General features: G+C 73.3%; 48 protein-coding genes (2 of these 48 running past the window's edge). 36 read left to right on the top strand and 12 right to left on the bottom strand.

Going from position 1 to position 57,671, the window contains the following annotated elements:
- Both Saso_RS02990 and Saso_RS02985 read right to left on the bottom strand, forming a co-directional pair.
- On the bottom strand, positions 1 to 399 hold the 5' portion of the coding sequence (locus Saso_RS02990) for an NADH-quinone oxidoreductase subunit NuoF family protein (protein WP_189917674.1). Its footprint begins 1,212 nt before the window's first position; only the first 399 of its 1,611 coding nucleotides appear in the window; its start codon is at positions 397 to 399; its stop codon lies beyond the left edge, outside the window.
- A complete protein-coding gene (locus Saso_RS02985; protein WP_189917672.1) occupies positions 396 to 1,712 on the bottom strand; it encodes a ferric reductase-like transmembrane domain-containing protein in 1,317 nt (438 codons plus the stop codon). The genes Saso_RS02990 and Saso_RS02985 overlap by 4 nt, the downstream gene beginning before the upstream one ends.
- A 460-nt stretch (positions 1,713 to 2,172) precedes the next feature.
- Here Saso_RS02985 and leuS point away from each other — a divergent pair, with 460 nt between their 5' ends.
- From leuS to Saso_RS02945, 8 genes are all read left to right on the top strand, one after another.
- On the top strand, positions 2,173 to 5,055 hold the full coding sequence (gene leuS, locus Saso_RS02980) for a leucine--tRNA ligase (protein ID WP_189917670.1): 2,883 nt from the start codon (positions 2,173 to 2,175) through the stop codon (positions 5,053 to 5,055).
- 163 nt (positions 5,056 to 5,218) lie between these two features.
- Positions 5,219 to 5,959 carry a hypothetical protein gene (locus Saso_RS02975; RefSeq protein WP_189917668.1) on the top strand — a complete coding sequence of 247 codons (741 nt, stop codon included), beginning with the start codon at positions 5,219 to 5,221 and terminating at the stop codon, positions 5,957 to 5,959.
- A gap of 179 nt (positions 5,960 to 6,138) precedes the next feature.
- A complete protein-coding gene (locus Saso_RS02970; RefSeq protein WP_189917666.1) occupies positions 6,139 to 6,984 on the top strand; it encodes a DegV family protein in 846 nt (281 codons plus the stop codon).
- 638 nt (positions 6,985 to 7,622) lie between these two features.
- Positions 7,623 to 8,396, top strand: coding sequence for a helix-hairpin-helix domain-containing protein (locus Saso_RS39020; protein ID WP_372442391.1), 774 nt, complete (start codon positions 7,623 to 7,625; stop codon positions 8,394 to 8,396).
- A gap of 179 nt (positions 8,397 to 8,575) precedes the next feature.
- The gene (locus Saso_RS02960; protein ID WP_372442390.1) at positions 8,576 to 11,203 is read left to right on the top strand and encodes a ComEC/Rec2 family competence protein; all 2,628 of its coding nucleotides are present in this window, start codon (positions 8,576 to 8,578) and stop codon (positions 11,201 to 11,203) included.
- A 79-nt stretch (positions 11,204 to 11,282) separates the two neighbouring features.
- Entirely contained in the window at positions 11,283 to 11,528 is a 246-nt protein-coding gene (locus Saso_RS02955) for a hypothetical protein (protein WP_189917664.1), read from the top strand.
- Positions 11,529 to 11,668: 140 nt separating this feature from the next.
- On the top strand, positions 11,669 to 12,658 hold the full coding sequence (gene holA / locus Saso_RS02950) for a DNA polymerase III subunit delta (protein WP_189917662.1): 990 nt from the start codon (positions 11,669 to 11,671) through the stop codon (positions 12,656 to 12,658).
- A gap of 425 nt (positions 12,659 to 13,083) precedes the next feature.
- On the top strand, positions 13,084 to 13,479 hold the full coding sequence (locus Saso_RS02945; protein WP_189917660.1) for a nuclear transport factor 2 family protein: 396 nt from the start codon (positions 13,084 to 13,086) through the stop codon (positions 13,477 to 13,479).
- 254 nt (positions 13,480 to 13,733) lie between these two features.
- Here the strand turns inward: Saso_RS02945 and rpsT are convergent, their stop codons facing one another.
- Complete coding sequence (rpsT, locus tag Saso_RS02940; RefSeq protein WP_020127768.1) at positions 13,734 to 14,000, bottom strand: 30S ribosomal protein S20; 267 nt, start codon at positions 13,998 to 14,000, stop codon at positions 13,734 to 13,736.
- A gap of 271 nt (positions 14,001 to 14,271) precedes the next feature.
- Between rpsT and lepA the strand changes: the two genes are divergently transcribed.
- From lepA to hemW, 5 genes are all read left to right on the top strand, one after another.
- Positions 14,272 to 16,140, top strand: a complete 1,869-nt coding sequence (lepA, locus tag Saso_RS02935) for a translation elongation factor 4 (RefSeq protein WP_189917658.1) — start codon at positions 14,272 to 14,274, stop codon at positions 16,138 to 16,140.
- 245 nt (positions 16,141 to 16,385) lie between these two features.
- Complete coding sequence (locus tag Saso_RS02930) at positions 16,386 to 18,260, top strand: AMP-dependent synthetase/ligase (protein ID WP_189917656.1); 1,875 nt, start codon at positions 16,386 to 16,388, stop codon at positions 18,258 to 18,260.
- 661 nt (positions 18,261 to 18,921) lie between these two features.
- A complete protein-coding gene (locus tag Saso_RS02925; RefSeq protein WP_189917654.1) occupies positions 18,922 to 20,961 on the top strand; it encodes a SpoIIE family protein phosphatase in 2,040 nt (679 codons plus the stop codon).
- Positions 20,962 to 21,036: 75 nt separating this feature from the next.
- Positions 21,037 to 22,176 (top strand): Dyp-type peroxidase, encoded by a 1,140-nt coding sequence (locus Saso_RS02920; protein ID WP_189917652.1) that lies wholly within the window; start codon positions 21,037 to 21,039, stop codon positions 22,174 to 22,176.
- Between the two features lie 70 nt (positions 22,177 to 22,246).
- Positions 22,247 to 23,479, top strand: a complete 1,233-nt coding sequence (gene hemW, locus Saso_RS02915) for a radical SAM family heme chaperone HemW (RefSeq protein WP_189917650.1) — start codon at positions 22,247 to 22,249, stop codon at positions 23,477 to 23,479.
- 1,131 nt (positions 23,480 to 24,610) lie between these two features.
- On the opposite strand, the gene Saso_RS02910 is transcribed toward hemW, so the two are convergent.
- Entirely contained in the window at positions 24,611 to 25,474 is an 864-nt protein-coding gene (locus Saso_RS02910; RefSeq protein ID WP_229901009.1) for a DUF3097 domain-containing protein, read from the bottom strand.
- Positions 25,475 to 25,505: 31 nt separating this feature from the next.
- Positions 25,506 to 26,222, bottom strand: a complete 717-nt coding sequence (locus tag Saso_RS02905; RefSeq protein ID WP_189917648.1) for an MBL fold metallo-hydrolase — start codon at positions 26,220 to 26,222, stop codon at positions 25,506 to 25,508.
- Between the two features lie 159 nt (positions 26,223 to 26,381).
- Between Saso_RS02905 and hrcA the strand changes: the two genes are divergently transcribed.
- The 10 genes from hrcA to Saso_RS02855 all read left to right on the top strand — a co-directional run bounded on the left by hrcA (position 26,382) and on the right by Saso_RS02855 (position 37,305).
- Complete coding sequence (gene hrcA, locus Saso_RS02900) at positions 26,382 to 27,398, top strand: heat-inducible transcriptional repressor HrcA (RefSeq protein WP_189917646.1); 1,017 nt, start codon at positions 26,382 to 26,384, stop codon at positions 27,396 to 27,398.
- Positions 27,399 to 28,535 (top strand): molecular chaperone DnaJ, encoded by a 1,137-nt coding sequence (gene dnaJ, locus Saso_RS02895; protein ID WP_189917643.1) that lies wholly within the window; start codon positions 27,399 to 27,401, stop codon positions 28,533 to 28,535.
- Between the two features lie 121 nt (positions 28,536 to 28,656).
- Positions 28,657 to 29,745, top strand: a complete 1,089-nt coding sequence (locus Saso_RS02890) for a nitronate monooxygenase (RefSeq protein ID WP_189917642.1) — start codon at positions 28,657 to 28,659, stop codon at positions 29,743 to 29,745.
- A complete protein-coding gene (locus Saso_RS02885) occupies positions 29,742 to 30,488 on the top strand; it encodes a 16S rRNA (uracil(1498)-N(3))-methyltransferase (protein ID WP_189917640.1) in 747 nt (248 codons plus the stop codon). The genes Saso_RS02890 and Saso_RS02885 overlap by 4 nt, the downstream gene beginning before the upstream one ends.
- A gap of 27 nt (positions 30,489 to 30,515) precedes the next feature.
- On the top strand, positions 30,516 to 30,908 hold the full coding sequence (locus tag Saso_RS02880) for a VOC family protein (RefSeq protein WP_189917639.1): 393 nt from the start codon (positions 30,516 to 30,518) through the stop codon (positions 30,906 to 30,908).
- Positions 30,909 to 31,033: 125 nt separating this feature from the next.
- Entirely contained in the window at positions 31,034 to 31,531 is a 498-nt protein-coding gene (locus tag Saso_RS02875) for a hypothetical protein (RefSeq protein WP_189917638.1), read from the top strand.
- A 45-nt stretch (positions 31,532 to 31,576) separates the two neighbouring features.
- On the top strand, positions 31,577 to 34,816 hold the full coding sequence (locus Saso_RS02870) for a S41 family peptidase (protein WP_189917637.1): 3,240 nt from the start codon (positions 31,577 to 31,579) through the stop codon (positions 34,814 to 34,816).
- A 115-nt stretch (positions 34,817 to 34,931) separates the two neighbouring features.
- Positions 34,932 to 35,285: an HIT domain-containing protein gene (locus Saso_RS02865; protein WP_189917636.1), complete on the top strand. Its 354-nt coding sequence runs from the start codon at positions 34,932 to 34,934 to the stop codon at positions 35,283 to 35,285.
- A gap of 6 nt (positions 35,286 to 35,291) precedes the next feature.
- Complete coding sequence (locus Saso_RS02860; protein WP_189917635.1) at positions 35,292 to 36,197, top strand: ribonuclease Z; 906 nt, start codon at positions 35,292 to 35,294, stop codon at positions 36,195 to 36,197.
- A 118-nt stretch (positions 36,198 to 36,315) separates the two neighbouring features.
- On the top strand, positions 36,316 to 37,305 hold the full coding sequence (locus Saso_RS02855; RefSeq protein ID WP_189917634.1) for an adenosine deaminase: 990 nt from the start codon (positions 36,316 to 36,318) through the stop codon (positions 37,303 to 37,305).
- Between the two features lie 45 nt (positions 37,306 to 37,350).
- Here Saso_RS02855 and Saso_RS02850 read toward each other — a convergent pair whose 3' ends face one another.
- Positions 37,351 to 38,649: an MFS transporter gene (locus Saso_RS02850; protein ID WP_189917632.1), complete on the bottom strand. Its 1,299-nt coding sequence runs from the start codon at positions 38,647 to 38,649 to the stop codon at positions 37,351 to 37,353.
- A gap of 189 nt (positions 38,650 to 38,838) precedes the next feature.
- Positions 38,839 to 39,621, bottom strand: a complete 783-nt coding sequence (locus tag Saso_RS02845; RefSeq protein WP_189917630.1) for an IclR family transcriptional regulator — start codon at positions 39,619 to 39,621, stop codon at positions 38,839 to 38,841.
- 179 nt (positions 39,622 to 39,800) lie between these two features.
- Here Saso_RS02845 and Saso_RS02840 point away from each other — a divergent pair, with 179 nt between their 5' ends.
- From Saso_RS02840 to Saso_RS02790, 11 genes are all read left to right on the top strand, one after another.
- Positions 39,801 to 40,697, top strand: a complete 897-nt coding sequence (locus tag Saso_RS02840) for a 5-dehydro-4-deoxyglucarate dehydratase (RefSeq protein WP_372442399.1) — start codon at positions 39,801 to 39,803, stop codon at positions 40,695 to 40,697.
- Complete coding sequence (locus Saso_RS02835; protein ID WP_189917626.1) at positions 40,694 to 41,989, top strand: glucarate dehydratase family protein; 1,296 nt, start codon at positions 40,694 to 40,696, stop codon at positions 41,987 to 41,989. Before Saso_RS02840 ends, Saso_RS02835 begins: the two co-directional genes overlap by 4 nt.
- Positions 41,990 to 42,218: 229 nt before the next feature.
- The gene (locus tag Saso_RS02830; RefSeq protein WP_229901070.1) at positions 42,219 to 43,310 is read left to right on the top strand and encodes a carbohydrate kinase family protein; all 1,092 of its coding nucleotides are present in this window, start codon (positions 42,219 to 42,221) and stop codon (positions 43,308 to 43,310) included.
- A 134-nt stretch (positions 43,311 to 43,444) separates the two neighbouring features.
- The gene (locus Saso_RS02825; protein WP_189917622.1) at positions 43,445 to 44,503 is read left to right on the top strand and encodes a PhoH family protein; all 1,059 of its coding nucleotides are present in this window, start codon (positions 43,445 to 43,447) and stop codon (positions 44,501 to 44,503) included.
- 13 nt (positions 44,504 to 44,516) lie between these two features.
- The gene (gene ybeY / locus Saso_RS02820; RefSeq protein WP_189917620.1) at positions 44,517 to 45,014 is read left to right on the top strand and encodes an rRNA maturation RNase YbeY; all 498 of its coding nucleotides are present in this window, start codon (positions 44,517 to 44,519) and stop codon (positions 45,012 to 45,014) included.
- A complete protein-coding gene (locus tag Saso_RS02815) occupies positions 45,011 to 46,327 on the top strand; it encodes a hemolysin family protein (protein WP_189917618.1) in 1,317 nt (438 codons plus the stop codon). The genes ybeY and Saso_RS02815 overlap by 4 nt, the downstream gene beginning before the upstream one ends.
- Before the next feature lie 22 nt (positions 46,328 to 46,349).
- On the top strand, positions 46,350 to 46,709 hold the full coding sequence (locus tag Saso_RS02810; protein ID WP_189917616.1) for an MmcQ/YjbR family DNA-binding protein: 360 nt from the start codon (positions 46,350 to 46,352) through the stop codon (positions 46,707 to 46,709).
- Positions 46,710 to 46,764: 55 nt separating this feature from the next.
- The gene (locus tag Saso_RS02805) at positions 46,765 to 47,118 is read left to right on the top strand and encodes a cytidine deaminase (protein WP_189917614.1); all 354 of its coding nucleotides are present in this window, start codon (positions 46,765 to 46,767) and stop codon (positions 47,116 to 47,118) included.
- A 273-nt stretch (positions 47,119 to 47,391) separates the two neighbouring features.
- Positions 47,392 to 47,868, top strand: a complete 477-nt coding sequence (locus Saso_RS02800; protein WP_189917612.1) for a hypothetical protein — start codon at positions 47,392 to 47,394, stop codon at positions 47,866 to 47,868.
- Between the two features lie 171 nt (positions 47,869 to 48,039).
- The gene (locus Saso_RS02795; protein ID WP_189917610.1) at positions 48,040 to 49,380 is read left to right on the top strand and encodes a beta-xylosidase; all 1,341 of its coding nucleotides are present in this window, start codon (positions 48,040 to 48,042) and stop codon (positions 49,378 to 49,380) included.
- A gap of 136 nt (positions 49,381 to 49,516) precedes the next feature.
- Positions 49,517 to 50,539, top strand: coding sequence for a DUF916 domain-containing protein (locus Saso_RS02790; RefSeq protein WP_189917608.1), 1,023 nt, complete (start codon positions 49,517 to 49,519; stop codon positions 50,537 to 50,539).
- Here Saso_RS02790 and Saso_RS02785 read toward each other — a convergent pair.
- Both Saso_RS02785 and Saso_RS02780 read right to left on the bottom strand, forming a co-directional pair.
- A complete protein-coding gene (locus Saso_RS02785; protein ID WP_189917606.1) occupies positions 50,536 to 50,874 on the bottom strand; it encodes a P-II family nitrogen regulator in 339 nt (112 codons plus the stop codon). The genes Saso_RS02790 and Saso_RS02785 overlap by 4 nt on opposite strands.
- Entirely contained in the window at positions 50,871 to 52,181 is a 1,311-nt protein-coding gene (locus Saso_RS02780) for an ammonium transporter (RefSeq protein WP_189917604.1), read from the bottom strand. Before Saso_RS02780 ends, Saso_RS02785 begins: the two co-directional genes overlap by 4 nt.
- Before the next feature lie 174 nt (positions 52,182 to 52,355).
- Here Saso_RS02780 and era point away from each other — a divergent pair, with 174 nt between their 5' ends.
- A complete protein-coding gene (gene era, locus Saso_RS02775) occupies positions 52,356 to 53,309 on the top strand; it encodes a GTPase Era (protein ID WP_189917602.1) in 954 nt (317 codons plus the stop codon).
- Here era and Saso_RS02770 read toward each other — a convergent pair.
- Positions 53,306 to 54,190, bottom strand: a complete 885-nt coding sequence (locus tag Saso_RS02770; RefSeq protein ID WP_229901008.1) for a helix-turn-helix transcriptional regulator — start codon at positions 54,188 to 54,190, stop codon at positions 53,306 to 53,308. The genes era and Saso_RS02770 overlap by 4 nt on opposite strands.
- Positions 54,191 to 54,319: 129 nt before the next feature.
- Here Saso_RS02770 and Saso_RS02765 point away from each other — a divergent pair, with 129 nt between their 5' ends.
- Positions 54,320 to 55,174, top strand: coding sequence for an NAD-dependent epimerase/dehydratase family protein (locus Saso_RS02765; RefSeq protein ID WP_189918516.1), 855 nt, complete (start codon positions 54,320 to 54,322; stop codon positions 55,172 to 55,174).
- Between the two features lie 59 nt (positions 55,175 to 55,233).
- On the opposite strand, the gene Saso_RS02760 is transcribed toward Saso_RS02765, so the two are convergent.
- Both Saso_RS02760 and Saso_RS02755 read right to left on the bottom strand, forming a co-directional pair.
- Entirely contained in the window at positions 55,234 to 56,493 is a 1,260-nt protein-coding gene (locus tag Saso_RS02760) for an MFS transporter (RefSeq protein ID WP_189917598.1), read from the bottom strand.
- Positions 56,490 to 57,671 carry the 3' portion of a GH1 family beta-glucosidase gene (locus Saso_RS02755; RefSeq protein WP_189917596.1) on the bottom strand. Its footprint extends 141 nt past the window's final position, so only the last 1,182 of its 1,323 coding nucleotides appear in the window; its start codon lies beyond the right edge, outside the window; it ends in the stop codon at positions 56,490 to 56,492. Before Saso_RS02755 ends, Saso_RS02760 begins: the two co-directional genes overlap by 4 nt.

The raw sequence follows: 57,671 nt of genomic DNA, 5'->3' as shown, positions 1-57,671 counted from the left end.
GACCCCCACCACGAGCGTGCGGGCACCCAGCGCCTCCGCGACCAGCAGCGCGCCGTCCAGGATGAGGTGCGGGGCACGGTTGATGAGCACCGTGTCCTTGCGGCAGGCCGGTTCGTCCTCGCTGCCGTTGACCACGACGACCGGACGCACCCCGCGCTTGATCGCCGCCTCGGCGACCGAGCGCAGCTTCTTGTGGAAGGGGAACCCCGCGCCGCCGCGGCCCTTCAGGTTGATGTTCTCGGAGAGCTTCGCGAGCGCCTCTCCGCCCAGGGGTTCGAGCGGCCCGTGCACCTTCAGGTGCATGGGCAGGTCGAGTCTCTCGACAAGGTCGAAGCCCGACGTGAGCTGCGGAAGCCCGACCACGCGGACTTCCGGGACGTCGGGCAGGGCCTCGTTCACCTATAGCCTCCGGAAGGCGTGTTCCAAGGTTCGCCCGAACCCGGCGTGTCGTACGACGTGCCGGGCGTCTGTTCATTGGCGGGACCGCTGTTGTACGTGTCGTTCTGGTTGTACGCGCCGTACGGGGGGTTCGTCTCACCGGTGTTGTACACATCACGTGCGCCATACCCGGGAGTGCCTGAATTGTCATAGACCGGGATGTTGAATCCCGTGTCCTGCAACGGGTCGTAGGCCGAGGGCGGGGCCTCGCCGACCGGCGGCGGCGACGGGATCGGCCAGTTGCCCGAGGTGCTCATGCCGCTGTCCACGCGCGGGATGGCCTCGGTGGCCTGGACGTCGAAGGGGAGGTTCATCCGCGCCGTCTGGTCGGCGGCGTAGGGCTGCTGCTGGCCGCGCTGCGGCGTGTTGACGGCGCGGTAGGCGGCGGCGAAGCCGTTCGCGGGCTCCGGGGCGGCGGGCGCCGGGGTGTCGTACAGCGGCGACGACGGCGGCGACATCCGGGTGGAGCTCATCGTGTCGGTCAGCGAGGAGCGGCCCGAGCGGCCCTCGTAACCGGGCAGGGCGGACGACCCGGTCTCGTTCATACGCGCGCGTGAGGCGTCGAGGCCGTCCATGGCGGAGCGGTCCTGGGTGCCCAGGATCGAGGTGATGCGGTCGGCGACCTTGCGCTTGAACGGGCGGGGGGCGGCGCGCAGCGCGAGGGCGGCCATGACCCCGGCCAGGCACAGCTCGTAGGAGACCATGAAGAACGGCTTGGCCGCGCGACCAGCGAACAGGCCGTGGATCAGGGCCGCGCACAGGGCGGGGTAGGCGAGCATGTGCATCGCGCGCCAGCGGGCGGCCACCTCGGCCGGCGCGGCGAACTGGTTGCGCAGCGCGCCGGTGATGCCGACGAAGATCATGAGCAGGGCGGCCAGGGAGCCGAGGCCGATGAGTCCGGCACTGCCCTTGACGCCCAGGCTGAACGGGATCAGCGCGGCGATCAGGACGGTGTGTTCCAGCGCCAGTTTGACGGTGATGTGCACCACGAGGAACGCGATGGAGCCGACGGCGGTCACCCGGTGGACGCCCTGGGCGAGGATCCGCTGGCGGGTGTTGAGGATGAGCCGGTCCTGGGCGACGAGGCCCCAGATGACCGAGCAGGTCAGGCATACCAGCGACAGCACGCCCGCACCGAAGTTGAGGAATGCCTGGAACTGGTCGCCGCCGACCAGCACGACCACGGGTATGAGGACCAGGACGACAGCCGTCGCCATCCCGTAGACCGACCGGCCGGGCTTGGGAAGCGAGCTGTTAGCAGAACGAGGGTTCATGGGGGCAACTCCGAGCAGTTTCGGGAAAGCGGTCCCGCTGCCGAACTCTAAGTGGCTCCATACCGATGGGTACGAGGTTTGAGTTATTGCGCTGTTATCAAACGACAATGTGGCTGGTGTGATGTCCCATAGCTACTGTTACGCGAAGTAACACTTGACCTTGGTTCAGTTCTGGGCCCGCCCTTCCGGTCGCAGTCAACGTTGTCGCGACCATGCATACGTACGCGCGCGGCAGGCTGCTCAAGCCCCTCGCAACCGCGTCGCGGCGCGCTGAGGGCCTGCGGTACCCTAACGCCATGCGTGCTGTACGCCTTCTGCTTAGCGAGCCGCGCTGATCAGTCCCGACCGCCGGTGAACGGACGGCTCGGAATCGGCGCGGCGTCCCCTCCTGTGCGAGGGGATTTTTCGTTTCCTGGACGACAAGCCGCTGGCAGAGACGATCGATGGAGCTTTGAGGACCATGAGCGAGACGAACCCCGCTGCCGCCGCACCGGCGGAGGCCGCGCCGCACCGCTACACGGCTGCCATGGCCGCCGAGATCGAGGCACGCTGGCAGGACTTCTGGGACGCCCGGGGCACGTACGCCGCGCCCAACCCCGAGGGCGACCTGGCCGGTGACCCCGAGCTGGTGGCCCGCCCCAAGAAGTTCATCATGGACATGTTCCCGTACCCCTCCGGTGCGGGCCTGCACGTCGGCCACCCCCTGGGCTACATCGCGACCGACGTCTTCGCGCGCTTCCAGCGCATGACCGGCCACAACGTCCTGCACACCCTGGGCTTCGACGCCTTCGGCCTGCCCGCCGAGCAGCACGCGGTCCAGACCGGCGAGCACCCCCGGATCACCACCGAAGCCGCCATCAACAACATGAAGTCCCAGCTGCGCCGGCTGGGCCTGGGCCACGACAAGCGCCGGTCGTTCGCCACGATCGACCCCGAGTACTACAAGTGGACCCAGTGGATCTTCCTCCAGATCTTCAACTCCTGGTACGACGACGAGGCCGGCAAGGCCCGTCCGATCGCCGAACTGGTCGCCCGCTTCGAGTCCGGTGAGCGCGCCGTACCCGGGCACACGCGCGCGTGGGGCGAACTGACCGCCCCCGAGCGCGCCGACGTCCTGAGCGGGTTCCGCCTGGCCTACGCCTCCGACGCCCCGGTGAACTGGTGCCCCGGTCTGGGGACCGTGCTGGCCAACGAGGAGGTCACCGCCGACGGCCGCTCCGAGCGCGGCAACTTCCCCGTCTTCAAGGCCAAGCTGCGCCAGTGGAACATGCGCATCACCGCCTACGCGGACCGCCTGCTGGACGACCTGGACGCACTGGACTGGCCCGAGGCCATCAAGCTCCAGCAGCGCAACTGGATCGGCCGCTCCGAGGGCGCCCGCGTCGACTTCCCCGTGGACGGCGAGCGGATCACGGTCTTCACCACCCGCCCGGACACCCTGTTCGGCGCGACCTACATGGTGCTGGCCCCCGAGCACCCGCTGGTCGACAAGTTCGTCCCCGAGGCCTGGCCCGAGGGCACGCACGACGTCTGGACCGGCGCCCACGCGACCCCGGCCGAGGCCGTCGACGCCTACCGCGCGCAGGCCGCCTCCAAGTCCGACGTCGAGCGCCAGGCCGAGGCCAAGGACAAGACCGGCGTCTTCACCGGCGTGTACGCGACCAACCCGGTCAACGGCGAGCGGGTGCCCGTCTTCATCGCCGACTACGTCCTGATGGGCTACGGCACCGGCGCGATCATGGCCGTCCCGGCGCACGACATCCGCGACTTCGCGTTCGCGCGCGCCTTCGAGCTGCCGATCACCTGCGTGGTCGAGCCGACCGACGGCCGCGGCACGGACACCTCGACGTGGGACGACGCCTTCGCCTCGTACGACGCGAAGATCATCAACTCCTCCCACGACGGCATCTCGCTGGACGGCCTGGGCGTCGTCGACGCCAAGGCGCGCATCACCGAGTGGCTGGCGGGCGAGGGCATCGGCGAGGGCACCGTCAACTTCCGCCTGCGCGACTGGCTGTTCAGCCGCCAGCGCTACTGGGGAGAGCCCTTCCCGATCGTGTACGACGAGGACGGCGTCGCCCACCCGCTGCCCGAGTCGATGCTGCCCCTGGAGCTGCCGGAGGTCGAGGACTACTCGCCGCGCACCTTCGACCCGGACGACGCGGACACGTCCCCGGAGACGCCGCTGTCCCGCAACGCGGACTGGGTGAACGTCACCCTGGACCTGGGCGACGGCGCCGGCCCGCGCCCCTACCGCCGCGAGACCAACACCATGCCCAACTGGGCCGGTTCCTGCTGGTACGAGCTGCGCTACCTGGACCCGCACAACAGCGAGAAGCTGGTCGACCCGGAGATCGAGCGGTACTGGATGGGCCCGCGCGAGGGCCAGCCGCACGGCGGGGTCGACCTGTACGTGGGCGGCGCCGAGCACGCGGTGCTGCACCTGCTGTACGCGCGCTTCTGGTCCAAGGTGCTGTTCGACCTGGGCCACGTCTCCTCCGCGGAGCCGTTCCACAAGCTGTTCAACCAGGGCATGATCCAGGCCTACGTCTACCGGGACAGCCGCGGCTTCCCGGTGCCCGCGGCCGAGGTCGAGGAGCGCGACGGCGCGTACTACCACCAGGGCGAGCAGGTCTCGCGGCTGCTGGGCAAGATGGGCAAGTCCCTGAAGAACGCGGTGACCCCGGAGGCGATCTGCGCCGAGTACGGCGCCGACACCCTGCGTCTGTACGAGATGGCGATGGGCCCGCTGGACGTCTCGCGCCCTTGGGACACCCGCGCGGTGGTGGGCCAGTACCGCCTGCTCCAGCGCCTGTGGCGCAATGTCGTCGACGAGAGCACCGGCGAGGTGACCGTCGTCGACACCGAGCCCGACGAGGACACCCTGCGCGCGCTGCACAAGGCGATCGACGGGGTCCGCCAGGACCTGGAGGGACTGCGCTTCAACACCGCCATCGCCAAGATCACCGAGCTGAACAACCACCTGACCAAGGCGGGCGGGGCGGTTCCGCGCCCCGTCGCGGAGGCCCTGGTGCTGCTGGTCGCCCCGCTGGCCCCGCACATCGCCGAGGAGCTGTGGCGCCGGCTGGGCCACACCGACACGGTCGTCCACCAGGACCTGCCGGTCGCCGACCCGGCCTACGTCGTGGACGAGAGCGTGACCTGCGTCGTGCAGATCAAGGGCAAGGTCAAGGCGCGCCTGGAGGTGTCCCCGGCCATCTCGGACGAGGAGCTGGAGAAGGTGGCGCTGGCCGACGAGGCCGTCGTGAAGGCGCTGGCCGGGGCCGGTATCCGCAAGGTCGTCGTGCGGGCGCCGAAGCTGGTCAACATCGTCACGGCGTGAGCCGGACCGCGGGCCGGGCCGGTGGGCGCGGCTCCGGGTAGTCCCCTACGGGCAGGTTCGGGGTTCTTGTGGAACTCCGGGCCTGCCCGTCTCGTTTACCGTTTGTAGTGCGGCGTGCCGTGTGCGGCGCCGGACACGGTGTGATGGACCGGAGGAGGAGCTGGTGGAAGCAGTGATCACAGTCGTAGCCCTGCTCTTCGTGCTCTTCCTCGTGCTCGGCGCCTACGCCACGGTGAAGGTGATCGGGGCGGCCAAGCGGGGTGTCGACCGCACCATCGACCAGGCCCGGCGCACGGTCGAGGACCACACCCTGCGCGCCAAGTCCTTCGCCCAGCCCGGACCGGCGGGCGAGATCGCCCAGTTGAGGCTGAAGCTGCGCACCTCCATGCGCGCCACCCAGGAGGCGCTGCACGCGGGCGTCGGCGAGGACGAGTCGCTCAAGGAGTCCCTGGCCCTCTTCCAGCGGCTCAGCGACCACGGCCGCGACCTGGACAACGAACTCAAGCGCCTGGAGTCCGACCCGGACCGGGCCGCGCTCGCCGCGCGCCTGCCCTCCCTGCGGGAGCGCACCGAGCGTGTCACGGGCTCGGCCGACGCGCTGCGCTGGGCGGCCCGCGACCGCGCCCGCCGCTTCGCGGACGACGACCTCGACTCCCTCAGCGCCCAGATCGACGTCGAGGCAGGCGCCCTGCGGCACTGGACCACGTCGGACACCACCGCTCCCGCACAACCGGCCTCCTGGCCCGAGGCGCCTGCCGCCGACGGACCGGCGGCAGGACAGACCTGGCCCGGGACCGCGGGCGACGGCAGCGCGCCGGAGTCCGCCCGGCCCGCCATCACCCCGCCCGTCCCGCGCGCCGCCTACCCCTGGCAGAAGAAGCCGCGCCCGGAGAGCACCACCTGACGCCGATGCCGGATCACCCGCACCGCCCCGGCCCCGCCCGCGCGCCGCACGGCCCCGGTCGGGCACGTACGGTGGTCCACGGCCGGTACTGCCCGAGGAGTATGTGATTCGGTCAAGGGTGGTGCGGCCGCGAGGGCCCGGGCTGCCGCACGGGGGCTACGCCAGGTAACCTCCAGGTCATGTCCCGCCATGTCGCGATCGTCACGGATTCCACGGCCTACCTGCCGCAGCCGACGATGGAGCGTCATGACATCACCGCGGTCCCGCTGACCGTCGTCCTCGGCGACCAGGCCCTCGAAGAGGGCAGCGAGATCTCGACCCGCTCCCTCGCCCAGGCACTCCAGAAGCGACGCTCCGTCACGACCTCGCGCCCCAGCCCCCAGCTCTTCGCCGAGACGTACCGAAGGATCGCCGAGTCCGGCGCCTCAGGCATCGTCTCCCTCCATCTCTCCGCCGAGCTGTCCGGCACCTACGACGCCGCGGTCGTCGCGGCACGCGAGGCACCGGTGCCGGTGCGGGTGGTGGACACCGGCATGGTCGCGATGGCGCTCGGCTTCTGCGCCCTCGCGGCGGCCGAGGTCGCCGAGTCGGGCGGCACGGTCGACGAGGCGGTCACCGCGGCGGAGAAGCGGGCCGCCGGCACCTCCGCCTACTTCTACGTCGACACCCTGGAGTACCTGCGCCGCGGTGGCCGGATCGGCGCCGCCCAGGCCCTGTTGGGCTCCGCGCTCGCCGTGAAGCCGCTGCTCCAGCTGAACGGGGGGCGCATCGACCTGCTGGAGAAGGTGCGGACGGCGTCGAAGGCGATCGCCCGCCTCGAGGAGCTCGGAGCCGACCGGGCGGGCAGCGCGCCCGTCGACATCGCCGTCCACCATCTCGCCGCTCCCGACCGGGCGACGGCTCTCGCCGACCGGCTGTGCTCGCGCGTGCCGGGCCTCGCCGACCTGCATGTGAGCGAGGTCGGAGCGGTGATCGGGGCGCACACCGGGCCGGGGCTGCTGGGGGTCGTGGTCTCACCCCGCTGAGGCGGCTCACTCTTGCGGGTGGTGGAGTTGTCCACAACCAGGGGGCGGTCCACGGAAATCGAGCAAGATCAACACGATGCGACGACATGTCCGATTCTCGTGGCATGGCACTTCGATCACGCTCACGCAGCGGCAACGCGACCGGCGGGCCCGGCCGCGGCTCCGGCTCCGACGGCCGTTCCCACCGCCTCCGTCCGCCGGGCGGCGCCCGTACCGCACTGCGCCCCGGACACCGCTCGGCCCGCCCGCCCGGCCACCGTGACGCCTCGGCGGAGGAGATCCGCCGCCGGGCGAGGGAGCTGTTCGCCGAACGGCCCCGGGAACCGGGCGGGACGGGAAGGGCGACGGGCCCGCCGGGCCCTGCGAGGCGACCCGACGGACGGGCGGGTGGTGCGTCGGGGGAAGCCGACGGGACCGACCGAATCGGTGGGGGAGCGGGGGCCGGTGGGGGAGCGGGGCCCGTTGCGGGTGGCGGCTTCGGGCGAACTGGCGGGTTCCGTAGGCCCGGTGGCCAGGGCGAGCGGTCTGCCGGTGCTGGTGGCGATGTTCACGTTGGTGTTGATGCCGGTGCCGGTGCCGGTGCTGATGTTCGTGCTGGTGCTAGTGCTGGTGTCGGTGGCCTGGCTCGGGCGGGAAGCGTGCCCCTTGCCGGGCGCGTCTGGCAGGAGCGGCTGGGGCCGGCTCTGCGGGAGCGGATGCCGGTGTGGATTCAGACGCGCTGCGGGCTGGAGCGCAGGAGCGTACTGGCGCTCACGGTGCTGCTCGTCGCCGCCGCGGTCCTCGCGGTCCAGCACTTCTGGGCAGGCAGGGTCCAGCCGGTGCGGGCGCCCGAGGTGGTCCGGGCCGTCGCGCCCTACGCCTCGGGGGAGCGGAACTCGGCGGCCCCGCCGACGACTTCCGGGGGTCCCGCCGGTTCGGCGGGCACGGTAGGCACCGCGGTCACGGCCGGGGCCGAGATCGTGGTGGATGTCAGCGGCAAGGTGCGCAAGCCCGGGATCCATCACCTTCCCGCCGGGTCCCGAGTGGTCGACGCGCTGGAGTCGGCCGGCGGGGTGCGCCCGGGCACCGACACCGACGGTCTCAACCACGCGCGCTTCCTCGTGGACGGTGAGCAGGTCGTCGTGGGCGTTCCCGATCCGCAGGCCGGGGTCGCCGGGTCGGGTGCGGGTCCGCGAACGGCGGGTTCCGGCGGCGGCGCGGGTCCGGGCGCCGGACCCCAGGCCCCCGTCTCCCTCAACACGGCCACCGTGGACCAACTGGACACGCTGCCCGGCGTGGGCCCGGTGCTGGCGCAGCACATCGTCGACTACCGCACCCGACACGGCGGTTTCCGCTCGGCGGACGAACTCCGCGAAGTGAACGGCATCGGCGAGCGACGCTTCGCCGACCTGCGGAACCTCGTGCGGCCATGACCGGCCACGAGGGTGGGGCGGGCCGTCCTCGGTCCGGACCCGTGCTGTCCGGACACGGCGACCCCGCGCCCGGTCGGCCTGGGCGCGGTGCCTCTGCGCCCGGCCCGACCGGACCCGGCCTGACCGGACCCGGCCTGACCGGACCCGACCTCACCGAGCCCGGTCTGACGGGACCGGGGTTGGCCGAGCCCGACCGCTTCGAGCCCGGTCCGGCTGTGCGCCCGTCCGTCCGGCCGGCCGTGCACGCGGCCTCCGGGAAGCGGCTGGGCGCCGCCAATCCGAGGCAGGAAGGGCCGGTGGACCTACGGCTCGTGCCACCCGCGCTCGCGGCCTGGGCGACGGCTGCGCTGACGACGGTCGCGTCACCGGGTCGGGTGGTCGGCCTCGTGGCCGTATGCCTGCTGGCAGTCGGCGCCCTGCTGATCACGGGTCGTCGGCAGGCGGGGCGCGCTGGTGGGCGCCGGGGGCGGGCCACCGCCGCCGCCTCGTTGCTCTGCGTCGCCGCGGCCGCCGCTTCCGCGGGGCTGCACGGGGCCGATCTGCGCCGGGGGCCGGTGCCGGAGCTCGCGCGGGAGTACGCGACCGTCACGGCCGAGGTCGAGCTCACCTCCGACCCCCGACCGACCCGGCCCCGGGTCAGAGGAGACCGCGTGACGCCGGATTCCGTCCTGATCGACGCCGAGGTACGCAGGGTCGAGGGGGCGGGCCGGGCCGCCGTGGCGACGCGGACCCCGGTGCTGATGCTCGTCACTGTGGGCTCGCGCGGCAGCAAGGGCAGGGACGGGAAACCGGCCGGACCCGGGGCCCGGCAGGTGCCCGGTCGGCGGGCACCCGGCGGTGCGTCGGCGTCCTGGGGACGGTCCGCGTCCGGGGCCTCGTGGCTCGGGTTGTTGCCGTCCACCCGGCTGCGGGTGACCGGGCGGCTGGTGCCCCCGCTGTCGGACGGGGACCGCATCGCGGCCGTGCTGCGGGTGCGGGACCGTGCGGGGCCGCCGGTCGTCGGGGAGGCGTCGGGCGCACAGCGGCTGGCGGGGCGGTTGCGGGCCGGTCTGCGGTCGGCGACCGACGGGCTCCCGGCGGACGCGCGGGCGCTGCTGCCCGGGCTGGTCGTCGGGGACACCTCGCGGATCACACCGGAACTGGACGAGGCGTTCAAGGCGACGGATCTCGCCCACACCCTCGCCGTCTCGGGCAGCAACCTCACCATCGTCCTCGCCCTGCTGCTCGGCCCGCCGGGACTGGCCCAGCACGTCGAACGCCGCGGGCTGGCACCCCGTCTCGGCGTGCCGCTGCGGGCGACCGCGCTGCTCGGCGGAGCGCTCACGCTCGGGTTCGTGGTGGTGTGCCGGCCCGATCCGAGTGTGCTGCGCGCGGCGGCCTGCGGAGCGATCGTGCTCCTCGCCCTGGCGACGGGCCGCCGCAGGTCCCTGATCCCGGCACTGGCCTGCGCGGTGCTGCTCCTGGTGCTCTACGACCCCTGGCTGGCCCGCAGTTACGGGTTCCTGCTGTCGGTGCTGGCCACCGGGGCGCTGCTGACTCTGGCGCCACGGTGGAGCGCGGCGCTGCGGCGGCGCCGGGTGCCCCCGAGGCTCGCGGAGGCCCTGGCGGCCGCGGCGGCCGCGCAGGCCGTGTGCGCGCCGGTCGTGGCGATGCTGTCGGCGCGGGTCAGTCTGGTGGCGGTGCCGTGCAACCTCCTGGTGGAGTTCGCGCTCGCGCCGGCGACGGCGCTGGGCTTCGCGGTGCTGGTCACGGCGCCCGTGGCGTCGCCGGCGGCCGAGGCGCTGGCGTGGTGCGCGAGTTGGCCGGCCGGGTGGATCGCCGCCGTGGCGCGGGCCGGGGCGGCGCTGCCCGGCGGGGGAGTGGACTGGCCGGGGAGCTGGGGCGGCGCGTTCCTGCTGGCTCTCCTCACGGGCGGACTGGTGCTGCTGGGGCGGCGGCTGTCGAGGCACCCGTGGCTGTGCGCGGTCTGCGGGGTGCTGCTTCTGCTCGCGGTGGTGCGACCGCCGCCGCTGACCCGGGTGCTCACGGGCTGGCCGCCGCCGGGCTGGCGGCTTGCGATGTGCGACGTGGGGCAGGGGGACGCGACCGTCCTCGCTGCGGGGGACGGCGCGGGCGTCGTCGTGGACGCCGGGCCGGATCCGGTGCTGGTCGACCGGTGTCTGCGTGAGCTCGGGATCACCCGGGTCCCGCTCGTGGTGCTCACCCACTTCCACGCCGACCATGTGGCCGGGCTGCCGGGGGTGCTGCGGGGCCGTGCGGTGGGGGCGATCCAGACGACCGGGTTCGAGGAGCCGGCGGACCAGGTCACGTTCGTGCGGAAGGCGGCGCAGGCGCGAGGTGTCCCGTTGGCGCGGGCCGTGGCCGGGGAGCGGCGGCGGCTCGGCGCCCTCGACTGGGAGGTGCTGTGGCCGCCCCCGGACCCGGCGCCGCGACCGGAGGGGCCCAACGACGCGAGCGTCACGCTGCTCGTGCGGGTGGGCGGGCTGCGGATGCTGCTGCTGGGGGACCTCGAACCACCGGCGCAGCAGGCGCTGTCGCGGTCCGCGGCGGCACCGCTGGTGCAAAACGTGGACGTGCTCAAGGTCGCCCATCACGGCTCGGCCTACCAGGACCCCGAGCTGATACGGGCCGTGGCGCCACGCCTGGCGCTGATCTCGTGCGGCGCGGACAACCCGTACGGACATCCCGCGCCCGGTACGGTCGCGGCGCTGCGGGCGGGAGGGGCGCGGGTGCTGCGCACGGACCGGGACGGGGCGCTGGCGGTGGGCACCGGGACCGACGGTGAGCTGAGGGTGACGCGCGGCTGAGGCCCTCCGTGTGTCCGGTCGGCTGCCGGGTCGGCGCCCCCTGAACAGGGCCGTGGGCGCGTGCCGGAAGATGGTCCCCGTGAGCGATGTGAGACATGTGCTGGTGCTGCCCGACCGCGACGCCGCGGAGGAGGCGGCCCAGGCGCTCGGTGAGCGGTTCGGGGTGCGCGAGGAGCCGAGGATCGTCCGGGACGCGCTGGCGGGGGAGGACGACGCGGAGGACGCGCAGTGGCTCGTCCTGCTGCGGGACGAGGAGGAGCGGCTCGACGCGGCGGCGCTGGACGAGTTCGCGGGCGAATGGGAAGGCTGGCGGGAGGAACCCTGACCCGGCGCCCCGGCGCCCCGGCGCCCCGGCGCCCCCCTCGCCTCCCTGACCCGGCGATCCCTCGCCCCCGGTGGCCCGGCGCCCCCGCGGCCCCCTGACCCCGGGGTGGGATGTCAGTGGGGCGTGGGATGCTTTGCGAGATGGCCAGGAAGACTGCGAACGACGATCTGCTCGCCCCGGTGACGCTGGCGGTGGGCCAGGAGGACCTGCTGCTCGACCGTGCCGTCCAGGAGGTGGTGGCGGCCGCCCGGGCCGCCGACGCCGACACGGACGTACGCGACCTGACCTCCGACCAGGTGCAGCCCGGCACGCTCGCCGAGCTGACCAGCCCCTCGCTGTTCGCCGAGCGCAAGGTCGTGATCGTCCGCAACGCGCACGACCTGTCGGCGGACACGGTCAAGGACGTCAAGTCGTATCTGGGGTCGCCGGCCGAGGAGATCACCCTCGTGCTGCTGCACGCGGGCGGGGCCAAGGGCAAGGGCTTGCTGGACGCCGCGCGCAAGTCCGGGGCGCGGGAGGTGGCCTGTCCGAAGATGACCAAGCCGGCCGACCGGCTGGCCTTCGTGCGTCAGGAGTTCCGGGTCACCGGGCGGTCGGCGACGCCCGAGGCGTGCCAGGCGCTCGTCGACGCCATCGGCAGTGATCTCCGGGAGTTGGCGTCGGCGGTGTCCCAGTTGGTCGCCGATGTCGAAGGGACCATCGACGACGCGGTCGTCGGGCGGTACTACACGGGGCGGGCCGAGGCCTCCAGCTTCACCGTCGCCGACCGGGCGGTGGAGGGACGGGCGGCCGAGGCGCTGGAGGCGCTGCGCTGGTCGCTGTCGACCGGGGTCGCGCCGGTCCTGATCACCAGTGCGCTCGCCCAGGGGGTGCGGGCCATCGGCAAGCTGTCGTCGGCGCGAGGTGGCCGGCCGGCCGATCTGGCCCGGGAGCTGGGCATGCCGCCCTGGAAGATCGACCGGGTGCGTCAGCAGATGCGCGGCTGGACCCCCGACGGCGTGGCCGTCGCCCTGCGGGCCGTGGCCGAGGCGGACGCGGGAGTCAAGGGCGGCGGTGACGATCCCGAGTACGCCCTGGAGAAGGCCGTCGTGGCCGTCGCGCGGGCGGCGAGGTCCGGAGGACGCGGCTGACCACGCCCGCCAGACACCCGCGGGTTCGCTTCCGCTCAGTGCCCGGAGCCCTCGTCGGCTCGGCGCCGGAAGCCCACCTTCCGATCACCGCCGCGGGCCCGCTTCCGCTCGTCGCCGGGAGCCCTCCTCGGCTCGTCGCCGCGAGCCCGTTTCCGCTCAGCGCCCGGAGCCTTCGTCGGCGCGTCGCCGCGGGCCCGCCTCCGCTGGGCGCCCGGAGCCCTCGTCGGCTCGTCCCCGCGAGCCCGCTTCCCCTCGGTGCCGGAGGCCCACCTTCCGATCACCGCCGCGAGCCCGCCTCCGCTCGGCGCCGGGACGGGCGTCCGCTGTGAATCCGTGGCGTGATCCAGTCGCCGTTCCCCCCGCGCGGAGGAGAATCGGACGTACCAGCCGCACATCGCCGGCGTATGCGAAAGGTGGCGATCGACATGGCTGAACACCCGCACGCGGCTCTCGTCCGCAGGGGGTACGAGGCCTTCACCCGCGGGGACATGGACGCCCTGCGCGGCATGATGACGGGGGACTGCACGCATCACGTGCCCGGTTCCCACATGCTCTCGGGGGACTTCAAGGGCCTCGACGCCGTGATGGAGATGTACGGCAAGCTGTTCTCGGAGACCGGTGGGTCGTTGCGCGTGGACCTGCGCACCGTGCTCGTCGACGGCCGCGGGCACGCCGTCTCCCTGCACCGCGTCACCGCCGACCGCAACGGCAAGCACCTGGAGGACGACGGGGGCATCGTCTTCCGGATCGTCGGCGACAAGATCAGCGACCTCGACGAGTGCGTCGCGGACATCGACACCAGCGACGCCTTCTGGGCGTGATCGGCGGCTCCCGGCAGCCGGAAGGGTCCCCCACAGCCGGAAGACGCAGCCGGAATAGCTCCTGGCAGCCGGAAGGCCCCGGCCGGCGCCCTGGGGAAGGGCGGCGGCCGGGGCCTCACGGTTCACTTCGATCAAGCTGGTGAGCCCGTACCCGCGTGGCGAACGCAGGCCGCGTACAGGCTCGGGATGCCGGACGGGAGCGGATGAGAGAGGGCCCGCTCTGGTCCTTCCGGCGGTCAGATCAGATAAGGGGTTCAGCCCTTGAGGGTCTCGACCTTCGAAGCAAGCGCCGACTTCTTGTTGGCGGCCTGGTTCTTGTGGATGACGCCCTTCGAGACGGCCTTGTCGAGCTGACGCGCCGCGGCGCGCTGGTACTCGGTGGCCTTCTCGACGTCACCCGCGGCAGCGGCCTCGCGGGCCTTGCGGATCGCGGTCTTCAGGGAGGACTTGACGGCCTTGTTGCGCAGCCGAGCCTTCTCGTTGGTCTTGATCCGCTTGATCTGGGACTTGATGTTCGCCACGAATGAGCCTTTTCAGGTTCAGGCACGAGCCCTTACGGGTCCCGTACCGATGAGTTTCCGAGATGCCCGCGGAGATCTCCGGAAGAGTGTTCTCCGAGAGGTTCTCCGAGGAGGAGTGCCTCGTGCTGAGAGGGCATGAGACACAGCTGCCCAGACTACCAGTGGCTCCGCGAGTGGCCCAAACCGGTCCCCGGTCGCCGCCCGTGGGACCATGGAGCCTACGTATCGATCCGACCCGAGGCACAAGGCGCCTCAAGAGACAGGACCCTGCGTGCCCGCGATCCCTAACAATGTGCCCGAGCCGAGCCGTACCGCCCCGGCTCTGATCCGCAATTTCTGCATCATCGCGCACATCGACCACGGCAAGTCCACGCTCGCCGACCGCATGCTCCAGCTGACCGGCGTCGTCGATCAGCGGCAGATGCGCGCCCAGTACCTCGACCGCATGGACATCGAGCGCGAGCGCGGCATCACCATCAAGTCCCAGGCCGTGCGCCTGCCCTGGGCCCCGAGTCAGGATCCGGGCAACACGCACATCCTCAACATGATCGACACCCCGGGGCACGTCGACTTCACGTACGAGGTCTCGCGCTCGCTCGCGGCCTGTGAGGGCACCGTCCTGCTGGTCGACGCCGCCCAGGGCATCGAGGCCCAGACCCTCGCCAACCTGTACCTGGCGATGGAGAACGACCTCAAGATCATCCCCGTGCTGAACAAGATCGACCTCCCGGCGGCCCAGCCCGAGAAGTTCTCCGAGGAGCTCGCGAACCTCATCGGCTGCGACCCGGAGGACGTGCTCAAGGTCTCCGCGAAGACCGGTATGGGCGTCGAGGCCCTGCTGGACCGGGTCGTCGCCGACGTCCCCGCCCCGGTCGGCGTCCAGGACGCCCCGGCGCGCGCCATGATCTTCGACTCGGTCTACGACTCCTACCGCGGTGTCGTGACGTACGTGAGGGTCGTCGACGGGCAGCTCAACAAGCGCGAGCGGATCCGGATGATGTCCACCGGCGCGACCCACGAGCTGCTGGAGATCGGTGTCTCGGCCCCCGAGATGAAGCCGGCCGACGGCCTCGGCGTCGGCGAGGTCGGCTATCTGATCACCGGTGTGAAGGACGTCCGGCAGTCCAAGGTCGGTGACACCATCACCACCCTGAGCAAGGGCGCCACCGATGCCCTCGGCGGGTACAAGGACCCCAAGCCGATGGTGTTCTCGGGTCTGTACCCCCTCGACGGTTCGGACTACCCGGAGCTGCGCGACGCGCTCGACAAGCTCCAGCTCAACGACGCCGCGCTGGTCTACGAGCCGGAGACCTCCGCGGCCCTGGGCTTCGGATTCCGCGTCGGCTTCCTCGGCCTGCTGCACCTCGACGTGATCCGTGAGCGGCTGGAGCGCGAGTTCGGGCTCGACCTGATCGCCACCGCGCCCAACGTGGTCTACCGCGTCGTCATGGAGGACGGTTCCGAGCACACGGTCACCAACCCGAGCGAGTTCCCCGAGGGCAAGATCGACGACGTGTACGAGCCCGTCGTACGCGCCACGATCCTCGCGCCCTCCGAGTTCATCGGGTCGATCATGGAGCTGTGCCAGACCCGGCGCGGCACCCTGCTCGGCATGGACTACCTCTCCGAGGACCGGGTCGAGATCCGCTACACGCTCCCGCTCGCGGAGATCGTCTTCGACTTCTTCGACCAGCTGAAGTCCAAGACGCGCGGCTACGCCTCCCTGGACTACGAGCCCACCGGCGAGCAGGCCTCCAGCCTGGTCAAGGTCGACATCCTGCTGCACGGCGACAAGGTGGACGCGTTCTCCGCGGTCACCCACAAGGACGCGGCCTACGCGTACGGCGTAAGGCTCGTCGCCAAGCTGCGCGAGCTCATCCCGCGGCAGGCCTTCGAGGTGCCGATCCAGGCGGCCATCGGCTCCCGGGTCATCGCCCGCGAGACGATCCGCGCCATCCGCAAGGACGTCCTCGCCAAGTGCTACGGCGGTGACATCTCCCGGAAGCGGAAGCTGCTGGAGAAGCAGAAGGAAGGCAAGAAGCGGATGAAGATGGTGGGTTCCGTGGAGGTTCCGCAGGAGGCCTTCATCGCCGTCCTGAGCAGTGACGACAGTGCGGGATCCGGCAAGGGCAAGAAGTAGCCACGGCCGAGGCCGGTAATTCAGGGCACACCCGGGGCCCGTCGCGCTGTGGCGCGGCGGGCCCCGGGGCTGTACTCAGGAGAAAGTGACCGCCCGGGGCCCCTTACGCGCTGGCCAGTCGCCCTTTACTCTGATCCCTGCTCGGTAGTTACTCGTGAGTTAAACAACAGCCGCCGTCAACACAGCCGCGCGTCGTACGACGCCGCAACGAGCCAGCCGCACCGTCGCGGGTCCCGGAGGATGTCGTGAGCGACACACAGACACTGATCGAGAACCGTCCGCCGTCCGTCGCGGGCCTCTTCCTGGAGCGCGTGGCGGCCACGCCCGACGCGGAGGCGTACCGGTACCCGGTCCCCGCCGCGTCCGGGTCGGGCCCCGACGACTGGAAGTCGCTGACCTGGGCGCAGGCCGCCGAACGGGTCTACGCGATCGCGGCGGGCCTCATCGAGCTGGGTGTGCGGGCCGAGCAGCGGGTGGCGCTCGCCTCCTCCACCCGGCTCGAGTGGATCCTCGCCGACCTCGGCATCATGTGCGCCGGCGCCGCCACGACCACGGTCTACCCGCAGACCAACGCCGACGAGTCGGCGTTCATCCTGTCGGACTCCGAGAGCCGGGTGCTGATCGCCGAGGACGCGGCCCAGGTCGCCAAGGCGGTCGAGAAGCGCGCCGAGCTGCCCGCCCTCACCCATGTGGTCGTGATCGACCCGGCCGGTGTCGAGACCGCCGACTGGATCCTCACCCTCGACGACCTCGAGAAGCGCGGCGCCGCCCGGCTGGAGAAGGAAGCGGCGCTGATCAAGGAGCGGGTCGGCGCGATCACCAGGGACCAGCTCGCCACCCTCATCTACACCTCCGGCACCACGGGCCGCCCCAAGGGCGTCCGGCTGCCGCACGACAACTGGTCGTACATGGCGAAGGCGATCGCCGCGACGGGCCTGGTCGGTCCCGACGACGTGCAGTACCTGTGGCTTCCGCTCGCGCACGTCTTCGGCAAGGTCCTCACCTCGGGTCAGATCGAGGTCGGGCACGTCACCGCCGTGGACGGACGCGTCGACAAGATCATTGAGAACCTGCCCGTCGTCCGCCCGACGTACATGGCGGCCGTCCCGCGCATCTTCGAGAAGGTCTACAACGGGGTCGCCGCCAAGGCCCGCGCGGGCGGCGGCGCCAAGTACAAGATCTTCCAGTGGGCCGCCGAGGTCTCCCGCGAGTACGCCAAGGCCGCGCAGGACAACTTCCGGCGCACCGGGACCGTCGCCGTCCCGTTCGGGCTCGGCGCCAGGCACAAGATCGCCGACGCGCTCGTCTTCGCCAAGATCCGTGAGGCCTTCGGCGGCAACCTGCGGGCCTGCGTCTCCGGATCGGCGGCCCTCGCGCCGGAGATCGGCTACTTCTTCGCCGGCGCCGACATCCACATCCTCGAGGGCTACGGCCTGACGGAGTCCTCCGCGGCCTCCTTCGTCAACCCGGGCGAGGCCTACCGCACCGGCACGGTCGGCAAGCCGCTGCCCGGCACCGAGGTGCGCATCGCCGAGGACGGCGAGATCCTGCTGCGCGGCCCCGGCATCATGGAGGGCTACCACGGGCTCCCCGAGAAGACCGCCGAGGTCCTGGAGGCCGACGGCTGGTTCCACACCGGCGACATCGGCGAGCTGTCGCCCGACGGGTACCTGCGCATCACCGACCGCAAGAAGGACCTCATCAAAACGTCCGGCGGCAAGTACATCGCGCCCGCCGAGGTCGAGGGACAGTTCAAGGCGGTGTGCCCGTACGTCTCCAACATCCTGGTGCACGGCGCCGACCGGAACTTCTGCACGGCGCTCATCGCCCTCGACGAGGTCTCCCTCCTCGACTGGGCGAAGGACAACGGGCTGGAGGGGAAGTCGTACGCGGAGGTCGTCGCCGCGCCCGTCACCGTGGAGCTCGTCGACGGCTACGTCAAGCAGCTCAACGAGGGTCTCCAGCGCTGGCAGACCATCAAGAAGTTCCGGCTGCTGCCCCGCGACCTGGACGTCGAGCACGGCGAGATCACGCCCAGCCTGAAGCTGAAGCGGCCCGTCGTCGAGCGGGAGTACAAGCACCTCATCGACGAGATGTACGCGGGATCGCGCGAGGCGTGAGCGGTTCGCACGGAGCGTGAGGCGGGGCCCGGGCCCGCGCGGGGACGTCCGCCCCGCGCGGGCCCGAGCACGCGGGCACACCACGATGCCCCCGGCGCGCGCCGGGGGCATCCGGCTTGGCGGAGGGCGCAGCCACGGCGGTCGCGGGCGCTGTCACGTGAGCGGTTGCGCGGCGGGCTCCGGCGCGGTGTGTCAGACGCAGCCATGGCGGCGGGAGACGCAGTATCGGCGGCGGGAGGCGCAGTCACGGTGGCTGCGGGCGCTGCCGCCGTCGCGCCAGAGGCTGCCATCACGCGTCGGGCTCGGGCAGGACGTGACAAGGGCTGTCGGGCGCGGCGGGCGGCGGGCAAGCGTGCGCGGAGGCCGTCGCCGTCCGCGGGGGCCGGTGCGGCGACGGTGGTGTCACGGCCGACGGACAGGGCGCGGCGGGGTGCGCTGTGGCGTGCAGGGGTGGTGCGGGGCGTGCACACGCGTGGGTCGCGCGGGGCGTGGGCGAAGCGCGAACGCTCGGATTACGCCCCTCAAGCGTGCGTCATCGAACACGCGCGTGCACATGCACAGCACGGTTCCCGGCAAGGACGGCCCACTTCGGTAACCCACCGCTCACGGGCGGGACCGGTCTGTCACCCTGTGGGCATCCGAACCGTCCGGGGAGCTGCGCATGGGGGCCATTCCGACGCAACGGGAGACCGCCTCCCGTGCCCACGGCGTGCCCGCGTCCCCGCATCCGCTCCCGGCCCGTACGACCCTGACCGGCGGCCCCCTCTCACCCGGCGCCGCCCGCGCACTGGTGCGCACCACCCTGGCGGAATGGGCCGGCCTCGGCCTGCTCGGCGGCGAGGAGCCGGGGGAGCGCCTCGCGCAGGACGTGACGCTCGTCGTCAGCGAACTCGTCACCAACGCCGTCGTGCACGCCGGAACCGACGTCGGCCTGGAATGCCGGCTCGAAGAGGCACCGGATCGGCCCGGTCCCCCGGGCGGCGGCTGTCGCGCGGTCGTCGTCGAGGTCTGCGACCACCACCCCTCGCGCGCCCCGCGTGACGGTGCCCTGGAGCCGTCGTACGGCACGCCGGAGTACGGGCGCGGCCTGCGCCTGGTCGCGGCGCTCTCCGACGCCTGGGGCGTGACGTACCGCAAGGGGGCGAAGACGGTCTGGGCCAGGCTGCTGCCGACGCCCGCCGACCCCGAGGAGCCCGACGAACCCGGCGAGCTCGGCGAGCCGGGGCGGATCGAGGACCGCGCCGGGTCCGCGGAGCACCGGCGGCCGGCCGAGCCCGACGGGCCGGTCCTCGCCGCCCGCCCCGGCCGGGGGCCCGACGCGCCCCGGGGACCCGCGCACGGCCCCGCCCACGGCTGCGCGCCGGGGCTGCTCGAGGCCCTGGCCCCCGCACCGCGGCCGGTCGGGGGACGGGACCGGGAATGGCTCAACCGCGGCGCGCTCTCCTTCCTCGCCGAGGCGTCCGACCTGCTCGCCGGGCAGCTCGACGAGGACCTGGTGGCCGCCCTGACCGGCCAGCTGCTCGTGCCCCGGCTCGCCGACTGGTGCGCGGTGTGGCTGGAGGACGAGGTGAGCGGGCGCGGTGAGTGGGCCGGCGGCCCCGGGCCGCGGCTGGCCCGGGTCTGGCACGGCTGCGAGGGCCGGGTGGAGGAACTGCGCCGGGCCCTGGAGAAGGACCCGCCGTGCCCGCCGGACGGCGGCCCGCGTTCGGGGCCCGAGCCCTTCCCCTGGCCCGGCGCGGTGCTCGGCCCGCCGGGCGCGGCCCTCGCCTACCGGCTCATCGCGGGCGGCCGGCCGCTGGGCACGCTGGTCATCGGACAGGCCGGACCGCACGCGTTCCCCGACGAGGTCACCGGGCTCGTCGAGGACCTCGGGCGCCGGGTGGCGCTGGCGATCGGCGCGGCCCGTCAGTACGCCCGCCAGGCCACCATCAGCGCCGTGCTGCAACGAGGGCTGCTGCCCGGCGCGGTCGCCGAGATCCCCGGGGTGCGCAGCGCCCTGGTGTACGAGCCCCGTGAACAGGGCGGACCGAGCGGGGACTTCTACGACCTGTTCCCGGCGGGAGACGGCCGCTGGTGCTTCGCGGTGGGCGACGTGCAGGGCAAGGGGCCGGAGGCGGCGGTCGTCATCGGGCTCGCCCGGCCCTGGCTGCGGCTGCTGGCCCGCGAGGGGTACGGCGTGGCGGACGTCCTGGACCGGCTCAACCAACTGCTCCTGGACGACGCGACGGAGGCCGCCGACGCCGCGGCCCGCGCCTTCGTCGGCCCCACCGGGCCGGGCGAGGGTCCGCAGACCCGTTTCCTGTCCCTCCTCTACGGCGAACTGGCGCCCTTCGAGGGAGGGGTCCGCTGCACGCTCGCCTCCGCCGGGCACCCGCTGCCTCTGCTGCTCGCTCCCGACGGCTCGGTGGCGACGGCCGGGCGCCCGCAGACCCTCCTCGGGGTCATCGAGGACGTCAGCTACACCTGCGACAGCCTGGAGCTGAGAGCCGGCGACAGCCTGCTCTGCGTCACCGACGGCGTCACGGAACGACGCTCGGGCTCCCGGCAGTTCGACGACGACGACGGCCTCGCCGCCGCGTTGGCGGGCTGCGTCGGCCTGGACGCGCAGCTGATCGCCGAGCGCATCCGGCACCTGGTGCACGACTTCGGCGCACAGCCGCCCGAGGACGACCTGGCACTGCTGGTGCTCCAGGCGGAGTAGGCCCCCCAGGGCCGGCCCGCGCCGGGCGGGCGGGGGAGACCGGGGGGACGGAACCGCCGATGTATCGTCCGGTTTGTGCTGAAGGCGAAGAATGCCGCATCCGGGTCGCCCACCCGCCGACGGGTGCTGATCGCCGGCGCCGGCGCCGGGATCGGGCTGACCACCGTCACCGCCTGTGCCCGGGACGCCGAGCCGCCCGAGGACGCCCGCGGGCCCGGTTTCCACGGTCCGCGTCAGGCCGGGGTGACCACCCCGCGCCAGGCCACCGTGCTGCTCCTGTCGTACGACCTCGATCCCGGCCTGCGGGGCGCGGCGGGCGCGCGTGCCCTGAAGGCGGTGTTCGAGGCGTGGACGGACGCCCTCGCGCGGACGACGGGGTCGGACGCCTCACGTGCCGCGCGCCTCACCGCCACCGTCGGCATCGGCCCCGGCCTCCCGGCCCGCCTGGGGCTGCGCGCACCGGCCGCCCTGCGCGGCCTGCCGCCGTTCCCCGGTGACCGGCTCGACCCCGCCGGGTCCGGCGGCGACGTGCTCGTACAGCTCTGCGCCGACAGCACGGACGCCACCGAGGCGACCGGCGAGACCCTGACCCGGCTGGCGGGGGACGCCCTGCACGCGCGCTGGCGGCAGGACGGCTTCCTGCCCCCGGCGTCCGACGGCGGCGCCCCGCGCGACCTGCTCGGCTTCCGGGACGCGCCCTCGGGACTCACCCCCGAGGAGTGCGAGCGCTGGGTGTGGTCGGGCAACGCCACCTGTCTCGTCGTACGCCGTGTCCACCTGCGGATCGAGGACTTCGCGCGGCTCGCCGAACACCGGCAGGAGGAGATCGTCGGCCGCCGCCGCTCGACCGGCGGCCCGCTGGACGGCGGCTCCGGGAACGCGGCGGCCGGGAGCGCCGGGGCCGGCCTCCCGTCCGGGACCGCGCGGGACGCGCACGGCGCCCCCGTCCGCTCCCACGCGCGGGCGGTCGACCCCGCTCTCGACGGCGGTGCCCGGATGCTGCGCCGCGCCTACTCCTACGCCGACAGCCCCACCGACCAGGGGATGCTGTTCCTCGCGTTCATGCGGGACCCCGCGCTGTTCGCCCGGGTGCAGCGCAGGATGGCCGCCCAGGACGAGCTGAGCGGCTTCATGGAGGCCCGGGGCTCCGCGGTGGCCCACGTCCTGCCGGGGGCCCGTCCGGGGCGTCCGCTGGGCGCGGACCTGCTGGGCTGACGGGAGCGGGCCCGTGGGGGTGGGGGCCGGGGCGCCGGGAGGGGTGCCGGTGTGCGGGACAATGGGCGGTATGCCTTCCGCACTTCCCGACGGTGAGCCGGTCCCCGACGACGGCGCACTCCCCGCGCACGCGCTCGCCGGGGCCGCCGACCGCCCCCTCGGGTTCTACCTGCACGTCCCGTACTGCGCGACCCGCTGCGGGTACTGCGACTTCAACACCTACACGGCGACCGAGCTGCGGGGCACCGGTGGGGTGCTCGCCTCCCGCGACAACTACGCCGACACCCTGATCGACGAGGTCCGGCTGGCCCGCAAGGTCCTCGGCGACGACCCGCGCGAGGTCCGCACGGTCTTCGTCGGCGGCGGCACGCCGACCCTGCTCGCCGCCTCCGACCTCGTCCGGATGCTGGGCGCGATCCGTGACGAGTTCGGTCTCGCGCCGGACGCGGAGGTGACGACGGAGGCCAACCCGGAGTCCGTCGACCCGGCCTATCTGGACACGCTCCGGCGGGGCGGCTTCAACCGGATCTCCTTCGGCATGCAGAGCGCCCGGCAGCACGTGCTGAAGGTGCTCGACCGCACGCACACCCCCGGCCGGCCCGAGCGGTGCGTGGCCGAGGCCAGGGAGGCGGGCTTCGACCACGTCAACCTGGACCTGATCTACGGCACCCCGGGCGAGTCGGACGACGACTGGCGGGCCTCGCTGGACGCGGCCCTGGGCGCCCGTCCGGACCATGTGTCGGCGTACGCCCTGATCGTCGAGGAGGGCACGCAGCTCGCGCGCCGCATCCGGCGCGGCGAGGTGCCGATGACCGACGACGACGTCCACGCCGACCGGTACCTGATCGCCGAGGAGACCCTCTCGGCGGCGGGTTACGACTGGTACGAGGTGTCGAACTGGGCGACCTCGGAGGCGGGCCGCTGCCTGCACAACGAGCTGTACTGGCGGGGCGCCGACTGGTGGGGCGCCGGGCCGGGCGCGCACTCGCACGTGGGCGGCGTGCGCTGGTGGAACGTCAAGCACCCGGGGGCGTACGCGGGGGCCCTGGCGGCGGGGCGGTCGCCGGGGGCCGGACGCGAGCTCCTGACGGACGAGGACCGGCGCGTGGAGCGGATCCTGCTGGAGCTGCGGCTGCGCGACGGCGTGCCGCTCGACCTGCTGCGGCCGCAGGGACTCGCGGCGTCGCGCCGCGCCCTGACGGACGGGCTGCTCGACGGCGGCCCCTACGACGGCGGCCGCGCCGTGCTCACCCTGCGCGGCCGACTGCTGGCCGACGCGGTGGTCCGCGACCTGGTCGACTGACCCCCGGCCTGCCGGCCGCCCCGGCCAAGGGCCCCGCTCTCGCAGCTGCCCCGCGCTGCCCCGGTCTCGCGGCCACGGGGCTCGGCCTGGCGGCTGCACCCGCCCGGTCTCGCTGCTGTCCCGCCCCGGCCTCGCGGCCGTCCCGCGCTGCCCCGGTCTCGCGGCCACGGGTCTGGGCCTCGCGGCCGTCCCGGCCACGGGTCTCGGCCTGGCGGCTGCCCCCCCCGGCCCTGGCCTCGCGGCTGTCCCGCGCCGCCCCGGTCTCGCGGCCACGGGTCTGGGCCTGGCGGCCGCCCCGGCCACGGGTCTCGGCCTGGCGGCTGTCCCGCCCGGTCCCGCGGCTGTCCCGCCCGGTCCCGCGGCTGTCCCGCCCCGGCCTCGCGGCCACGGGTCTGGGCCTGGCGGCCGTCCCGGCCACGGGTCTCGGCCTGGCGGCCGTCCCGGCCACGGGTCTCGGCCTGGCGGCTGCCCCCCGCCCGGTCTCGCGGCTGTCCCGCGCCCGGTCTCGCGGCTGTCCCGCGCCCGGTCTCGCGGCCGTCCCGCGCCGCCCCGGTCTCGCGGCCACGGGTCTGGGCCTGGCGGCCGTCCCGGCCACGGGTCTCGGCCTGGCGGCTGCCCCCCGCCCGGTCTCGCGGCTGTCCCCCGCCCGGTCTCGCGGCTGTCCCGCGCCCGGTCTCGCGGCCGTCCCGCGCCGCCCCGGTCTCGCGGCCACGGGTCTGGGCCTGGCGGCCGCCCCGGCCACGGGTCTCGGCCTGGCGGCTGTCCCGCCCGGTCCCGCGGCTGTCCCGCCCGGTCTCGCGGCCGTCCCGGCCGCGGGCCCTGGCCTCAAGGCCGCCGCGGTAGCGGCATCACGGTCCCGGCCGCTGCGGGTATCCCGGCCACCGGCCCATGCGCCAGTGGTCACCCGGACCCGGCCCGGGGCCTCACGGCCGCCGCAGCCACCCCGCCCACGGGCTCATGGGCTTCGGGCGCCAGGGCGCCCCGGCCCACCGCTGCCGCGGCAGCGCCATGACGGCCGCCGCCGCCGCGGCCGTGCCGGTCACGGGTATTCAGGCCCTGGCCCCGCAACCCCCGGACACGGATCCCCTCCCCGGACACGGCTCGCCGACTCGCGGGCCCGCGGTGGTGGGCCTACGGGGTCACGGTGACGAAGTCGATCAGTTCCTCGACGCGGCCCAGGAGTTCCGGTTCGAGGTCGCGGTAGGAGGTCACGCGTTTCAGGATGGCCTGCCAGACCGCGCCCGTGTTCTCCGGCCAGCCCAGGGCGCGGCACACGCCCGTCTTCCAGTCCTGGCCGTGCGGCACCCGGGGCCAGGCCGCGATGCCGACGGAGGACGGCTTCACGGCCTCCCAGATGTCGATGTACGGGTGACCGACGACCAGGGCGTGTTCACTGGTCACGGACTGCGCGATGCGCCACTCCTTGGTGCCCGGGACGAGGTGGTCCACGAGGACGCCCAGCTTCGCGTCGGGGCCGGGCGCGAACCCGTCGACGATCGACGGCAGGTCGTCCACGCCCTCCAGGTACTCCACGACCACGCCCTCGACGCGCAGGTCGTCCCCCCACACCTTCTCGACCAGCTCGGCGTCGTGCCGGCCCTCGACGTAGATGCGGCCGGCCCGGGCGACCCGCGCGCGGGCGCCGGGGACGGCGACGGACCCCGACGCGGTCCTGGCAGGTCGCACGGGACCGCCGGACGCGGGCCGTACGAGGGTCACGGCCTTCCCCTCCAGCAGGAACCCGCGGGGCTCCAGCGGGAACACCCGGTGCTTGCCGAAGCGGTCCTCCAGGGTCACCGTGCCCGCCTCGCAGCGGATCACCGCCCCGCAGAAGCCGGTGCCGGGCTCCTCCACCACCAGACCGGGCTCCGCCGGGACCTCGGGGACCGGCTTCGGCTTCTTCCAGCCGGGGGTCAGGTCCGGGGAGTACGTGCGGGACCGCGGGCCCGTGGGGCCCTCGCCGGAAGGGCGGTGGTGGGAGACGGGTGGGCGCATTCGGATGACGATAGGAGAAGCCCGGGGGCGATCACGGCGACACGCCGAAACGCGCGCGCAACGCGTCCCGCTGCGCGCGCACGAAGGCCGCGTCCACCACCGCCCCGTGACCGGGGACGTACAGCGCGTCCTCGCCGCCGAGGCCGAGCAGGCGGTCCAGGGCCGCGGGCCACCGGGACGGTACGGCGTCGGGTCCCGCCTGCGGCTCGCCCGACTCCTCGACCAGGTCGCCGCAGAAGACCGTCTCGGGGTCGCCGGGGACCAGGACGACCAGGTCGTGCGCGGTGTGGCCGGGGCCGACGTTCGCCAGCAGGACCTGCCGGCCGCCGCCCAGGTCGAGGGTCCACTCGCCGGAGACGAGGTGCCGCGGCCGGACGAGCGTGTCCGCCGCCTCCGTGGCCGCCGTCTCCCCGAGACCGTTGCGCACCGCGTCCTCCCGCAGTTCCCCGGCCGGCACGGTGTCCACGCCCACCGCGCCGAAGACCTCCGCGCCCGCGAACGCCCCCGCCCCGAACACATGGTCGAAGTGCGGGTGGGTGAGCGCGAGATGGGTCACACGGCAGCCGGTGAGTTCCTCGGCCTCGGTCCGCAGCCGCACGCCCTCCGCCAGGCTCGACCCCGCGTCGATCATGAGTGCCGCACCCGCCCCGACGACCAGCCCCGCCGTGCAGTCCCAGCCCGGCAGCCGCACCCTGCCGACCCCCGTCGCGAGCCGCTCCCATCCGAGCTCTTCCCAAGTCACCGTCATACCGCGACGCTAGCCCTACGACGCTGCCCCGTGGGCCGACCTTGCCCCGGGTGTACCCCACAGCCGTACACTGGGCCGGGGAATGCTGGCACTCGGATGTGAAGAGTGCCAGGCGAGGCGCCCAGGGGACTGGGGACGACTGCTGGAGGTGTGCGCGCGATGCTGAGTGAACGCAGGCTCCAGGTGCTGCGCGCCATCGTCCAGGACTACGTGGGCACCGAGGAACCCGTCGGGTCGAAGGCGCTCACGGAGCGGCACAGCCTCGGTGTCTCCCCGGCGACGGTCCGCAACGACATGGCCGCCCTGGAGGACGAGGGGTACATCGCCCAGCCGCACACCAGCGCCGGGCGGATCCCCACGGACAAGGGCTACCGGCTGTTCGTCGACAAGCTGGCCGGCGTCAAGCCGATGACCGGTCCCGAGCGGCGCGCCATCCAGAACTTCCTCGACGGCGCCGTCGACCTCGACGACGTGGTGGCCCGCACGGTACGGCTGCTCGCGCAGCTCACCCGGCAGGTCGCCGTCGTGCAGTACCCGTCGCTGACCCGTTCGACCGTGCGGCACGTGGAGCTCCTCGCGCTCGCGCCCGCCCGTCTGATGCTCGTGCTGATCACGGACACCGGGCGGGTCGAGCAGCGGCTGGTGGACTGTCCCGCGCCCTTCGGGGAGGCCTCCCTGGCGGATCTGCGCGCACGGCTCAACAGCCGGGTCGCGGGCCGCCGGTTCAGCGACGTGCCGCATCTGGTGGAAGACCTGCCGGAAGCCTTCGAGGCCGAGGACCGCGGCACGGTCACGACGGTGCTCTCCACCCTGCTGGAGACGCTCGTCGAAGAGAACGAGGAGCGGCTGATGATCGGCGGTACCGCCAATCTCACCCGCTTCGGACATGACTTTCCCCTCACCATCCGACCCGTCCTGGAGGCACTGGAGGAGCAGGTCGTGCTCCTCAAGCTCCTTGGCGAGGCGGGGGATTCGGGCATGACCGTACGCATCGGTCACGAGAACGCCTATGAGGGACTCAACTCCACTTCCGTGGTGTCGGTCGGCTACGGTTCGGGCGGCGAAGCAGTCGCCAAGCTGGGCGTGGTCGGACCGACCCGCATGGATTACCCGGGAACGATGGGAGCGGTACGAGCGGTGGCACGGTACGTCGGACAGATCCTGGCGGAGTCGTAGGTGGCCACGGACTACTACGCCGTTCTCGGCGTGCGCCGCGACGCGTCGCAGGAAGAGATCAAGAAGGCCTTCCGGCGGCTCGCACGCGAGCTGCACCCGGACGTCAACCCGGATCCGAAGACCCAGGAGCGGTTCAAGGAGATCAACGCCGCTTACGAGGTGTTGTCGGACCCGCAGAAGAAGCAGGTCTACGACCTCGGCGGCGACCCGCTGTCGCAGTCGGGAGGCGGCGGCGCGGGCGGCTTCGGCGCCGGTGGCTTCGGGAACTTCTCGGACATCATGGACGCGTTCTTCGGGACGGCGTCGCAGCGCGGTCCGCGGTCGCGCACCCGGCGCGGCCAGGACGCGATGATCCGGCTGGAGATCGACCTCGAGGAGGCGGCCTTCGGCACCACGAAGGACCTCCAGGTCGACACGGCGATCGTCTGCTCCACGTGCAGCGGCGAGGGCGCCGCCCCCGGCACCACGGCCCAGACGTGCGACATGTGCCGCGGCCGCGGTGAGGTGTCGCAGGTGACACGGTCCTTCCTGGGCCAGGTCATGACCTCGCGGCCGTGCCCGCAGTGCCAGGGCTTCGGCACCGTCGTGCCGACCCCGTGCCCCGAGTGCGCGGGCGACGGCCGGGTCCGCTCGCGCCGCACGCTGACCGTGAAGATCCCCGCCGGTGTCGACAACGGCACCCGGATCCAGCTGGCGGGCGAGGGCGAGGTCGGCCCCGGTGGCGGCCCCGCCGGTGACCTCTACGTCGAGATCCACGAGCTGCCGCACGCGATGTTCCAGCGGCGCGGCGACGATCTGCACTGCACGGTGACGCTGCCCATGACGGCGGCGGCGCTCGGCACCAAGGTCCCGCTGGAGACGCTGGACGGGATGGAAGAGGTCGACATCCGGCCCGGCACCCAGTCCGGCCAGTCGATCCCGCTGCACGGCCGGGGCGTCACGCACCTGCGGGGCGGAGGGCGCGGCGACCTCATCGTGCACGTCGAGGTCCAGACGCCGAGCAAGCTCGACCCCGAGCAGGAGCGGGTGCTGCGGGAGCTGGCCAAGCTGCGCGGCGAGGAGCGGCCCACCGGGCAGTTCCAGCCCGGACAGCAGGGTCTGTTCTCCCGCTTGAAGGACGCCTTCAACGGCCGGTGACGGCGCGGGCGCGGGGACGTTCACGCGTCCCCGCCGCCCCTTCCCCTCCCGTCCCCGGGAGGCATGTGCCGGTGGGAAGGGTCGATTCGGACTTGTTCGGAGGACGTGACAACATGCCGTCATGTCCTCCGCACTGACCGATCTCTTCCCTCATCCGATCGTGCAGGCCCCCATGGCGGGCGGTGTCTCCGTCCCGCGTCTGGCGGCCGCCGTGTGTGAGGCCGGCGGGCTGGGATTCCTGGCCGCCGGGTACAAGACGGCCGACGGTGTCTACCAGGAGATCAAGCAGCTGCGGAGCCTCACGGCCCGTCCCTTCGGCGTGAACCTGTTCATGCCGCAGCCGGACTCGGCGGAGACCGGCGCCGTCGAGGTCTACGCCCACCAGCTGGCCGGCGAGGCCGCCTGGTACGAGACCGAGCTCGGCGACCCGGACAGCGGCCGCGACGACGGGTACGACGCCAAGCTCGCGGTGCTGCTGGACAACCCGGTGCCGGTGGTGTCGTTCCACTTCGGCATCCCGAGCGGTGAGGTCCTGGAGGCCCTGCGCCGCGCCGGAACGTTCACCCTGGTCACGGCGACCACCGCCGAGGAGGCGCTCGCCGTGCAGCGGGCCGGCGCGGACGGTGTGATCGTGCAGGGCGTGGAGGCCGGCGGACACCAGGGCACCCACCGGGACAACCCGGAGACCGGCGGCTCGGGCATCGGACTGCTCGCGCTGCTCGCCCAGGTCCGCGAGTCGGTCGCCCTGCCGCTCGTCGCCGCGGGCGGGATCATGCGCGGCGGCCAGATCGCCGCGGTCCTCGCGGCCGGCGCGAGCGCGGCCCAGCTGGGGACCGCGTTCCTCGTCGCGTCCGAGTCCGGCGCGCACGCCGTGCACAAGCGGGCGATGACCGATCCGCTCTTCACGCGCACCGAACTGACCCGCGCCTTCTCCGGCCGGCCCGCCCGGGGCCTGGTCAACCGCTTCCTGCGCGAGCACGGCCCCTACGCGCCCGCCGCCTACCCGGAGGTCCACCACCTCACCGCTCCGCTGCGCAAGGCCGCCGCCCAGGCGGGCGACGCGCAGGGCATGGCGCTGTGGGCGGGACAGGGCCACCGGCTGGCCCGCGAACTGCCCGCCGGCCGGCTGGTGGAGATACTGATGTCCGAACTCGCCGCGGCCCGGACAGCGTTGTCGGCGTTCCCGGCCGGGGACGGAGGCCTCTCGTGACCGCCCCCGTCTTCGTCGTCGACGCACTGCCCGCGGCCGGGCCCGCGTTCGTGCTGGACGGCCCCGAGGGCCGGCACGCCGTCTCCGTGAAGCGGCTGCGGGCCGGCGAGGAGGTCGTCCTGACCGACGGCGCCGGACGCTGGGCCCGGGGCGAGGTCGTCGCGGCCGAGGGCAAGGACCGGCTGGTGCTGGACCTCGGCGAGGTGACGGAGGAGGCGGCCGAGTCGCCCCGGATCACCGTCGTCCAGGCACTGCCCAAGGGCGACCGGGGCGAACTGGCCGTCGAGACGATGACCGAGACCGGCGTCGACGCGATCGTGCCGTGGGCGGCCGCGCGCTGCATCACCCAGTGGAAGGGCGAGCGCGGTGCCAAGGCGCTCGCCAAGTGGCGGGCCACCGCCCGCGAGGCCGGCAAGCAGTCCCGCCGGGTCCGTTTCCCCGAGGTCGCCGACGCGGCGACGTCCCGGCAGGTGGCCGCGCTGCTCGCCGGGGCCGACTTCGCCGCCGTCCTGCACGAGGACCGCGACTACGGCAGCGCCCCCCTCGCCACCGCCGAACTCCCCGCCGAGGGCGAGATCGTGCTCGTCGTGGGGCCCGAAGGAGGCGTCTCCCCCGACGAGCTGAGGCTCTTCGAGGAGGCCGGAGCCCGCGCGTACCGGCTCGGACGGAGCGTCCTGCGCACCTCGACCGCCGGCACGGCGGCCGCGTCCCTGATCCTGGGCCGGACCGGCCGCTGGTCCTGACCCTGTAGGCCGTCCACCGGAGGACTCGTGGAATTCGCCCAAGTAAGACTGCTGGTCACCGACTTCACCGCCTGCTACCGCTTCTACGCCGACGTCCTCGGGCTCGAGCCGCAGTCGGGGGCCGAGCGCGGGCCGTACGAGAAGTTCTCGCCCACGACCGGCTCGACGGGGATCGCCATCCAGGACCGCGCGATGATGGCGGAGGTGCTCGGCGAACTGCGCGGTCCGGCCGACGGCCACCGCTCCCTGGTGGCCCTGCGCGTCGACGACCTGGACGCCGTCTGCGCCCGGATCACCGCCCGCGGCGCCACCCTCGTCCACGGGCCCGCCCCGATGACCGACCGGATGCGCGTCGCCCACCTCAAGGACCCGGAGGGCAATCTGGTGGAACTCCAGGAGTGGCTGCTGCTGCGCGGCTGAACGCGACGGCGGTGGAGGTGGGTTCCGCGGCGGCCGCCGTCGCTCGTATGTTCCCGGTGGGTCCCGCGCGATCGTGACCGCATACGGGCTACCGCCCCGCCCGCCCGGATGGCACGCTGCCGTCCATGGGGGCATCGAGGCGTCTACTGCTTCTCCCGTCGGCGGCCGTGGCGGTGGCCGCACTCGTGGCGTGCGAGCCGGGCGGGCTGAGCACCATGTCCGTCGCCTACACCACCGACCAGGCCGCGACGGCGGAGATCCAGCGGCGGGACGTGCACGTGCGCTGGCTGACCTGCACGGCCCAGTACAAGGACCGCGAGAAGACGGAGAGCATCGCCTCCGTGGACTGCAAGGGCGAGACCTCCGACGGCCGGGACATCACGGTCCAGGGCCAGGTCACGCGGGCCGTCGACGGATCCTGTGTCCGGGGCGACCTCACCGCGACCGTCGGCAGGAAGCAGCTGTTCCGGGTGAGCGGGCTCGGTGACTGCGGGTCCGCCACGCCCTCGCCGGTCAAGCCGTCCGGCTCCGGCCGGCCCGGCGCCCGCCCCACGGTCACCGTGACCGTCACCGTCACCGAGACGGTGCGCGGGAACGGCGCCGGAGGCGGTGCGGGGAAGTGATCGAAACCCCTGACCAGCGCTCCCGCCGCTGCATACAGTGATGCGGTGACACAGCCCGCGACGCCTGCCGCATACCTCAGATTCCCCCACCTGCACGGCGACTCGGTGACCTTCACCGCCGAGGACGACGTGTGGCTGGCCTCCCTCGACGGCGGGCGCGCCTGGCGCGTCAGCGCCGACAACCGGCCGGTCACCGCGCCGCGCATCTCGCCCGACGGCACCACGGTCGCCTGGACCTCCACCCGCGACGGCGCCCCCGAGGTGCACATCGCCCCGGTCGACGGCGGCCCCTCCACCCGGCTGACCTATTGGGGGAGCCGGCAGACCCGGGTGCGGGGCTGGACCCCGGACGGCCGGGTCCTCGTCGTCAGCACCCACGACCAGGCGACCCTGCGGCGCAGCTGGGCCCGGGCCGTCCCCGTCGACGGCGGCCCGGCGACGACCCTGCCGTACGGTCCGGTCGGCACGGTCGCCCACGGCCCGCACACCGTGCTGCTGTCCGCGTCGATGGGCCGCGAGGCCGCCCACTGGAAGCGCTACCGGGGCGGCACGGCGGGCAAGCTGTGGATCGACCGCGAGGGCGACGGGGAGTTCGTCCGGCTGCACGAGGACCTGGACGGCAACATCGAGTACCCGGTGTGGGCGGGGGACCGCCTGGGGTTCCTCTCCGACCACGAGGGTACGGGCGCCCTGTACTCCTCCCTCGCCGACGGATCCGACCTGCGGCGCCACACCCCGCTCGGAGGGACCTCCCCAGCGGGCGAAGCCGGGAGCGGGGGAGGCTTCTACGCCCGGCACGCCGCCGGTGACGGCACCCGCGTCGTCTACATGTCCGCGGGCGAACTGTGGCTGCTCGACGACCTCGACGGCGCCGAGCCGCGCCGGCTCGACATCCGCCTCGGCGGACAGCGCGCCGACCGCCGCCCCCACCCGGTGAACGCCGCCCGGTGGCTGGGCGCCGCCGCCCCCGACCACACCGCGCGGGGCAGCGCCGTCGAGGTCCGCGGCGCCGTCCACTGGGTGACCCACCGCGGCGGACCGGCCCGCGCGCTCGCCGCCGAACCCGGCGTCCGGGCCCGGCTGCCCCGCACCTTCCGCGCGGAGGGCGAGGAGTGGGTCGTGTGGGTGACGGACGCCGAGGGGGAGGACGCGCTGGAGTTCGCCCCCGCCACCGGGCCCGCTCCGGGCGCCACCCCGCGCCGGCTCGCGGCCGGACGGCTCGGCCGGGTCCTGGAACTCGCCATGGCGCCCGACGGCAGCCGGGCCGCCGTCGCCGCGCACGACGGGCGGCTGCTGCTCGTCGAGCGGGAGTCCGGAGAGGTCCGCGAGGTCGACAGCAGCCCCGACGGCGAGGTGTCCGACCTGGTCTTCTCGCCCGACTCGGCCTGGCTGGCCTGGTCGCACCCCGGGCCGCGCCCGCTCAGCCAGCTCAAGCTCGCCAACGTCACCGACCTGTCGGTCACCGAGGCGACCCCGCTGCGCTTCAGGGACTACGCGCCCGCGTTCACCCTCGACGGCAGACACCTCGCGTTCCTCTCCGCCCGCGCCTTCGACCCGGTCTACGACGAGCACGTCTTCGACCTCTCCTTCGTGGCGGGGGCCCGCCCGCACCTGATCACCCTCGCCGCGACCACGCCGTCCCCCTTCGGCCCGCAGCGGCACGGCAGGCCCTTCGAGGCCCCCGACAAGGACGAGACGCCCGACAGCGAGGGCACCCCGGCCACCCGGATCGACCTCGAAGGACTCGCCGACCGGATAGTCCCCTTCCCGGTGGAGGCCGGCCGCTACTCGGGGCTCGCCGCCGCGAAGGACGGGGTGCTGTGGCTTCGGCACCCCGTGCGCGGTGTCCTCGGCGCCTCCCGCGCCACCCCCGACGACCCCGACCCGCACACCGAACTCGAGCGCTACGACCTCGCGCACCAGCGTGTCGAGCACCTCGCCGCCGACGCCGACGGCTACGAGGTCAGCGGCGACGGCAAGCGGCTGCTGCTGTGGACGGACGGCAAGCTCAAGGTCGTCCCGAGCGACCGGCGCGCCTCCGGTGACGAGGACAGCGACAGCAACATCACCGTCGACCTCGGCCGGGTCCGCCGCAGCGTCGACCCGGCCGCCGAGTGGCGGCAGATGTACGAAGAGACCGGCCGGATCATGCGGGACAACTTCTGGCGGCCCGACCTCGGCGGAGTCGACTGGGACGGCGTCCTCGACCGCTACCGGCCCGTGCTGGAGCGGGTCGCGACCCACGACGACCTCGTCGACCTGCTGTGGGAGGTGCACGGCGAACTCGGCACCTCGCACGCCTACGTCACCCCGCGCGGCGGACCCGGCGGCGCCCGGCAGGGTCTGCTGGGCGCCGACATCTCCCGTCACACGGACGGCAGTTGGCGCATCGACCGGATCCTGCCCTCGGAGACCTCCGACCCCGACGCGCGCTCCCCGCTCGCCGCGCCCGGGGTCGCGGTGCGGGCCGGCGACACGATCGTCGCCGTCGGCGGGCAGCCGGTGGATCCGCTCACCGGGCCGGGACCGCTGCTCGTCGGCACCGCGGGCCGGGTCGTCGAGCTGACGATCTCGCCGTCCGGCGGGGGCGAGCCGAGGCATGCCGTCGTCGTGCCCGTCGACGACGAGGAGGCACTGCGCTACCACGCGTGGGTCGCGGACCGGCGGGCCCATGTGCACGAGGCCTCGGGCGGCCGGCTGGGCTACCTGCACGTGCCCGACATGCAGGCGCCCGGCTGGGCCCAGATCCACCGGGACCTGCGGGTCGAGGTCGCGCGGGAGGGACTGATCGTGGACGTCCGCGAGAACCGCGGCGGGCACACCTCGCAGCTGGTCGTCGAGAAGCTCGCCCGGCGCATCGTCGGCTGGGACCTGCCGCGCGGGATGCGGGCGTCCAGCTACCCCGAGGACGCGCCGCGCGGACCCGTCGTCGCCGTCGCCAACGAGTTCTCCGGGTCCGACGGGGACATCGTCAACGCGGCGATCAAGGCGCTCGGCATCGGACCCGTGGTGGGGACGCGCACCTGGGGCGGGACGATCGGGATCGACAGCCGCTACCGGCTCGTCGACGGCACGCTCGTCACCCAGCCCAAGTACGCCTTCTGGCTGGAGGGTCAGGGGTGGGGCGTGGAGAACCACGGCGTCGATCCGGACGTCGAGGTCGTCTGCGCCCCCCAGGACCACGCGGCCGGACGGGACGTCCAGCTGGACGAGGCCGTGTCGCTGGCGCTCGCCGCTCTCCGGGAAACCCCGGCGAAGACACCTCCCCCCTTGCCGGGCTCCTAGCCCGCCCGGGCCCCGCCCCGCCCCCGGGTCTCCTCCCCGGACGCAGGGCGGGCCCCGGGGCCGGGCCCCCGCTACCATGCCCCCGTACTGATCAACCGTCCGAGGAGGGACCCGTATGGCAGGGGAAGCGCAGGACGATTGTCTGTTCTGCAGGATCGTCGCGGGTGCCGTCCCGGCGACGATCGTGCGGGAGACCGAGACGACCATCGCCTTCCGGGACATCAACCCGCAGGCGCCCACCCACGTCCTGGTCATCCCGAAGGCGCACTACCGGGACGCCGCCGCCCTGGCCGCCGGCGCACCCGAACTCGCCGCCGACGTGCTCCGCGAGACGCAGGCGGTCGCCGAGCTGGACAAGCTGGAGAGCTACCGCACCGTCTTCAACACCGGGACCGGCGCCGGCCAGACCGTGTGGCACGCCCACGCGCACGTCCTCGGCGGCCGCGGCCTGCACTGGCCCCCCGGATAGGCCGCCGTGTCCGTACGCGAACTGGTGGTGCTCGGCACCGCCAGCCAGGTCCCGACCCGGCACCGCAACCACAACGGCTACTTCCTGCGCTGGGACGCCGAGGGCATCCTCTTCGACCCGGGCGAGGGCACCCAGCGCCAGATGGTGCGGGCCGGGGTGGCCGCGCACGACCTGAACCGGATCTGCGTCACGCACTTCCACGGCGACCACTCCCTCGGTCTCGCCGGTGTCATCCAGCGCATCAACCTGGACCAGGTGCCGCACCCGGTCACGGCCCACTTCCCGCGCTCCGGAAGCCACTTCTTCGAGCGGCTGCGTCATTCGACCGCCTACCGCGAGACGGTCGGCATCACCGAGGCGCCGGTCGACGCGGACGGGGTCCTCGCCACCACGTCGTCCTACCGGCTGGAGAGCGCGAAGCTCTCGCACCCCGTCGAGTCCTACGGCTACCGGCTCGTCGAGCCCGACGGCCGCCGCATGCTGCCCGAACGGCTCGCGGCGCACGGCGTCTCGGGACCGGACGTCGGCCGCATCCAGCGGGAGGGGTCCGTCGGCGGGGTGTCGCTGGACGACGTGAGCGAGGTCCGGCGCGGGCAGCGGTTCGCGTTCGTCATGGACACCCGGCTGTGCGACGGGGTGCACGCCCTCGCCGACGGCGCCGACCTGCTCGTCATCGAGTCGACCTTCCTCGACGAGGACGAGCGGCTCGCCGTCGACCACGGGCACCTGACCGCCGGTCAGGCCGCGCGGGCGGCCCGTGACGCGGGGGTGCGGCACCTGGTCCTCACCCACTTCAGCCAGCGCTACGCAGACCCGGAGGAGTTCGAGCGGCAGGCGCGGGCGGCGGGGTTCGAGGGCGAGCTGACCGTGGCGCACGACCTCCAGCGGGTGCCGGTTCCCAAGCGCAGGTAGCGCGCCCCTGCCGGGGGGCGACGTCCCCCGGACCGGCGGCGCGGAAGCTGCCCGCGGGGGCGACCGGCGCGGACGGTGCAAGGCGAAATCCGAGCCCGAGCGGCCGTACGATGCTTCGATGCCCCTCCCCAAAGCTGAACTGCACCTGCACATCGAAGGAACCCTGGAGCCCGAGCTCGCTTTCGAGCTGGCCGCCCGCAACGGGGTCGCGCTGCCGTACGCCGGCACGGACGAGCTCCGCGAGGCCTACCGGTTCGAGGACCTCCAGTCCTTCCTGAACCTGTACTACGAGCTGATGGCCGTGCTGCGCACCGAGCGCGACTTCGAGGACCTCGCGAACGCCTATCTCGCCCGGGCCGCCGCGCAGGGCGTACGGCACGCGGAGATCTTCTTCGACCCGCAGGCCCACCTCGCCCGCGGGGTGGAGATGGGCACGGTCGTGGAGGGGCTGTGGCGCGCGCTCGGCGACAGCGAGGCCGCCCACGGCGTCTCGACCCGGCTGATCATGTGCTTCCTGCGCGACGAGTCCGCCGCGTCCGCGATGCGGACCCTGGAGGCCGCGCGGCCGTACCTCGACCGGATCACCGGCGTCGGCCTGGACTCCGCCGAGGTCGGGCATCCGCCGGTGAAGTTCCGCGAGGTGTACGAGGCGGCGGCCGCCCTCGGGCTGCGGCGCGTCGCGCACGCCGGCGAGGAGGGCCCACCGGAGTACATCACCGAGGCCCTCGACCTGCTGGGCGTGGAGCGCATCGACCACGGGCTCCGGTGCATGGAGGACCCGCGGCTCGTCGAACGGCTGGTGCGGGAGCGGATCCCGCTGACGCTGTGCCCGCTCTCCAACGTCCGGCTGCGGACCGTCGACGTCCTCGCCGCGCATCCGCTGCCCGCCATGCTCGACGCCGGGCTGCTGTGCACGGTCAACTCCGACGACCCCGCCTACTTCGGCGGGTACGCGGGCGACAACTTCGACGCGGTGGCCGCCGCGCTGAAGCTGGACGAGGAGCGGCTGCGCGAGCTGGCCCGCAACTCCTTCGTCGCCTCCTTCCTGGAGGACGACGAGGAACTGCGGGCCAGGTACCTCGCGGAGGTCGACAGCTACACGTTCTGACGGCCGCGCGCGGGGCGTGCGGGGCGCGCCGACGGGGCGGTGCCCTCAGTCACCGGCCCCCGGCGCGGCGCCCGCGGGCCGGGGACCCGCCGTGCCGTACGCGTCCCGCACGGGCACGGCCACACCCTCGACCGGGATCTCCACCACCGGGATCTCCGTGGGCGGCAGGTCCGCGGTCCGCGGCTCGGGGACGCCGCCCCGCCGGACCGGTCCCGCGGGACCGCCCGCGCGCACGGCGACGGCGGTCATCGGCACGGCGACGACCAGCAGTCCGGCGCCGAGGACCAGCCCCATCACCGGGAACCCGGCCCACGCCGACAGCACACTCCCGGTCAGCGGCCCGGCCGCCGTGCCCAGCGAGGACGCCGATCCGACGAGCACCGCCCAGCGCCCGCGCGGGTCGAGCGAGGCGGCCAGCCCGATCAGGTACGACAGCACGATCGGGTAGAGCGTGTTCCAGGCGATCTCACCGGCCGCGAAGCTCACCGGTCCGGTCGCCGAGGCGCTGGCGACGACACAGCCCGCGATCAGCACCGTCCCGGCGCCGATGGGCACCGCGCGCCCGAGTCGCGCCCCGAGCACCCCCGCGCCCAGCACCCCCGCGAGCCCCGCGCCCAGCGCCACCGCGAAGACGGCGCCGACGCCGGCCTCGCCGAGGTGCGCCTGGTCGAGCCCGATGCGTCCGCTGACGCCCCAGAGCGAGTTCTGCACCAGGGACCAGCAGGGCATGGCGGCGGCCAGCACGAGCCCGGCACGCAGCCGGGGCAGCCGCGCCCGGTTCTCGCGGCGCGCCGGACCGGGTGCCGTGCGGCCGGGCAGACGGCCCGTCAGCGGCCATACGGCGAGCGCGGTCAGGGCGATGGCGGCGAGCGGCTGTCCGTGTCCCGGGCCCAGGTGCGGCACCGTCAGATAGACGACGCCCGCGAGCGCGGAGACCCCGAGCAGGCCCGCCGTCGAGACGCGGTGCGGGTCGGGCGCGGCGGCGATCCGGGTGGCGGCGACCGTGGTGACGGTGCCGGACCCGAGGCCGCCGAGGACCGCGCCCGCGATCACGGCCGGCACGTCACCGGCGAGGGCGGCACCGCCGTACCCGAGCACGGCGAGGGCGAGGCCGGTCCGGGCGAGGGTCCGTGCGCCGATCCGCTCGACGCGGGAGGCGAGCAGGAACCCGGCGGCGGCCGAACCGAGCAGCAGCGCGCTGCCGACGGCTCCGGCCTCGGTGGCGGACAGCGGCAGCCCGGCGTCCAGTCGGCCGACCACGGTCGGCAGCAGGTAGGGGGCGAGGTACCCGGCCGTGAACAGGGCGACGACGGGCCAGGGCAGGGTGGAGCGAGGGGCGGGCACGGGCGTTCCAGGGCATGCGGAAGGGACGGCATAAAAAAAGGGGGGTGGGGCGCCGACCGTCGACGGACAGGAACGCGCGGGCAATTTGTATCAAGCGCACGGGGCGAGAAGAAGACGGGGGCGGGTGATGTGGATCACCATGCGTTTGGCCCGGCGGATGCCGGGTACGCGCCAGGGCTTTCGCGACCGCTACCGCCAGTCGGGGGCGCCGCCCGCGCCCGGCGCCGACGCCTCGATCTTCGCCCTGATCTCCCGCATCACGGCGACGATCCGCTCCTCGTGCTCCGGGGTCAGCCGGGCCACCGGCACCGAGCAGCTCACCGCGTCCTGCGCGGGAGTGTCGTACCGCAGCGCGAATCCGAACCCGACGATGCCGAGGACGCCCTCCTCGCGGTCCACGGAGTACCCGCGCGCCCGCACCTCGCCGAGGTCGGCGAGGAGGGCCTGCCGACTGGTGCGGGTGTGCGGGGTGAACGCCTCGTAGGGCCCCTCGGGCAGTTCCTCGTCGGGCCGCTGCGCCAGCAGCGCCTTGCCGAGCGCGCCGACGTGCGCCGGGAGCCGCCGGCCGACCCGGCTGATGGTGCGCAGGTATTCGTGCGACTCGCGCGTCGCGAGATACGCCACGCCCCGGCCGTCCAGCCGCCCCAGGTGGATCGTCTCGCCCAGCGCCTCGGACGCCTCGTCGAGCCAGGGCCGCACCAGCCGTACGCGCGGATCCGAGTCGAGGTAGCTCGTACCGGTCAGCAGGGCGTGGATGCCGATGCCGTAGAGGGAGCCGGTCGCGTCCGTGCGCACCCAGCCCCGCCCGATCAGGGTCTGGAGCAGCGCGTACATCGAGCTGCGCGGCACGCCCAGCTCGTCCGCCAGCTCCTGGAGGCGCGCCGGCCGGTCACCGCGCGCCGCGAGCAGCTCCAGCAGCTCGACCGTGCGCGCCGCCGACTTCACCTCGCGGACGCCCCCTGTCTCCGACATGGGCCGATCGTAGGACGCCGGGTCCGGCCGGGCGCGTCCGAGGCCGGGTCCGGGACCGTCCCATTGACGATGACCGTTCGCGTATCTAATCTTCATCTTCATATATAGACAGCGTCCATGTAGGGAGATGACCGAGGGTGAGCTCCGACAGCGAAACGGTGCGGCGGCTGCGGGACGGCATGACCCGGGGGGTGCTGTCCTTCCCGCTCACCGCCTTCCGCGACGACGGCTCCCTCGACCCCGACGGGTTCCGCGCCCATGTCGCGGCACAGATCGCGACCGCCCCGGGGGCCGTCTTCCCCGCCTGCGGCACCGGCGAGTTCTTCTCCCTCGACGAGGACGAGTACCGGCAGGTCGTGACGATCACCGTCGAGGAGGCGGCCGGCCGGCTGCCCGTCGTCGCCGGGGTGGGCTACGGCTGGGCCCAGGCCGCCCGCTTCGCGCGGATCGCGCAGGAAGCGGGCGCCGACGCCCTGCTCGTCCTGCCGCACTACCTCGTCGCCGCCCCGCAGGACGGCCTCGTCGCCCAGCTGGAACAGCTCGCCGCCCGCACCCGGCTGCCGCTCATCGCATACCAGCGCGGCCAGGTCGCCTTCACCGCCGCCTCGCTCGGACGCATCGCCGCCCTCCCCTCCGTCATCGGCCTCAAGGACGGACACAGCGACCTCGACCGACTCCAGCGGCTCACCCTCGCCGCCCCCGAGGGCTTCCTCTTCTTCAACGGCGCCGCCACCGCCGAGATCCAGGCCCGCGCCTACGCCGCCGTGGGCGTCCCCGCCTACTCCTCCGCCGTCCACGCCTTCGCCCCGGAGATCGCGAACGCCTTCTTCACGGCCCTGCGCGACGGCGACGACAAGACGGTGGACCGGCTGCTGCGCGACTTCTACGTCCCGCTCGTCGAACTGCGCGACCGGGTGCCGGGGTACGCCGTGTCCCTGGTGAAGGCGGCCGCCCGGCTGCGCGGCCGCCCCGTCGGCCCCGTCCGCGCCCCCCTCACCGACCCCTCGCCCGCCGACCTCGCCGAGCTCAGGGACCTCCTGACCGCCGGCCTCGACCTCGTAGGAGCCGCGCTGTGAGCCCCGACCTCACCGTCACGGACGTCCGGCTGACCCCGATCCTGGTCGCCGACCCGCCGCTGCTGAACACCCAGGGCGTCCACCAGCCGTACACCCCCCGGCTGATCGTGGAGGTCGTGACGGCGGACGGCACCACCGGCGTCGGCGAGACCTACGGCGACACCAAGTACCTGGAACTGGCCCGCCCGTTCGCCGAGCGGCTGCGCGGCCGCCGGGTGAGCGACCTCAACGGCCTGACCGCCCTCGCCGGCGAGGTGGCCGTCGACAGCTCCCGGACCTCCGCCCGGGTCGACGTCGGCGGACTGCGCGGCGTCCAGACCGCCGACAAGCTGCGCCTGTCCGTCCTCTCCGCCTTCGAGGTCGCCTGCCTCGACGCCCTCGGCAAGGCGCTCGGCCTGCCGGTGCACGCCCTGCTCGGCGGCAAGGTGCGCGACGCCGTCGAGTACAGCGCCTACCTCTTCTACAAGTGGGCCGCCCACCCCGAGGGCGTCCCCGCCGAGAAGGACGACTGGGGCGCCGCCGTCGACCCGGCCGGGATCGTCGAACAGGCCCGGCGCTTCAAGGAACGGCACGGGTTCACCTCCTTCAAGCTCAAGGGCGGTGTCTTCCCGCCGGAGGAGGAGATCGCGGCCGTCCGGGCACTGGCCGAGGCCTTCCCCGGCCACCCGCTGCGGCTCGACCCCAACGGCGCCTGGTCCGTCGGGACCTCGCTGAAGGTCGCCGACGAGATCGGCGGCCTCCTCGAGTACCTGGAGGACCCCGCGCTCGGCACCCCGGCCATGGCCGAGGTGGCCGCGCGGACCGGCGTGCCGCTCGCCACCAACATGTGCGTGACGACGTTCGCCGAGATCGAGGAGGCGTTCGCGAGCGACGCCGTGCAGGTGGTCCTCTCCGACCACCACTACTGGGGCGGCCTGCGCAATACCAGGGAACTCGCCGCGATCTGCCGGACGTTCGGCGTCGGCATCTCCATGCACTCCAACACCCACCTGGGCATCTCGCTCGCGGCGATGACCCATGTGGCGTCCACCGTGGCGGACCTCCACCACGCCTGCGACTCCCACTACCCGTGGCAGTCCGAGGACGTCCTCACCGAACGCCTGACCTTCGACGGCGGGAAGGTGACCGTGCCGGACGCGCCCGGCCTCGGCGTCGAACTCGACCACGACCGCCTCCGGTTCCTGCACCGGCGCTGGCTCGACGACGACGGCGCCCTGCGCGAGCGCGACGACGCGGCGGCCATGCGGATCGCCGACCCCGCCTGGGTCACCCCGGCCGTCCCCCGCTGGTGACCCCGTGAGGACGTGAGCCGGGGCGCGACCGGTGTCCCGGCGCCGCGCGTGACGGACGGCGTGTCGTCGGTGCCGTGGTGCACACTGGCCACAACGGCACCACGTCAGGGAGCGCACCGTGACCGCGTCCAACGCGTCCACCGGAGAGGGACACCACCGCCACACCGGGCAGACCGGCCGAACGGGCCAGACCGGCCAGGGCGACCGCCGGGCCGCGCGGGTCGACCCCCTGGCCGCCCTGCGCGGCCCCACCGATCCGCCGTGGGACGTCTACCTCACCGGCACCGTCTTTCTCGACATCATCTTCACCGGGCTGGACTCCGCCCCGGTGCGCGGCACCGAGTCCTGGGCGCGCGGCATGGGGTCGAGCCCCGGGGGCGTCGCCAACATGGCCACCGCGCTCGCCCGCCTGGGCCTGCGCACCTCGCTCGCGGCCGCCTTCGGTGACGACCACTACGGCGAGTACTGCTGGGACGCCCTGGAACAGGGCGAGGGCATCGACCTCACCCCCTCGCGCTCCCTCCCCGGCTGGCACTCGCCCGTCACCGTCTCCATGGCCTACGAGGGCGAACGGACCATGGTCTCCCACGGCCACGAACCGCCCCTGGAGGCCGCCCTGGTCCAGGAGGGCGCGCCGGAACACCCCCCGCACGCCCGCGCCGCCGTCGCCTCCCTCACCCCCGGTAGACCCGCCCCCTGGATCGAGCGGGCGGCCGCCCGCGGCACCCGCGTCTTCGCCGACGTCGGATGGGACGACACCGGTGCCTGGGACCTGGCCGGCCTCACCGACCTGGCGCACTGCGAGGCCTTCCTGCCCAACGCGCAGGAGGCCATGCGCTACACCGGCGCCTCCTGCCCCCGCGCCGCCGCCCACGCCCTCACCGCGTACGTGCCGCTCGCCGTCGTGACCCTCGGCGCCGAGGGCGCCTACGCCGTCGACCGGCGCTCCGGCGAGTCCGCCGAGGTCCCCGCCATCGCCGTCGAGGCACTCGACCCGACCGGCGCCGGGGACGTCTTCGTCGCCGGCTTCGTCACCGGCACCCTGGCCGGCTGGCCGCTCGCCGACCGCCTCGCCTTCGCCGGTCTCACCGCGGCCCTGTCCGTGCAGGAGTTCGGCGGCTCGCTGTCCGCCCCCGGCTGGTCCGAGATCGCCGCCTGGTGGCGCAGGGTCCAGTCGGTCGAGGGCCAGGACCCCGGGGCGCTGCGCCGGTACGCCTTCCTGGACGACCTGCTCCCCGCGCTGCTCCCCGAGGCGGGGGAGGGCACCCCGTGGCCGTTGCGCAGAGCGGTGCCGACGATCGGTTTCGGCCGCTCCGCGTAGGCCCCCCGGGCCCCTGGCGCCCGGGAAAAGCCCTACGGCGTTGTCAGTCCCCTGGCGTACCCTTGAACTCGCCAGGCCGCCCTTGTGGCAGGCGAGACGCATCCGGGAGGACGTAGAGGCTTTCGGGCCGGTCTATGACTGAGACACCCACAGCTCAGACGCCCGCGCAGGGCAAGGCGAGAGCACAGTTCACCGTTCCCGCCCGGCATCCGATGGTTTCGGTGCTGGGATCCGGCGACTCCCTTCTGCGCGTGATCGAGACGGCCTTCCCGGCGGCCGACATCCACGTCCGGGGCAACGAGGTCAGCGCGACCGGCGACGCGCGGGAAGTCGCCCTCATCCAGCGCTTGTTCGACGAGATGATGCTGGTGCTCCGCACCGGACAGCCGATGACGGAGGACGCAGTGGAACGCTCGATCGCCATGCTGCGGGCGAGTGAGAACGGGACGAGTGACGGCCAGGAGACCCCGGCCGAGGTTCTGACACAGAACATCCTGTCCTCGCGCGGTCGCACCATCAGACCCAAGACCCTCAACCAGAAGCGGTACGTCGACGCGATCGACAAGCACACGATCGTCTTCGGCATCGGCCCCGCGGGCACCGGCAAGACCTACCTGGCCATGGCCAAGGCGGTCCAGGCCCTCCAGTCCAAGCAGGTCAACCGCATCATCCTGACGCGCCCCGCGGTCGAGGCGGGGGAGCGGCTCGGCTTCCTGCCGGGCACGCTGTACGAGAAGATCGACCCCTACCTGCGCCCGCTGTACGACGCGCTGCACGACATGCTCGACCCGGACTCGATCCCCAAGCTGATGGCCTCGGGGACGATCGAGGTGGCGCCCCTGGCGTACATGCGCGGCCGGACCCTCAACGACGCCTTCATCATCCTGGACGAGGCCCAGAACACGAGCCCCGAGCAGATGAAGATGTTCCTCACCCGGCTCGGCTTCGACTCGAAGATCGTCATCACGGGTGACGTGACCCAGGTCGACCTGCCGAACGGCACGAAGTCGGGTCTGCGCCAGGTCCAGGACATCCTGGAGGGGCTCGACGACGTCCACTTCTCCCGCCTGTCGTCGCAGGACGTCGTCCGGCACAAGCTGGTCGGCCGTATCGTCGACGCGTACGAGAAGTACGACAGCCACAACGGCACGGAGAACGGCACCCACAAGGGCGGCCGCAACAAGCGGAAGTAGACAAGCCAGCACCATGTCGATCGACGTCAACAACGAGTCCGGAACCGAGGTCGACGAGCAGGCGATCCTCGACATCGCCCGCTACGCGCTCACACGGATGCGCATCCACCCGCTCTCCGAGCTCTCGGTGATCGTGGTGGACGCCGACGCCATGGAGCAGCTGCACATCCAGTGGATGGACCTGCCGGGGCCGACGGACGTCATGTCCTTCCCGATGGACGAGCTGCGTCCGCCGTCGAAGGACGACGACGAGCCCCCGCAGGGCCTCCTCGGCGACATCGTGCTGTGTCCCGAGGTCGCCGAGCGGCAGGGCAAGGAAGCGCCCACGGAGCACTCCATGGACGAGGAGCTCCAGCTGCTCACCGTCCACGGCGTGCTCCACCTCCTCGGGTACGACCACGAGGAGGCCGACGAGAAGGCCGAGATGTTCGGTCTCCAGGCCGCCATCGTCGACGGCTGGCGTGCCGAGAAGGGCTTCACCGGCCCGTCCCCGGCCCCGACCGTCTCATGAGCCCGACGCTCGTCGCCGGCGCGATCGCCCTGGTCGTCGTCGCCTGGCTCGCCGCCTGCGCGGAGGCGGGCCTCGCGCGCGTCTCCAGTTTCCGTGCCGAGGAGGCCGTGCGGTCCGGGCGGCGGGGCAGCGCCAAGCTCGCGCAGATCGCCGCCGACCCCACCCGCTACCTGAACGTGGCGCTGCTGGTCCGGGTCGCCTGCGAGATGGCGGCCGCCGCGCTGGTCACCTACGCCTGCCTCCAGGAGATCGACGGCACGACCGGGGCCCTGTTCGCGGCGATCGGCGTGATGGTCCTCGTCTCGTACGTCGCCGTCGGCGTCTCCCCGCGCACCATCGGCCGCCAGCATCCGCTGAACACCGCCACGGCGGCCGCGTACGTGCTCCTCCCGCTGGCGCGGATCATGGGCCCGATCCCCTCGCTGCTGATCCTCATCGGCAACGCGCTCACCCCCGGCAAGGGCTTCCGCCGGGGCCCCTTCGCCTCCGAGGCGGAACTGCGCGCGCTGGTGGACCTCGCCGAGAAGGAGTCCCTGATCGAGGACGACGAGCGCCGCATGGTGCACTCCGTCTTCGAGCTCGGCGACACCCTCGTGCGCGAGGTCATGGTCCCGCGGACCGACCTCGTCGTCATCGAGCGGTACAAGACCATCCGCCAGGCCCTCACCCTCGCCCTGCGGTCCGGCTTCTCCCGCATACCCGTGACCGGGGAGAACGAGGACGACATCGTCGGCATCGTGTATCTGAAGGACCTGGTCCGCAAGACGCACATCAACCGGGACGCCGAGGGCGAGCTGGTGTCGACGGCGATGCGGCCCGCCGCGTTCGTGCCCGACACCAAGAACGCCGGTGACCTGCTCAGGGAGATGCAGCAGGACCGCAACCACGTCGCCGTCGTCATCGACGAGTACGGCGGCACGGCCGGCATCGTGACCATCGAGGACATCCTGGAGGAGATCGTCGGCGAGATCACCGACGAGTACGACCGGGAGCTCCCGCCCGTGGAGGAACTCGGAGACGACCGCCACCGGGTCACGGCCCGCCTCGACATCACCGACCTCGGCGAGCTGTACGGCCTCGACGAGTACGACGACGAGGACGTGGAGACCGTCGGAGGGCTGCTCGCCAAGGCCCTGGGCCGGGTGCCCATCGCCGGCGCGTCGAGCGTGGTCGACCTGCCGGACGGGCGCGGGCTGCGGCTGACGGCGGAGGCGGCGGCCGGCCGCCGGAACAAGATCGTCACGGTGCTGGTGGAGCCCGTCGTCCCGGCCGGACCGGAGGCCGAGCGGCAGGAAGAGGCGGAAGCGGAATGACCGGGCCGACGGGAGTGACGCCATGACACCTCAGCAACTGCGTGCCCTGTGCCTCTCCTTCAACGCGGCGGTGGAGGACTTCCCCTTCCGTCCGGAGATCTCGGTCTTCAAGGTCGGCGGCAAGCTGTTCGCCCTGACGACCCTGGACGCGCGGCCCCTGACGGTGAACCTCAAGTGCGACCCGGACGACGCGGTGCGCCTGCGCGGGGAGCACGAGGGGCTGATCGTGCCCGGCTACCACATGAACAAGCGGCACTGGAACACGGTGACGGTCGACGCGGGGCTTCCCGAGCGGCTGGTGCGCGAGCTCGTCGAGGACTCCTACGACCTGGTGGTCGCCGGGCTGCCGAGGGCCGAGCGGCTGAGGCTCGACCGGCCCTGAGTCCGCCCCGTGGCCGCGTCGCCGGGCCCCGGCCGGTTCTTCGTATGCTCGGGGCATGACCGACAGCAACGCGCTCGACCCCGAGGACCGCAAGATCGTCACCCTGGCCCGTTCCGCGCGGGCCCGTAACGGTGTGCCCGAGGGGGCCGCCGTACGGGACGAGACGGGACGTACGTATGTCGCGGCGACGGTGGCCCTGCCGTCGCTGCGGCTGACCGCGCTCCAGACGGCGGTGGCGATGGCCGTGGCCTCGGGCGCGCGGTCGCTGGAGGCGGCGGCGGTGGTGACCACCGAGGAGGCGGCCGCCGAGGCCGATCTCGCCGCCGTGGGCGACCTCGGGGGTCCGGGGACCCCGGTGCTGCTGGCCGCCCCCGACGGAACCGTCCGCCTGACCGTCGCCACGGCCTGACCCCCTAGGGCGCCGCCCGCGGGGGCGTTCCCGTCCCAGGGCGTCCGGGAGTCACCTGCCGTCACAGGCAGGCGGCGGCTCCAGGTAGGCCGGTTTTCAACCTTGCCGTTTTCGAATCGCTCACGCATCAATGGAACCGCAAGTTCCGACGGACCGTCAGATCCGCTCCGGGCAGGGTGCCCGCACCCATCCCTCCCGGGCGGTGGTCCGTCGGCATCTCCCGTCCATCCACCCCCCACATGGATTCCCGTACTCGGGAAGGGAGCGGATCCCATGAGAGGCAAGCGAATCGGATCAGGTGCGGCAATGCTGGCCGGGGCCCTCGCGGTCACCGGGCTGGCCTTCGCGCCCTCGGCTGTCGCCGTCACCCCGCTGACGGCGACCGTCACCGCCAACTGCGGTCTCTTCGGAGGCGGCGCAGCCACCCTCACGGCCACCCAGACGGGCACGGCCGCCACCCTCAAGCTGTCGTCGACGGCGATCACCGCGCCGATCCCGATCGGCGCGAACAGCATCAATTCCACGCTCACGATGGCGAACTCGACCGGTGCCGCCCGGGTCTTCAGCGGCGCCGTGAACCCCGCCATGGCCACCGGCGACCCGATCACGGTCGGTCCGCTCAACGGGACCGTGGCCTCCGGTGACAGCCTGGACTTCTACAAGGGATCCCTGAAGATGGTCGTCTTCGGGATCACCGTCACCTGTACGGCGAACGCCGCGCAGGCGCCGGGTCCCTTCGTGTTCAGCTGATAGCGGTCGGAAACCTCGCTCACGGGCCGTCGGCTTCTCTGCGCGAGCAGGAAGCTGACGGTCCATCAGGTATCTGCGTGATGTCCATTGACTTCTCACGCGATCCGCACATCAATGCCCCCTGTCGGCGCAGAAGAGCCGCTGCGCCCGCACCCTGGAGGAGGGGGCAACATGGGTTCACCCCGAAGTTCCGGAAGCACCCGAGGTTCCCGAAGACGGCGCTGGGCCTCGCTGCTCGGCGCGACCGCGCTCGCGGTCACCGCCGGCGGGGCGCTCGCGGCCCCGGCCGGCGCCGCGTCCAATGTGGACTACCCCACGCACTGCATCCCGCCGGCGATCGCGGGTCTCCCGCCGATCGACGGCACCACCACCGCGAAGATCACGGTGGACAACACCAGCCCCAAGGTCGGCGACACCGTCACCGTCACGTACACGGTGGTCACCCCCGCCGCGAGCAACCCCACCGACCTGGCCCTGCCGGCCGACATCATGACGCCGACGGGCAAGGTCACCCTCGCCGGCGCGCAGACCGGCAGCGTCACCGTCACGGGGCCGAAGAAGAACGACCCGGTGCCCGGCAAGGGAGCCTTCCCGTCGTTCTCCATGACCGGCACCTTCACGGTCACCGCGCCCGGCGCGATCGCCCTCTCGCCCGGCGACTACAACATCCACACCAGCTACATCCTGGAACTCGACACCCCCTGCACGGTGACCAACCCGCCCGCTCCGGTGTCGGAGACCGTCACCGCCGCGGACAACCCCCCGGCCAACACCCGTGCCATCAGCCTGGGTTCGGCCTCCGGGAGTCCGGGCGCGACCGTCGCCGTCACGGGCAGCGGCTTCACCCCGGGCGCGGCGGTCACCCTGGCCGGACGCTCCGGGACCACCCAGACCGCGGACACGGCGACCGTGACCGCGAACGCCCAGGGCGGGATCTCCGGCTCGCTCGCCGTCAGTGACCTCACCACGACCGGTGTCGTGGCGTACGAGGGCGGCGCGTGGAGCTCGGACCTCGGCGCGGGACCGGTCGCGTACGTCGTCATCGACGACCAGCCCGTACCGGACGGCAGCCAGAAGGTGACCACCACGGTCCGCGCGGGCACGCTGTCGATGTCCCAGGCCGGGGACGCCGTCCAGCTGTCCGGGGTGGACTTCGGCCAGGGCGGCGCCTCGACCGGCGCCCTCCAGACGGTGACCGTCAAGGACTTCCGCGGCGGCCCCGCGGGCTGGTCCCTGACGGGCAAGGTCACCGACTTCAGCGGCCCCGGCGCCAAGATCGACGCCGGCAAGCTGAGCTGGTCGCCCGCGTGCGCCACCAAGGCGGGCAGCCCGAGCACCTGTCAGGCCGGTTCGGCGGGCACCGTCGGCGCCTCGGGGGCGACCCTGGCGTCCACGCCCGACGGCACGGCCACCGGCGGCGAGTTCACCGCCGACGCCCGGCTCTCCCTCGACGTCCCGTCGTTCACGCCTCCGGGCACGTACGCCGGCGTCCTGACCCTCACGCTCACCTGAGCGTACGCACCAGGTCCACCGGTGGCCGGGCGCCCGCCCCACAGGTCCGCACCCGCCCGTCCACCCAGCCGCCGCTGCCCGCCCCGCCGGGCCCGACCGCCCGGGCCCGTCCGCCGTACGCCGGGGGTCCGCACCCATGCGCAAGCCGTACGTCCCTCTCCTGTCCCTCCTGTCCTGCCTGTCCTTCCTGCTGTTCCTGACGTCCGCGGCCCCCGCCCGCGCGGCCGACAACGGCAGCTGGTCCGTGTACCCCGTCTCCTCGGCCGTCGCCGCACGGCCCTACTTCTACGTCTTTGCCGATCCGGGCCGGACGATCCAGGACAAGGTCGTCGTCGCCAACAAGACGGACGGGCCCCTCACCTTCCGGCTCTACGCGGCCGACGCCTACAACACCGCGCGGGACGGCGGGTTCGCCGTGAAGTCGCCCGGCGAGAAGATGCGGGGCGTGGGCGCGTGGGCCGTGCTGCCGAAGGACCGTGTCACCGTGCCGGGCCGTGCCACGGTCACCGTGCCGTTCACCGTCCGGGTACCCCGGGGCGCCGAGCCCGGCGACCATCCGGGCGCGATCGTCGCCCTGGACGAACGGGTCGACAAGGGCGGCGCGGGGGTCGCGCTCGGTGTGCAGCGGGCCGTCGGCGCCCGGGTCTACCTCCAGGTCGGCGGGCCCGCGCTGCCCGGCCTGGCCGTCGAGGACGTGCAGGTCGTCCACCACCAGCCGCTGGTCCCCGGCCTCGGCGACAGCACGGCGACGATCTCCTACACACTGCACAACACCGGGAACGTCACCCTCGCGCCGAAAGTGGAGCTGAAGGCGAGCGGCCTGTTCGGCCGCACCCTCCTGACGCGGGACCTGAAGAAGCTCCCCTCCCAGCTCCTCCCGGGCCAGCGCGTCCGCCTCACCGAACGCTGGACCGGAGCCCCCCAGTTCGACCGGGCCCACGTCAGGCTGACGGCGACGGCCAAGGGCACCGAGGAGTCGGCGAAGGCGTCCTTCCTGGCGGTGCCGTGGCTGCCGGTCGCGCTCGTGGTCGCGGGGACCGCGACCGGCGTGTGGCTCCTGATGGGACGGCGCCGGACGCGCACCGAAGGGGCGCGGGGAACTGCGCGACCAGCCCCCACGGACCCGTACCAGGAGGTCGGCCGGGCCGCCGGAGGCTAGAGCGCGTCGGGTCCGCGCTCGCCCGTCCGCACCCGCACGACCGTCTCGACCGGCACGGCCCACACCTTCCCGTCCCCGATCTTGCCGGTGTGCGCCGCGCGCACCACCGCGTCGATCACGGCCTCGGAGTCCGCGTCGTCGACGACGACCTCGATGCGGACCTTGGGCACCAGGTCGACCTGGTACTCGGCGCCCCGGTACACCTCGGTGTGACCGCGCTGCCGGCCGTAGCCACTGGCCTCGGTGACGGTCAGGCCGTGCACGCCGAGCTCCTGGAGGGCCGTCTTGACCTCGTCGAGGCGGTAGGGCTTGACGATGGCGGTGATGAGCTTCATTCCCGTGGCTTGACCTTCTGGACGGAGGGGACGGAGTGCGCGGAGACCGGGGCGCCGTGGCCCAGGACGCCGTGATCGTATGCCGTCTCGGCGTGCACCGTAAGGTCCAGGCCGGTGTGCTCGTGGTCCTCGTCCGCGCGCAGGCCGATCGTCCTGTCGAGCAGCTTGCCGATGCCGAAGGTGACCCCGAAGGCGTACACCGCCACGGCGGCGACGGCGACCAGCTGCTTGCCGAGCTGGGTGAGCCCGCCGCCGTACAGCAGGCCCTCGGGGCCGCCGGTCATGGTGTCCACCGCGAAGACGCCGATGAGGAGCGTGCCGATGACCCCGCCGACCAGGTGGACGCCGACCACGTCGAGGGAGTCGTCGTAGTTCAGCCGGAACTTCCAGCTCACGGCGTAGGAGCAGACGACACCGGCGGCGAGGCCGACGACCAGGGCGCCCGGCAGGGAGACCGAGCCGCACGACGGGGTGATGGCCACGAGGCCCGCGACCGCGCCGGACGCGGCGCCCAGCGTCGTCGGATGGCCGTCGCGCCGCTGCTCGACGAAGAGCCAGCCGAGCAGGCCGGTGCAGCCCGCGGCGAGGGTGTTCAGGAACGCGGCGGCCGCCAGGCCGTTCGCGCCCAGCGCGGAACCCGCGTTGAAACCGAACCAGCCGAACCAGAGCAGACCCGCGCCCAGCACCACCATGGGCAGATTGTGCGGACGCATCGCGTCCTTCTTGAAACCGAGCCGCGGGCCCAGGGCCAGGCACAACGCAAGCCCCGAGGCGCCCGAGGTGATCTCGACGGGCAGACCGCCCGCGAAGTCCAGCGCCCCGAGCCCGTCCAGGATCCAGCCGCCGGGGCCCCAGACCCAGTGCGCGACGGGAACGTATACCAGCAGCGCCCAGACCGGCACGAAGACCAGCCACGCCCCGAACTTCGCCCGGTCCGCGATCGCGCCGCTGATCAGCGCGGCCGTGATGATCGCGAAGGTGAGCTGGAAGGTGGCGAACAGGAGGGTGGGCACCGTCCCCTGGACGCTGTCCGGGCCGAGACCCGCCATGCCCGCGTGCTCCAGCCCGCCGATCAGACCGCCCCCGGCGTCGGCACCGAAGGCCAGGGAGTAGCCGGCGGTCAGCCACACCACCGTGACCAGCGCGATCGACACGAAGCTCATCATGAGCATGTTGAGGACGCTCTTCGTGCGGACCATACCGCCGTAGAAGAGGGCCAGACCCGGGGTCATCAGCAGGACGAGGGCGGTGGCGGCGAGCAGCCAGGCGGTGTCGCCGGTGTTCACGTGGGCGGCGGCCAGAGTCACGGGGGTCTCCAACGATGCGGGGGCTCGTCAGAGATTCACCGCTCCCGGTTTCCGCCCGCGTACAGGTGTGTTTCCGTGACGTTTCGTTGCGTGGAGGTTTCCGGGAGCTCACCGCGAAGGGTGCTGCCGCTCGTGTGTACGGCAGGGCTTCGTGGATCAGGGAGAATGGGGGCCATGAGCGTCCGTAACCAGTCATCCGAGCGGCCGGCCGAGTCCGTGCACCGTGCCGGCTTCGCCTGTTTCGTGGGCCGTCCCAACGCGGGCAAGTCCACTCTCACGAACGCTCTGGTCGGGAAGAAGGTGGCCATCACCTCGAACCGTCCGCAGACCACACGCCACACCGTGCGGGGCATCGTGCACCGCCCGGAGGCCCAGCTGATCCTGGTCGACACGCCGGGTCTGCACAAGCCGCGCACCCTGCTCGGCGAGCGGCTCAACGACGTCGTGCGCGCCACCTGGGCCGAGGTCGACGTCATCGGCTTCTGCCTGCCGGCCAACGAGAAGCTCGGTCCCGGCGACCGCTTCATCGCCAAGGAACTGGCCGGGATCAAGCGGACGCCGAAGGTCGCGGTCGTCACCAAGACCGACCTCGTGGACTCCAAGACGCTCGCCGAGCAGCTCATCGCGATCGACCAGCTCGGCAAGGAGCTGGGCTTCGAGTGGGCGGAGATCGTGCCGGTCTCCGCGGTCGGCGACCAGCAGGTCGAGCTGCTGGCGGACCTGCTCGTGCCGATGCTCCCGCAGAGCCCGCCGCTCTACCCCGAGGGCGACCTGACGGACGAGCCCGAGCAGGTGATGGTCGCCGAGCTGATCCGCGAGGCGGCGCTGGAGGGCGTCCGCGACGAGCTGCCGCACTCCATCGCGGTGGTCGTCGAGGAGATGCTCCCGCGCGAGGACCGGCCGGCGGAGAAGCCGCTGCTCGACATCCACGCCAACATCTACATCGAGCGCCCCAGCCAGAAGGGGATCATCATCGGCCCCAAGGGCAAGCGCCTGAAGGACGTGGGCATCAAGTCCCGCAAGCAGATCGAGGCGCTGCTCGGCACGCCGGTCTTCCTCGACCTGCACGTGAAGGTCGCCAAGGACTGGCAGCGGGACCCCAAGCAGCTGCGCAAGCTGGGGTTCTAGACCGCCCGCCGGACCGCCCGCCGGGTGCTCGCGTCGTGCGGGGTCATGTCCTGCACGCCGAGCACCCGCAGCAGCTCGAGCCGCTCGTGGGAGTCCGTGCCGGGGCGGGCCGTGTGGATGATCAGCAGCTGATGGTGGTCGTGGCTGAGCATGACCTCGCAGTCCAGGTCCAGCAGGCCCACCAGGGGGTGCTGGAAGCGCTTCGTCGCCTTGTGCCGGACGGACACCTCGTGTTCGTCCCACAGGCGGGCGAACTCCTCGCTGCCGGCGCGCAGTCCGGCCACCAGCGCGGCCGGCTCCGGGTCGTCGGGGCGGGCCGCGGCCACCGCGCGCAGACTCGCCACATGGGCGCGGGCGAGATGCGGCCGGTCCTCCTCGGGGAACAGGGCGCGCGCCGCCGGGTCCAGGAAGTGCAGCCGGACCAGGTTGCGTTCGCGCCGGGGGCGTGACATCACGTCGCCGGTCAGCGCCCGCGCCATCGCGTTCTGGGCCAGGACCTCACCGCAGTCGGTCACGACCTGCGCGGGCGTGTCGTGCAGCCGGTCCAGGATCAGCATCAGGCCGGGCGGGACGTGGGCCGACGCCGTCTCGCGGCGCGGCGGCTCCTCGCCGGTCAGATGGAACAGGTGGTCGCGTTCGTCGTCGGTGAGGCGCAGCGCGCGGGCCAGCGCCGTCAGCATCTGACGTGACGGACGCGGGCCCCGGCACTGTTCCAGGCGCGTGTAGTAGTCGGCCGACATGCCCGCCAGCTGCGCCACCTCCTCGCGGCGCAGCCCGGGGGTACGGCGCCTGGCCCCCGCGGTGAGTCCCACGTCCGGCGGAGTGAGGCGGGCGCGGCCGCGGCGCAGGAAGTCGGCGAGTTCGGCTCGGTTCGTTGCCACCCCTCCAGGCTGCGCCATCGCGCCCGCCTTATCCAGGGACTGCCGATCCCCCGATCGACGGGTCTCTCCCGGCGGCCGCCGCCGCGCCCCAGGCTGGGGTCACCGGACCGAAGGAACACGGGAGTGACGATGCTGACACTGGTGACGGGGACGACGGGACAGGTGGGACGGCGCTTCGTGCCGAGGCTGCTGGCGCAGGCCAGGCCGGGAGAGAGGGTGCGGGTCCTGGTGCGGGACGCCGCCCGGGGGGAACGCCTCGCGGAGCTGGGCGCCGAGGTGGCGGTCGGGGATCTGCGGGACGCGGAGGCCCTGGGCAAGGCGGTGGCCGGGGCGGACGCCGTGGTGAACGTGGCGGCCTCCTTCCGGGGGGTGCCGGACGAGGAGGCGTGGGCCGTCAACCGGGACGCGGCCGTCGAACTGGGCCGTGCCGCGCTCGCCTCCGGCGTACGGCGCTTCGTGCAGGTCAGCACGGGGCTGGTGTACGGCCTGGGGCGGGGCCGCCCGCTGACCGAGGAGGACGAGAGCCGGCCCGGCGGCGCCATGTGGGGCGCCTACACCGATTCGAAGGCCCACGCCGAGCGGGAACTGCTCGCGCTGGAGGGCCTGGACGTGTGCGTCGGCCGCCTCCCCTTCGTCTACGGGGAGGGCGATCCGCACCTCGCCCAGTCCCTGCGGTGGGCCGCGCACTGGGCGGCGGGGCAGATGCTGCACATGGGCCACCACGCGGACGTCGCCCAGGGGCTGCTGCGTCTCCTGCACGCCCCGGGGATCGGCGGCCGGATCTACAACATCGCGGACGACGCCCCCGTCACGGCGGTCGACCTGCACCGGCTCAACGGAATCGAGGTCCCCGCCGAGCTGTACACCCGCACGGACCCCGACCCGTGGTCCGCGGTCGTCTCGACCGAGCGGATCCGCCGCGAGCTGGGCTACCGCCCGCTGTTCCCGAGCGCCTGGGCGGCCCGGGAGGCCGGCGCCCTGTAGGCCCCGGGACTCCGGGGCCCCGGGACTCCGGGACATGCTCGGGGCCGACGTCCGGAAGGTCAGTCCACGGACCTGATCCGGCCCACCAGCACCGCCCCCGCCAGGCCGACCGCCGCCGCCACCAGGTACAGCACCCGGTAGCCGCCCAGGTAGGTCACGACGGGGGCGGCCAGCACGGGCGCCGCCACCTGGGGCAGGGCGTTGGCCACGTTGATCACGCCCAGGTCCTTGCCCCGGTCACCGGCCTTCGGCAGCACGTCCGTCATCAGCGCGAAGTCGACGGAGGTGAAGACCCCGAAGCCCACGCCCAGCACCGCCGCCGCGACGACCGCGCCCGGCCAGGTCTGCCAGAGCGCGAGGCCCGCCGTCGCCACCGCCATCAGGACGCCCGACCAGATCACGAACGGCTTGCGCCGCCCGACCCGGTCCGACCAGGCGCCCCCGACGACCACGGTCGCCAGCAGCGTCAGACCGTTGACCGCCGTCAGGATCAGCACGCCCTGCTCGGGGTCGGAGTGGTGCAGCCGGTCGCGCAGGTAGTAGAGGAGGTACAGCAGCACCAGCGCGTTGCTCAGGTTCATCAGGAAGCGGGTCAGCCAGGCCCAGGCCAGGTCCGGATAGCGGCGCGGACTCAGCCAGAAGCCGGCCGCGAAGCCCCGCCAGGACCAGGCCGGCCGGTCCGCCACGGCCAGCCGCAGGTCCTCGTACCGCAGCACGTACGGCAGGACGCCCAGCGTCGTGAACACCGCGCACGCCACGTACCCCGCCCCGACGCCCCCGGCGGCCGTCGCGAGGCCCGTGCCGCCGACCACGCCCAGGATCTGCGCGGCGCCCAGCCAGCCCCCCACCGAGCCGCGCTGGAGCCGGGGCACCCGGTCGGGCACGGCGGCCGTCACCGCGGCGAAGGCGGCGTTCAGGGTCAGCTGGACCAGGCACCAGCCGAGCGCCATGGTCCACACGCCGTCCGCGCCCGCGAGCAGCAGGAGCGACAGGGAGCCGCCCGCCGTGCCCGCCACGATCCACGGCGTACGGCGGCCCCGCGCCGACGTCGTGCGGTCCGACAGCGCGCCGAAGAGGGGGTTGGCGGCCAGGGACACCACTGCGCCCACGCCCGTCACCCAGGCCAGCATCGTCTCCTTGGACATGCCCGAACCGGGGGCGAAGTCCTCGGCCTGGGAGGCCAGCAGGATCTGGAGGGGGCCGTACCAGCCCACCCAGATCGCCCCGTTGGCGAGGGACAGGGCCGACGTCCAGCCCCGGCTCACCCGCTCCACGGGCTCGGCCAGGGCGGCCGCCGGGGCCCTGTCCGCCGTCGTCATCTCTGCGCCCGCAGGACGTCCCGCAGCCAGGCGTACGACGCCTTCGGGGTGCGGGCCTGGGTCTCGAAGTCCACGTGGACCAGGCCGAAGCGGCGCGCGTAGCCCTCCGCCCACTCGAAGTTGTCCAGCAGCGACCACACGAAGTACCCGCGCACGTCGACGCCCGCCTCGCAGGCCCGGTGCAGGGCCCGCAGATGGCCGTCGAGGTAGGCGATGCGTTCCTGGTCGTCCAGGCCCTCGTAGCTGCATCCGTTCTCCGTGATGACGACCGGGGGCAGCCGGTCGCCGTAGCGGTCGCGGAAGGCGGTGAGCAGTTCCGTGAGGCCCTCCGGGACGACCGGCCAGCCGAAGTCCGTCACCGGGACGTCCTCGATCTGCCGCACGGAGAAGGGGAGTTCGGCCGGCATGGTGATGCCGCCGAACTCGATCTCGGTGCCCTGCGGGGCGCCCACCTTCGTCGGGGCGTAGTAGTTGACGCCGTAGAAGTCGAGCGGCTCGCAGATCACCTTCAGATCGCCGGCGACGTCACCGGGCATCAGCTCGCCCAGCCCCTCCGGGTACTCGCCCAGCAGCAGCGGCTCCGCGAACAGCCTGTTGAGCAGGACGTCGTAGAAGGCGGCCGCCTCCAGGTCGGCGGGCTCCCGGGAGGCCGGCCAGGTCGGGCCGTGCGAGTTGGCGATGCCGATGTCGGCGGCGCCGGCCGCGCGCAGCGCCTGGACGGCGAGACCGTGTCCCAGCAGCTGGTGGTGGGCGACCGGGAGCGCATCGAACAGGAGCTGCTTGCCGGGGGCGTGGGTGCCGAGCGCGTGTCCCAGCAGGGTGTGCTCGGCCGGCTCGTTGATGGTGATCCACTTCTGTACCCGGTCACCGAGCCGGGCGGCGACCACGGAGACGTACTCGGCGAACCGGGACGCCGTGTCCCGCTCCAGCCAGTCGAGGCCGGCCGGCAGGTCCCAGTGGAACAGGGTGGGGACCGGGCGGACCCCGGCCGCGCACAGCTCGTCGACGAGCCGGTCGTAGAAGTCGATGCCGCCGGGCGAGTTCACCCGCGGCCACGAGACGGAGAAGCGGTAGGCGTCCACGCCCAGGCCGGCCAGGAGCGCCACGTCCTGGGGGTAGCGGTGGTAGTGGTCGCAGGCGACCGCCGCCGTGGAGCCGTCCTTCACCCGTCCCGGCTC

Source organism: Streptomyces asoensis, from assembly GCF_016860545.1.
Lineage (GTDB): Bacteria > Actinomycetota > Actinomycetes > Streptomycetales > Streptomycetaceae > Streptomyces > Streptomyces asoensis.
The sequence above is the reverse complement of the archived record's forward strand: the minus strand, read 5'-3'. Positions and strand labels throughout refer to the sequence as shown.

Bases quoted from the DNA above. Each gene is read 5' to 3' on its own strand.
- Saso_RS02985 (WP_189917672.1), bottom strand. From the start codon at position 1,712: ATGAACCCTCGTTCTGCTAACAGCTCGCTTCCCAAGCCCGGCCGGTCG.
- leuS (WP_189917670.1), top strand. From the start codon at position 2,173: ATGAGCGAGACGAACCCCGCTGCCGCCGCACCGGCGGAGGCCGCGCCG.
- Saso_RS02970 (WP_189917666.1), top strand. From the start codon at position 6,139: ATGTCCCGCCATGTCGCGATCGTCACGGATTCCACGGCCTACCTGCCG.
- holA (WP_189917662.1), top strand. From the start codon at position 11,669: ATGGCCAGGAAGACTGCGAACGACGATCTGCTCGCCCCGGTGACGCTG.
- Saso_RS02945 (WP_189917660.1), top strand. From the start codon at position 13,084: ATGGCTGAACACCCGCACGCGGCTCTCGTCCGCAGGGGGTACGAGGCC.
- Saso_RS02925 (WP_189917654.1), top strand. From the start codon at position 18,922: ATGGGGGCCATTCCGACGCAACGGGAGACCGCCTCCCGTGCCCACGGC.
- hemW (WP_189917650.1), top strand. From the start codon at position 22,247: ATGCCTTCCGCACTTCCCGACGGTGAGCCGGTCCCCGACGACGGCGCA.
- Saso_RS02910 (WP_229901009.1), bottom strand. From the start codon at position 25,474: ATGCGCCCACCCGTCTCCCACCACCGCCCTTCCGGCGAGGGCCCCACG.
- Saso_RS02905 (WP_189917648.1), bottom strand. From the start codon at position 26,222: ATGACGGTGACTTGGGAAGAGCTCGGATGGGAGCGGCTCGCGACGGGG.
- hrcA (WP_189917646.1), top strand. From the start codon at position 26,382: ATGCTGAGTGAACGCAGGCTCCAGGTGCTGCGCGCCATCGTCCAGGAC.
- Saso_RS02890 (WP_189917642.1), top strand. From the start codon at position 28,657: ATGTCCTCCGCACTGACCGATCTCTTCCCTCATCCGATCGTGCAGGCC.
- Saso_RS02875 (WP_189917638.1), top strand. From the start codon at position 31,034: ATGGGGGCATCGAGGCGTCTACTGCTTCTCCCGTCGGCGGCCGTGGCG.
- Saso_RS02865 (WP_189917636.1), top strand. From the start codon at position 34,932: ATGGCAGGGGAAGCGCAGGACGATTGTCTGTTCTGCAGGATCGTCGCG.
- Saso_RS02855 (WP_189917634.1), top strand. From the start codon at position 36,316: ATGCCCCTCCCCAAAGCTGAACTGCACCTGCACATCGAAGGAACCCTG.
- Saso_RS02845 (WP_189917630.1), bottom strand. From the start codon at position 39,621: ATGTCGGAGACAGGGGGCGTCCGCGAGGTGAAGTCGGCGGCGCGCACG.
- Saso_RS02840 (WP_372442399.1), top strand. From the start codon at position 39,801: ATGACCCGGGGGGTGCTGTCCTTCCCGCTCACCGCCTTCCGCGACGAC.
- Saso_RS02825 (WP_189917622.1), top strand. From the start codon at position 43,445: ATGACTGAGACACCCACAGCTCAGACGCCCGCGCAGGGCAAGGCGAGA.
- ybeY (WP_189917620.1), top strand. From the start codon at position 44,517: ATGTCGATCGACGTCAACAACGAGTCCGGAACCGAGGTCGACGAGCAG.
- Saso_RS02815 (WP_189917618.1), top strand. From the start codon at position 45,011: ATGAGCCCGACGCTCGTCGCCGGCGCGATCGCCCTGGTCGTCGTCGCC.
- Saso_RS02810 (WP_189917616.1), top strand. From the start codon at position 46,350: ATGACACCTCAGCAACTGCGTGCCCTGTGCCTCTCCTTCAACGCGGCG.
- Saso_RS02805 (WP_189917614.1), top strand. From the start codon at position 46,765: ATGACCGACAGCAACGCGCTCGACCCCGAGGACCGCAAGATCGTCACC.
- Saso_RS02800 (WP_189917612.1), top strand. From the start codon at position 47,392: ATGAGAGGCAAGCGAATCGGATCAGGTGCGGCAATGCTGGCCGGGGCC.
- Saso_RS02795 (WP_189917610.1), top strand. From the start codon at position 48,040: ATGGGTTCACCCCGAAGTTCCGGAAGCACCCGAGGTTCCCGAAGACGG.
- Saso_RS02790 (WP_189917608.1), top strand. From the start codon at position 49,517: ATGCGCAAGCCGTACGTCCCTCTCCTGTCCCTCCTGTCCTGCCTGTCC.
- Saso_RS02785 (WP_189917606.1), bottom strand. From the start codon at position 50,874: ATGAAGCTCATCACCGCCATCGTCAAGCCCTACCGCCTCGACGAGGTC.
- era (WP_189917602.1), top strand. From the start codon at position 52,356: ATGAGCGTCCGTAACCAGTCATCCGAGCGGCCGGCCGAGTCCGTGCAC.
- Saso_RS02765 (WP_189918516.1), top strand. From the start codon at position 54,320: ATGCTGACACTGGTGACGGGGACGACGGGACAGGTGGGACGGCGCTTC.
- Saso_RS02760 (WP_189917598.1), bottom strand. From the start codon at position 56,493: ATGACGACGGCGGACAGGGCCCCGGCGGCCGCCCTGGCCGAGCCCGTG.